Origin of the sequence: [Actinomadura] parvosata subsp. kistnae, assembly GCF_900323885.1 — a bacterium.
Lineage (GTDB): Bacteria > Actinomycetota > Actinomycetes > Streptosporangiales > Streptosporangiaceae > Nonomuraea > Nonomuraea composti.
In genome coordinates this window covers 56,693-113,850 of the sequence record NZ_OOHJ01000003.1, presented here as the reverse complement: position 1 = coordinate 113,850, position 57,158 = coordinate 56,693, and the positions used below count along the sequence as shown (strand labels likewise).

The 57,158-nt window shown below is 72.3% G+C and carries 48 protein-coding genes (2 of these 48 running past the window's edge); 28 read left to right on the top strand and 20 right to left on the bottom strand.

The features are described from left to right. The 3 genes from KIS93_RS01005 to KIS93_RS00995 all read left to right on the top strand — a co-directional run. Nucleotides 1-1,819: the 3' portion of an ABC transporter ATP-binding protein gene (locus KIS93_RS01005; RefSeq protein WP_222107159.1), read on the top strand. The gene continues 92 nt to the left of window position 1, outside the view; 1,819 of the gene's 1,911 nt are visible here — the last part of the coding sequence; its start codon lies beyond the left edge, outside the window; its stop codon occupies nt 1,817-1,819. Beyond that, nucleotides 1,819-2,673, top strand: coding sequence for an NAD-dependent protein deacetylase (locus KIS93_RS01000; protein WP_080037155.1), 855 nt, complete (start codon nt 1,819-1,821; stop codon nt 2,671-2,673). The genes KIS93_RS01005 and KIS93_RS01000 overlap by 1 nt, the downstream gene beginning before the upstream one ends. Nucleotides 2,674-2,740: 67 nt before the next feature. After that, complete coding sequence (locus KIS93_RS00995) at nt 2,741-3,124, top strand: YchJ family protein (protein WP_080037156.1); 384 nt, start codon at nt 2,741-2,743, stop codon at nt 3,122-3,124. Between the two features lie 10 nt (nt 3,125-3,134). On the opposite strand, the gene KIS93_RS00990 is transcribed toward KIS93_RS00995, so the two are convergent. The 5 genes from KIS93_RS00990 to KIS93_RS00970 form a co-directional block, all read right to left on the bottom strand. Beyond that, nucleotides 3,135-4,715, bottom strand: coding sequence for a DUF4082 domain-containing protein (locus KIS93_RS00990; protein WP_080037157.1), 1,581 nt, complete (start codon nt 4,713-4,715; stop codon nt 3,135-3,137). Nucleotides 4,716-4,866: 151 nt separating this feature from the next. Further along, nucleotides 4,867-5,862 (bottom strand): LacI family DNA-binding transcriptional regulator, encoded by a 996-nt coding sequence (locus tag KIS93_RS00985; protein ID WP_080037158.1) that lies wholly within the window; start codon nt 5,860-5,862, stop codon nt 4,867-4,869. Then, on the bottom strand, nt 5,859-6,740 hold the full coding sequence (locus tag KIS93_RS00980) for a carbohydrate ABC transporter permease (RefSeq protein ID WP_080037159.1): 882 nt from the start codon (nt 6,738-6,740) through the stop codon (nt 5,859-5,861). Before KIS93_RS00980 ends, KIS93_RS00985 begins: the two co-directional genes overlap by 4 nt. Then, nucleotides 6,740-7,624: a carbohydrate ABC transporter permease gene (locus KIS93_RS00975; protein WP_080037160.1), complete on the bottom strand. Its 885-nt coding sequence runs from the start codon at nt 7,622-7,624 to the stop codon at nt 6,740-6,742. Before KIS93_RS00975 ends, KIS93_RS00980 begins: the two co-directional genes overlap by 1 nt. Further along, entirely contained in the window at nt 7,621-8,943 is a 1,323-nt protein-coding gene (locus KIS93_RS00970; protein WP_080037161.1) for an ABC transporter substrate-binding protein, read from the bottom strand. The genes KIS93_RS00975 and KIS93_RS00970 overlap by 4 nt, the downstream gene beginning before the upstream one ends. Before the next feature lie 181 nt (nt 8,944-9,124). Here KIS93_RS00970 and KIS93_RS00965 point away from each other — a divergent pair, with 181 nt between their 5' ends. From KIS93_RS00965 to KIS93_RS00940, 6 genes are all read left to right on the top strand, one after another. Continuing rightward, nucleotides 9,125-11,110, top strand: a complete 1,986-nt coding sequence (locus tag KIS93_RS00965; RefSeq protein WP_080037162.1) for a beta-galactosidase — start codon at nt 9,125-9,127, stop codon at nt 11,108-11,110. A 9-nt stretch (nt 11,111-11,119) separates the two neighbouring features. Then, entirely contained in the window at nt 11,120-12,226 is a 1,107-nt protein-coding gene (locus tag KIS93_RS00960; RefSeq protein WP_080037163.1) for a glycoside hydrolase family 53 protein, read from the top strand. An 88-nt stretch (nt 12,227-12,314) separates the two neighbouring features. Then, a complete protein-coding gene (locus KIS93_RS00955; RefSeq protein WP_080037164.1) occupies nt 12,315-12,779 on the top strand; it encodes an RrF2 family transcriptional regulator in 465 nt (154 codons plus the stop codon). A 70-nt stretch (nt 12,780-12,849) separates the two neighbouring features. Continuing rightward, a complete protein-coding gene (locus KIS93_RS00950; RefSeq protein ID WP_080037165.1) occupies nt 12,850-14,022 on the top strand; it encodes a globin domain-containing protein in 1,173 nt (390 codons plus the stop codon). Between the two features lie 16 nt (nt 14,023-14,038). Next, complete coding sequence (locus KIS93_RS00945; protein WP_080037166.1) at nt 14,039-14,674, top strand: nitroreductase family protein; 636 nt, start codon at nt 14,039-14,041, stop codon at nt 14,672-14,674. A gap of 101 nt (nt 14,675-14,775) precedes the next feature. Next, nucleotides 14,776-15,609: an SAM-dependent methyltransferase gene (locus tag KIS93_RS00940; RefSeq protein WP_080037167.1), complete on the top strand. Its 834-nt coding sequence runs from the start codon at nt 14,776-14,778 to the stop codon at nt 15,607-15,609. 7 nt (nt 15,610-15,616) lie between these two features. Here KIS93_RS00940 and KIS93_RS00935 read toward each other — a convergent pair whose 3' ends face one another. From KIS93_RS00935 to KIS93_RS00920, 4 genes are read right to left on the bottom strand one after another with little or no spacing between them, the layout of a single operon-like run. Then, nucleotides 15,617-17,011: a GH1 family beta-glucosidase gene (locus KIS93_RS00935; RefSeq protein ID WP_080037168.1), complete on the bottom strand. Its 1,395-nt coding sequence runs from the start codon at nt 17,009-17,011 to the stop codon at nt 15,617-15,619. A 1-nt stretch (nt 17,012) separates the two neighbouring features. Continuing rightward, the gene (gene yicI / locus KIS93_RS00930; RefSeq protein ID WP_080037169.1) at nt 17,013-19,292 is read right to left on the bottom strand and encodes an alpha-xylosidase; all 2,280 of its coding nucleotides are present in this window, start codon (nt 19,290-19,292) and stop codon (nt 17,013-17,015) included. Then, complete coding sequence (locus KIS93_RS00925; protein WP_230466018.1) at nt 19,289-21,280, bottom strand: beta-galactosidase; 1,992 nt, start codon at nt 21,278-21,280, stop codon at nt 19,289-19,291. The genes yicI and KIS93_RS00925 overlap by 4 nt, the downstream gene beginning before the upstream one ends. A gap of 8 nt (nt 21,281-21,288) precedes the next feature. After that, nucleotides 21,289-22,356 carry a LacI family DNA-binding transcriptional regulator gene (locus tag KIS93_RS00920; RefSeq protein ID WP_080037171.1) on the bottom strand — a complete coding sequence of 356 codons (1,068 nt, stop codon included), beginning with the start codon at nt 22,354-22,356 and terminating at the stop codon, nt 21,289-21,291. 458 nt (nt 22,357-22,814) lie between these two features. Here KIS93_RS00920 and KIS93_RS00915 point away from each other — a divergent pair, with 458 nt between their 5' ends. From KIS93_RS00915 to KIS93_RS00895, 5 genes are all read left to right on the top strand, one after another. Continuing rightward, entirely contained in the window at nt 22,815-23,852 is a 1,038-nt protein-coding gene (locus KIS93_RS00915) for a glucokinase (RefSeq protein WP_186403512.1), read from the top strand. A 183-nt stretch (nt 23,853-24,035) separates the two neighbouring features. Continuing rightward, nucleotides 24,036-25,223: an ROK family transcriptional regulator gene (locus tag KIS93_RS00910; RefSeq protein WP_186403511.1), complete on the top strand. Its 1,188-nt coding sequence runs from the start codon at nt 24,036-24,038 to the stop codon at nt 25,221-25,223. Between the two features lie 508 nt (nt 25,224-25,731). Then, complete coding sequence (locus KIS93_RS00905; RefSeq protein WP_080037174.1) at nt 25,732-27,453, top strand: asparagine synthase-related protein; 1,722 nt, start codon at nt 25,732-25,734, stop codon at nt 27,451-27,453. Nucleotides 27,454-27,456: 3 nt separating this feature from the next. Beyond that, nucleotides 27,457-28,167 (top strand): lasso peptide biosynthesis B2 protein, encoded by a 711-nt coding sequence (locus KIS93_RS00900; RefSeq protein WP_080037175.1) that lies wholly within the window; start codon nt 27,457-27,459, stop codon nt 28,165-28,167. A 262-nt stretch (nt 28,168-28,429) separates the two neighbouring features. Beyond that, nucleotides 28,430-28,579: a hypothetical protein gene (locus KIS93_RS00895; protein WP_155126597.1), complete on the top strand. Its 150-nt coding sequence runs from the start codon at nt 28,430-28,432 to the stop codon at nt 28,577-28,579. A 251-nt stretch (nt 28,580-28,830) separates the two neighbouring features. Here KIS93_RS00895 and KIS93_RS00890 read toward each other — a convergent pair whose 3' ends face one another. The 3 genes from KIS93_RS00890 to KIS93_RS00880 form a co-directional block, all read right to left on the bottom strand. Next, a complete protein-coding gene (locus KIS93_RS00890; RefSeq protein ID WP_080037176.1) occupies nt 28,831-29,790 on the bottom strand; it encodes an arabinan endo-1,5-alpha-L-arabinosidase in 960 nt (319 codons plus the stop codon). A 284-nt stretch (nt 29,791-30,074) separates the two neighbouring features. Continuing rightward, nucleotides 30,075-30,614 (bottom strand): dihydrofolate reductase family protein, encoded by a 540-nt coding sequence (locus KIS93_RS00885; RefSeq protein WP_080037177.1) that lies wholly within the window; start codon nt 30,612-30,614, stop codon nt 30,075-30,077. Between the two features lie 132 nt (nt 30,615-30,746). After that, entirely contained in the window at nt 30,747-32,651 is a 1,905-nt protein-coding gene (locus KIS93_RS00880) for an aldehyde ferredoxin oxidoreductase C-terminal domain-containing protein (protein ID WP_186403510.1), read from the bottom strand. 152 nt (nt 32,652-32,803) lie between these two features. Here KIS93_RS00880 and KIS93_RS00875 point away from each other — a divergent pair, with 152 nt between their 5' ends. The 6 genes from KIS93_RS00875 to KIS93_RS67195 all read left to right on the top strand — a co-directional run bounded on the left by KIS93_RS00875 (nt 32,804) and on the right by KIS93_RS67195 (nt 40,083). Beyond that, entirely contained in the window at nt 32,804-34,432 is a 1,629-nt protein-coding gene (locus KIS93_RS00875; protein ID WP_080037179.1) for a carboxylesterase/lipase family protein, read from the top strand. A gap of 115 nt (nt 34,433-34,547) precedes the next feature. Then, a complete protein-coding gene (locus KIS93_RS00870) occupies nt 34,548-35,804 on the top strand; it encodes an ROK family protein (RefSeq protein WP_080037180.1) in 1,257 nt (418 codons plus the stop codon). A 67-nt stretch (nt 35,805-35,871) separates the two neighbouring features. Next, nucleotides 35,872-37,125 carry a cation:proton antiporter domain-containing protein gene (locus KIS93_RS00865; RefSeq protein ID WP_080037181.1) on the top strand — a complete coding sequence of 418 codons (1,254 nt, stop codon included), beginning with the start codon at nt 35,872-35,874 and terminating at the stop codon, nt 37,123-37,125. A gap of 102 nt (nt 37,126-37,227) precedes the next feature. Further along, nucleotides 37,228-38,409 (top strand): metallophosphoesterase, encoded by a 1,182-nt coding sequence (locus KIS93_RS62905; RefSeq protein ID WP_222107158.1) that lies wholly within the window; start codon nt 37,228-37,230, stop codon nt 38,407-38,409. Continuing rightward, nucleotides 38,379-39,083 carry a LamG domain-containing protein gene (locus KIS93_RS62900; protein WP_222107157.1) on the top strand — a complete coding sequence of 235 codons (705 nt, stop codon included), beginning with the start codon at nt 38,379-38,381 and terminating at the stop codon, nt 39,081-39,083. Before KIS93_RS62905 ends, KIS93_RS62900 begins: the two co-directional genes overlap by 31 nt. A 37-nt stretch (nt 39,084-39,120) precedes the next feature. Further along, complete coding sequence (locus KIS93_RS67195) at nt 39,121-40,083, top strand: lytic transglycosylase domain-containing protein (RefSeq protein ID WP_080037183.1); 963 nt, start codon at nt 39,121-39,123, stop codon at nt 40,081-40,083. A gap of 15 nt (nt 40,084-40,098) precedes the next feature. Here the strand turns inward: KIS93_RS67195 and KIS93_RS62895 are convergent, their stop codons facing one another. From KIS93_RS62895 to yczE, 4 genes are all read right to left on the bottom strand, one after another. Beyond that, on the bottom strand, nt 40,099-40,419 hold the full coding sequence (locus tag KIS93_RS62895; RefSeq protein ID WP_222107156.1) for a hypothetical protein: 321 nt from the start codon (nt 40,417-40,419) through the stop codon (nt 40,099-40,101). A 235-nt stretch (nt 40,420-40,654) separates the two neighbouring features. Then, on the bottom strand, nt 40,655-42,367 hold the full coding sequence (locus KIS93_RS00845; RefSeq protein ID WP_080037185.1) for a histidinol-phosphatase: 1,713 nt from the start codon (nt 42,365-42,367) through the stop codon (nt 40,655-40,657). A 117-nt stretch (nt 42,368-42,484) separates the two neighbouring features. Further along, nucleotides 42,485-44,239, bottom strand: coding sequence for a glycoside hydrolase family 15 protein (locus KIS93_RS00840; protein WP_080037186.1), 1,755 nt, complete (start codon nt 44,237-44,239; stop codon nt 42,485-42,487). A gap of 79 nt (nt 44,240-44,318) precedes the next feature. Further along, entirely contained in the window at nt 44,319-44,921 is a 603-nt protein-coding gene (gene yczE, locus KIS93_RS00835; protein ID WP_080037187.1) for a membrane protein YczE, read from the bottom strand. A 71-nt stretch (nt 44,922-44,992) separates the two neighbouring features. Here yczE and yczR point away from each other — a divergent pair, with 71 nt between their 5' ends. Beyond that, entirely contained in the window at nt 44,993-46,414 is a 1,422-nt protein-coding gene (gene yczR / locus KIS93_RS00830) for a MocR-like transcription factor YczR (RefSeq protein ID WP_230466019.1), read from the top strand. A 111-nt stretch (nt 46,415-46,525) separates the two neighbouring features. Here yczR and KIS93_RS00825 read toward each other — a convergent pair whose 3' ends face one another. Together KIS93_RS00825 and KIS93_RS00820 are read right to left on the bottom strand one after the other, a co-directional pair. Beyond that, on the bottom strand, nt 46,526-47,134 hold the full coding sequence (locus KIS93_RS00825) for a trimeric intracellular cation channel family protein (RefSeq protein ID WP_080037189.1): 609 nt from the start codon (nt 47,132-47,134) through the stop codon (nt 46,526-46,528). Nucleotides 47,135-47,145: 11 nt separating this feature from the next. Next, nucleotides 47,146-48,618, bottom strand: a complete 1,473-nt coding sequence (locus KIS93_RS00820) for a peptide MFS transporter (RefSeq protein WP_080037190.1) — start codon at nt 48,616-48,618, stop codon at nt 47,146-47,148. A 142-nt stretch (nt 48,619-48,760) separates the two neighbouring features. Here KIS93_RS00820 and KIS93_RS00815 point away from each other — a divergent pair, with 142 nt between their 5' ends. From KIS93_RS00815 to KIS93_RS00805, 3 genes are all read left to right on the top strand, one after another. Further along, entirely contained in the window at nt 48,761-50,599 is a 1,839-nt protein-coding gene (locus tag KIS93_RS00815; protein ID WP_080037191.1) for an AMP-dependent synthetase/ligase, read from the top strand. Nucleotides 50,600-50,669: 70 nt separating this feature from the next. After that, nucleotides 50,670-52,178 carry a hypothetical protein gene (locus KIS93_RS00810; protein WP_155126600.1) on the top strand — a complete coding sequence of 503 codons (1,509 nt, stop codon included), beginning with the start codon at nt 50,670-50,672 and terminating at the stop codon, nt 52,176-52,178. Between the two features lie 139 nt (nt 52,179-52,317). After that, nucleotides 52,318-52,806 carry a hypothetical protein gene (locus tag KIS93_RS00805; protein WP_155126603.1) on the top strand — a complete coding sequence of 163 codons (489 nt, stop codon included), beginning with the start codon at nt 52,318-52,320 and terminating at the stop codon, nt 52,804-52,806. A 62-nt stretch (nt 52,807-52,868) separates the two neighbouring features. Here KIS93_RS00805 and KIS93_RS00800 read toward each other — a convergent pair whose 3' ends face one another. After that, the gene (locus tag KIS93_RS00800) at nt 52,869-53,516 is read right to left on the bottom strand and encodes an NAD(P)-dependent oxidoreductase (protein WP_186403509.1); all 648 of its coding nucleotides are present in this window, start codon (nt 53,514-53,516) and stop codon (nt 52,869-52,871) included. Nucleotides 53,517-53,700: 184 nt separating this feature from the next. Between KIS93_RS00800 and KIS93_RS00795 the strand changes: the two genes are divergently transcribed. From KIS93_RS00795 to KIS93_RS00785, 3 genes are all read left to right on the top strand, one after another. Then, the gene (locus tag KIS93_RS00795; RefSeq protein WP_186403508.1) at nt 53,701-54,066 is read left to right on the top strand and encodes a winged helix-turn-helix transcriptional regulator; all 366 of its coding nucleotides are present in this window, start codon (nt 53,701-53,703) and stop codon (nt 54,064-54,066) included. A 132-nt stretch (nt 54,067-54,198) separates the two neighbouring features. Next, nucleotides 54,199-55,188 carry a GTP 3',8-cyclase MoaA gene (moaA, locus tag KIS93_RS00790; RefSeq protein ID WP_080037195.1) on the top strand — a complete coding sequence of 330 codons (990 nt, stop codon included), beginning with the start codon at nt 54,199-54,201 and terminating at the stop codon, nt 55,186-55,188. An 833-nt stretch (nt 55,189-56,021) separates the two neighbouring features. After that, entirely contained in the window at nt 56,022-56,279 is a 258-nt protein-coding gene (locus tag KIS93_RS00785) for a DUF6457 domain-containing protein (RefSeq protein ID WP_080046528.1), read from the top strand. A gap of 304 nt (nt 56,280-56,583) precedes the next feature. Here KIS93_RS00785 and KIS93_RS00780 read toward each other — a convergent pair whose 3' ends face one another. Next, nucleotides 56,584-56,898 carry a DUF3099 domain-containing protein gene (locus KIS93_RS00780; RefSeq protein ID WP_080037196.1) on the bottom strand — a complete coding sequence of 105 codons (315 nt, stop codon included), beginning with the start codon at nt 56,896-56,898 and terminating at the stop codon, nt 56,584-56,586. A 99-nt stretch (nt 56,899-56,997) separates the two neighbouring features. On the opposite strand from KIS93_RS00780, the gene KIS93_RS00775 reads away from it, so the two are divergent. Beyond that, nucleotides 56,998-57,158, top strand: partial view of a dodecin gene (locus KIS93_RS00775; protein ID WP_080046529.1) — the 5' portion only. Its footprint extends 52 nt past the window's final position; only the first 161 of its 213 coding nucleotides appear in the window; it begins with the start codon at nt 56,998-57,000; its stop codon lies beyond the right edge, outside the window.

Sequence of the window (57,158 nt, the reverse complement as noted above, 5' to 3'; positions counted from 1 at the left end):
CGTCCGGCTGGCCGCGTTCGACCTGCGCCGGTACGTCGTCGGCGCGCTGCTGTGGCTGCCCGTGCACGTCATCCCGCTGGCCGGCGGGCTCGTCCTGCAGCGGGTGCTCGACCAGATCAGCGGGCACCAGGACGCCACCCTGCGCGCCACGCTGTGGTGGTGCGCGGCGTTCGTGGCGGTCGAGCTGGTCCGCGGGGTGGTGATCGTCGTCGCGTGGACGTACGGCGTGTACTGGTGGACCGCGGCGGCCACGCTGCTGCGCGCCAACGTGCTGCGCTCCGTGCTGACCGCGCGCGGGCCCGCCGCCGCCCGGCTGCCGCACTCCTCGGGCGAGGCCGTCGCCCGGCTGCGGGACGACGTCGCCGACACGGTGGACTTCACCGACGAGAGCGTCAGCCTGATGGGCACCACGTTGTTCGCCGCCGCGGCCCTGCCCATCATGGCGGCCGTCGATCCCGTGATCACCCTGGTGCTGGTCCTGCCGATGGTCGCGGTCGGGGTGCTGAGCCGGACGATGCGGCGGGCCGTGGCGCGGCTGCACCGGCGGGCCAGGCGGCTCGGCGCGGGCGTGACGGCGTACGTGGGCGAGCTGTTCGGGGGTGTGCTCGCGCTCAAGACGGCGGGCGCCGAGGCCGCGGCCCTGGAGCGGCTGCGCGCGCAGAACCGGCGGCGGCGCGACGCGGCCGTCCGCGACCGCATGGCCACCGACCTGCTGGACGCGGCCACCACCGCGACCGTCGAGCTCAGCGTCGGGCTCGTGCTGCTCCTGGCCGCGCCCGCCATGCGCGGCGGCGGTTTCACCGTGGGGGACCTGGCGCTGTTCACCTCCTACATCGGCTGGCTCACCGCGTTGCCCCGCTCGATCGGCACGGCCCTCTACCGGCTGCCGCAGGCGGCGGTCGCCACGGAGCGCCTGACCGCGCTCATGGCGCCGCACGAGGACACCGGCGCCCTGGTGCGCGGCACGGACGTCTGGCTGCGCGACGACCCCCCACCCGCCCCGCCCCAGCCTCGACACGCGCCGCCCGCTCCGTCCCAGCCCCGGCACGCACCGCCCGCCCCGCTCCAGCCCCGGCACGGCGACCCGCTGCGGGTGCTCGAAGCGCGCGGGCTGACCGTGGGCGGCCGGCTGCACGGCGTCGACCTGCGGATCGAGCGCGGCTCGTTCACGGTGGTCACGGGGGCCGTGGGGGCGGGCAAGAGCACGCTGGTGCGGGCCCTGCTCGGCCTCCTGCCACTGGACGCGGGCACGATCTCGTGGAACGGCGTGCCCGTCGCGGACCCGGGCACGTTCCTCGTCCCGGGCCGGACGGCGTACGCGGGCCAGGTGCCCCGCCTGTTCTCGGCGACGTTGCGGGAGAACCTGCTGCTCGGCCTGCCCGCCAGCGACGACGACGCCCGCCGGGCGCTGGAGCTGGCGGTGTTCGAGCGGGACCTGGCCGCGATGCCCGACGGGCTCGGGACGGTGGTCGGGCCGCGCGGGGTGCGGCTGTCGGGCGGGCAGGTGCAGCGCGTCACCGCCGCCCGCGCCCTCGTCCGCGACCCGGACCTGCTGGTGGTGGACGACCTGTCGTCCGCGCTGGACGTCGAGACCGAGCGGCTCCTGTGGGAGCGGATCGCCGGGCGCGGCCCCGGGACCGTCCTGGTCGTCTCGCACCGGCAGGCCGCGCTCGAACGCGCCGACCAGGTGATCGTCCTGGATCGGGGGCGCGTCGCCGGTCGCGGGCGGCTGCCGGAGCTGCTGGAGAGCTGCCCCGAGATGCGGCGGCTCTGGCACGCCGAGCTGATCGCGGAGGCGGAGGAGCAGGCCGGCGACTGATGCACCATGGAGGGGTGACACCAAGCACCACGAAGGTGACGGAGCTGGCCGAGCTGGTCGCCGGGGGACGGGTGGCCGTGCTCAGCGGGGCCGGGCTGTCGACCGAGTCGGGCATTCCCGACTACCGGGGGCCGACGGGGCGGGCCAGGCGGGCCGAGCCGATGACGTACCAGCGCTTCGTCGGCAGCGCCGAGGCCCGGCAGCGTTACTGGGCGCGCAGCCACGTCGGCTGGCGGCAGATCGGCGGCGCCCGCCCCAACGCCGGGCACCGGGCGGTGGCCGAGCTGGAGCGGCGCGGCCTGCTGGCCGGCATCGTCACCCAGAACGTCGACGGCCTGCACCAGGCGGCCGGCGCCCGGCGGGTGATCGAGCTGCACGGCGGGCTCGACCGCGTCGTGTGCCTGTCCTGCCGCGAGCGCACCCCGCGCGCAGAGCTGGAGCGCCGCCTGCGCGAGGCCAACCCCGGCTGGGAGGCCACCAGCGCGCAGATCAACCCCGACGGCGACGCCGTGCTGACCGACGAGCAGGTGGCCGGGTTCCGCGTGGTCGACTGCACGGGCTGCGGCGGCGTGCTCAAGCCCGACGTGGTGTTCTTCGGCGAGAACGTGCCCAAGCCGCGCGTGGACGAGTGCTTCGCCGTGGTGGGCGGGGCGCGGGCGCTGCTCGTGCTCGGGTCGTCGCTGGCGATCAGGTCGGGGCTGCGGTTCGTGACGAAGGCCGCCGCGCTCGGCCTGCCCATCGCGATCGTCAACCAGGGCCCGACGGGCGGCGACGCCGACGCCACGCTCACCCTGGACGCCCCGCTCGGCCGCACCCTGACCGACCTGGCCGACCGCCTCGGAGCCGCCTGCTGACGGGTCCCCGACCGACCCGGGTGAGTGGCGGGCGCCGCACGGGTGCGCGGGCGGCAGAATAGGGCGCATGCCTCCTCGTACGTGCCCGTGCGGCCGGCCCGCCCCCTACCAGGACTGCTGCGGCCGCCTCCACCGGGGCGAAGCCGCCGCCACCACCGCCGAGCAGCTCATGCGCTCCCGGTTCAGCGCCTTCGCGATGGGGGACACCGCGTACCTGCTGCGCACCTGGCACCCCGCCGACCGCCCGGCCCGGCTCGACCTCGACCGGCGGGTCACGTGGGTGCGGCTGGAGGTGCTGGAGAGCACCGGCGGCAGCGTCGTGCACACCGAGGGCACCGTCCGCTTCCGCGCCCACTACGTGGAGCGCGGGAAGCCGGGCGAGATGGAGGAGCACAGCAGGTTCGTCCGCCTGGACGGCCGCTGGGTCTACGCGGGCGCGCTGAACGGCTGACGCCGGCCGGTCACTCGACGCAGTGGGGCAGCGTCTTCACCGTCTTGGTGATGCGGTAGTCCTGGTCGATGGTGACGACGGCGTTGCCGGCGCCCCAGTCGATGTTCTCGCAGGTGTCCTCGGAGCTGACGGCGCCGAAGTCCCACGCCTCATGGACGATCTTGTTCCCCGCCACCTGCCACTTCGGCCCGGAGTGCCACTTCAGCAGCAGGCTGTAGTTGCCGCCGGCCACCAGGTTGTCGGAGACAGTGACCGCGCTGAGGTTCTTGTCCACCAGGTTGATCGGGTCGGAGTGCTCCGGGGCCTGCCGCTGGTCGATCGTGTTGTGGTCGAACACCAGGCCGCTGCACACGATCTTGCCGGGGCAGTACGCCTGGATACCGTCGGAGTGGCTGGTGGGCGGGCCGCACAGCTTCACGTAGGAGTCGCGGACGACGACGTTCTTGCCCGACATGCGGAAGCCGTCGTCGAAGCCGCGCACGCTGATGCGCTCGGCCCTGAAGTTCTTCTCGCCGACGGCCGGGTTGATGCTGCAGCCACTGGGTGGGCCGACCGTGGAGTCGGTGATGGTGAACGAGCCGCCCGTCTCCCAGTTGGTGATCAGGCCGTCGATCTGGCTGTTCCTGATGACCACATCGCTGGCGGTGATGATGAGGTCGCCGGTGATGTGCTGCCCGTCGATGACCTGGCCGTTCTTGGCGGCGGTGACGTTCCCCTTGACGGTGGTGAGCCGGGCGCCGGGCGGCACGCCGACGCAGGACGGGCGCGGGTGCCTGGGCAGGTCACAGTCGGTCTTGCTCGTCGGCGTCACGGTGGGTGTCACTGTGGGCGTCACTGTGGGTGTCACCGTGTGCGTCACGGTCGGCGTGGCGGTGGGGGTCGCGGTCGGAGTCGGGGTGACCGTCGGCGTCGGCGTCGGCGTCGGTGTCCGAGTAGGTGTCGGTGACGGCGAAGGGGATGGCGAGGGTGAGGTCGTGGCCGGTTGGAAGACCACGTCCACCAGATAGTTGTGACCCGCGCTCGTTCTCCGCGGAAATGCGCTGGAATCGTAGCTGTACACGCCATTGCGCGCCTGCGCGCGCAACGAATCGGTGCGCGGTGAATTGCGGGTGAAGTAACGCGGCACGACGGCGTAGCGCCCGTCGGCGCTGAAATACGACACCGTGTACGTCCGGCCGGGCACCAGCGCGACCCCCTTGGCGAGGCGCACCTCCTGCCACCCCTGCCGCGTCTCGGCCGTGACCGTCGCCCGGGCCAGCCGGTCGCCCCGGTCGTCCCAGAGGGCGGCGGTGTGCTCGGCGGTGCTGCCGGGGTTCTTGTAGAAGCGCAGCGCCGTCACGGTGCCCGCCCGGGAGGCGGTGAAGCGCATGCCCAGCTCGACGGGCCGCCGCCCGTTCGACAGGCGGGGCGAGGGCGTGGCGGTGGGGGACCAGAAGCTCTCCTCGGTCGCCCCGGGCAGCGCCGCGGCCGGCTCTGCCGTCACGAGGCCCGCCGCGAGGACGCCCGCCACCAGCGCGGCCAGGCAGGGCCGCCACCGGCGGAGCCGTGCGCGCCGCGCCGTTTCCTTGTCGACGTGGTGTGACCCGTTCACGAGCGGCCTCCATGGCAGGATTACCCCGATCAAGAATCGCGCCCATAGTGCCATGGCCGTGAAGACGCCCGCCGGGGTTATCGCCATTCACCGCTAAAAATGGGCCGTAATCGGATGGCGCTTAAACCCCGGTTATTTATCGACCGTGAAATCAGGCGGACTCGCGGATCACCAGCTCGGTGGGCAGGATCACCGGCTCCACGTGCTCGGCCCCGTCGATGAGCGCCAGCAGCAGGCGCAGCGTCTCCTGCGCCATCTGGGCCAGCGGCTGGCGGATGGTGGTCAGCGGCGGGTGCGTGGAGACGGCCACGGACGAGTCGTCGAACCCGCCCACCGCCACGTCGTCCGGGACGCGCCGGCCCGCCGCGCGCAGGGCCGCGAGGGCGCCGGCGGCCATGAGGTCGGAGGCGACGAAGACGGCGTCGATGTCGGGGGCGCGCTCCAGCAGCTCCTTCATGGCCCGCTCGCCGCTGGCCTGGGTCCAGTCGCCGTGGGCGATCAGGCGTTTGGTGGCCTTGCGGCCGAGGACGTCGGCGAAGCCCTCCAGGCGCTGGATGCCGCCGGGCGTGTCCATCGGGCCGGTGATCATGGCGATGCGTCGGCGGCCGAGGCCGACGAAGTACTCGGTCATCTGGCGGGCGCCGAGCCGGTCGTCGGCGGCGGCGTACGGGATGACGCTCTCGCGCCCGATGACCGGCCCGCAGGAGACGGCGGGCGGGCCGCTGGGCAGGGCGTCGAGCAGCGGGTCGCCCGCGTGCGTGGAGACCAGCAGCACCCCGTCGGCGTGGCCGCCGCGCACGTAGCGCACGACGCGCTCGCGGTCGCCCTCGTCGCCCGCCATCATCATCACCAGCGACAGGTCGCGCTCGGCGAGCATCCTGATGGCGACGCGGATGAGCGTGCTGTAGTTGGGGTCCTCGAACAGCTTCTCGTGCGGCTCCGACAGGACCATGACGACCGACCCGGTGCGCTGGGTGACCAGGCTGCGGGCGGCGCGGTTGACGACGTAACCGGTCTCGGAGATGGCCCGCTCGATGGCCACGCGCGCCGCCGGGCTCACGTACTTGTCCCCGTTGAGCAGGCGGGAGACCGTGCCGCGCGAGACCCCCGCGGCGGCGGCGACGTCGTGGATCGTTGGGCGTTTCATTTCACTGCTCCCGAGGACAGATCGGTCCTCCAGTATCGCTGCATCGTGAGGAAGAGCGCGATCAAGGGCACGATCGACAGGAAGGCGCCGGTCAGGATCAGGTTGTAGAGGGCGGGCTGGTTCGCGCCGGCGGCCAGCAGCGTGTAGAGGCCGACCGTCAGGGGGAACTTGCCGTCGTCGCCGAGCATGATGAACGGCAGCAGGAAGTTGTTCCAGATCGCCACGAACTGGAACAGGAAGATCGTCACCATGCCGGGCACCATGAGCGGCATCGCCACCCGCGACATGAGCCGCCACTCGCCGGCGCCGTCGATGCGGCCCGCCTCCAGCAGCGAGTCGGGGATGGCCGCGGCGGCGTAGATGCGGGCCAGGTAGATGCTGTACGGGTGCAGGATCTGCGGCAGCAGCACGGCCCAGTAGCTGTCGGCCAGGCCGATCTTGGAGAACAGCAGGTACTGCGGGATCGCCAGCACCACGGCCGGCACGAGGATGCCGCCGATGAGCAGGTTGAAGATGGCGTCGCGGCCGCGGAAGCGGTACTTCGCCAGGGCGTAGCCGGAGACCGCGGAGACGGCGGTGGACAGCAGCGCGCCGCCGCCGGCGTAGAGGAGCGTGTTGCCGGCCCACAGCCAGAACACGCCGTCGCGGTAGGCGAACAGCTCGGCGACGTTGTCGAGGAAGCCCGTGCCGAAGGAGAGGGTGGCGGTGCTGAACAGCTCGCCCGGCGACTTGGTGGCCGCGATCAGCACCCAGACGACGGGGAACAGGCAGTAGATCGCGCCGATGAGGAGCAGCGCGGTGGGCACGGCGCCGACCGGGCGGCCGATCAGACGGCCCGAGCCGGCCCGGGAACGGCGGTGTGAGACGGTCGCGGCCATCAGCCCTCCCTGAAGGCGTGGTGGCGCACCACGCGCAGGAATCCGAACGACAGGACGAGCGAGATCGCGGCGATGACGATCGAGGTGGCGGCGGCCGAGTACAGGTCGCCGGTGACGAACGCGTCGCGGTAGACCTTCATGAGCGGGCTCCACGTGGAGCTGATCGTGTTGGTCAGCGGGCGCAGCGTGGTCGGCTCGGTGAACACCTGGATCGTCGCGATGATCGAGAACACGGTGGTCAGGACGATCGCCGGGGCCAGGATCGGGATCTTGACGCGCAGGGCGATCTGCAGCTCGGAGGCGCCGTCGAGGCGCGCCGCCTCGTACAGGTCGCGGGGGATGGCGCGCAGCGTCGTGTAGAGCACCAGCATGTTGAAGCCGACGCCGCCCCACACGGCCACGTTCGCCATGGAGTAGGTGACGGTGGTGGCGCCGAGGAAGTCGACGTCCAGGACGTCCCTGATGGGGCTGAGCGAGGGCAGGTAGAGGAAGCCCCACAGCAGGGTGGCGGCCACGCCCGGCACCGCGTACGGCAGGAAGATCGCGATCCGCGAGAAGCGGGCCAGCCGCACCCGCGCCGAGTCCAGCAGCAGCGCGAACAGCAGCGCCAGCCCCAGCATCACGACCAGCACCAGCGCGCCGTAGCCGAGCACGCGCAGCCAGCCGCGCCACAGCTCGGTGTCGGCCAGGGCGGCGGCGAAGTTGTCGAACCCGACGAACACCTCCCGCCGCGCGCCCTTGCCCAGGCCGAGCCCCGACACCTTGGTACGGCGTGTCGCCAGGTAGACGGTGTAGCCGATGGGGACCGCGAGGAACAGCGTGAACAGCACCATCGCGGGGGTCAGGAACAGGTACGGCCACGGCCCCCTTCCGGAGCGCTTCATGAGGCGATCGTGAAGCCGGACTTGCGCATGTCGGCGACGGTGGCGTCCTGCATGCCCTGGACGGCGTCGGCGAACGGGGTGCCGTTCTGCAGCGCCTTGTCGAAGCCGTCCTTGAAGGCGTTGTAGGTGACGCCGACGTTCGGGCCGAAGGTGAAGCCGCGCGCGCCGGCGGAGACGGCGGCGGCCTGCTGCCAGAAGTCGGGCTGGTTGGAGAAGTAGTCGGGCGCCTGGCCGAGCGCCGACTGCGCCTTGGTGGCGGCCGGGTAGATGGCGGCCTCCTTGACCAGCAGGTCGATGGCGGCCGGGTCGGTGTTGAGCCAGGTGGCGAACCGGGCGGCGGCGGCCTTGTTCGGCGTCTTGGCCGACACGGCGGTGGACGAGCCGCCCCAGAAGCCGCTGTAGCTCTCGCCGGCGTTCCACTGCGGCAGCGGCGCGACGGCCCACTTGCCCTTGGCCTTGGGCGCGTTGCTGGACAGGACGCCGGGCGCCCACACGGCGGACGGCCAGGTGAGCAGCTTGCCGTCGTTGAGCGCCTTGTTCCACTCGGGCGTGAAGTACGGCATGTCGTCGATGGCGCCCTCCTTGACCAGCGCGCCCCAGTAGTCGGCGACCTTCCTGGTGGGCTCGTCGGCGATGGCCACCTTCCACGAATCGCCGCTGATCGACCACCACTGGGCGCCCGCCTGCTGGGCCAGCCCTGTGAACGCTCCCGGGTCCTTGCTGGAGAACGTCCCGAGGTAGACCTTCGGGTCCTTCTTCCTGACCGCGCGGGCCGCGTCGCCGTACTCCTGCCAGGTCTTGGGGACGGCGATGCCGTACTTGTCGAACAGGTCCTTGCGGTAGAAGAGCATCATCGGGCCGCTGTCCTGGGGGACGCCGTAGACGGCGTCGGTGCCGAGCGTGACCAGGCGCCACAGGCCCTCGGAGAACTCGCCCTTGATGGCGGCGGTCTCGGCCTTGAGGTCGGCGACGGCGTCGGCGGCGATGAACGAGGGCAGGTGCTGGTACTCGGCCTGCACCAGGTCGGGCGGGTTGCCGGCCTTGGCCGCGGTGAGGAACTTGGCGGCCGCGTCGTCGCCACCGGCTTGCTTGCTGACCGTGACCTGGATATCGGGGTGGGCCTCGTTCCAGACCTTGACGATCTTGTCCATGTTGGGGGCCCAGGTCCAGTACGTGAGCTTGACCGGGCCCTGGGCGGCGGAGGAGGCGGGCCGGCCGGTCGCCGCCTCGGGGCTCTGGGCGGGCTCGCCGGAGCCGCAGCTCGCGAGGGTGGCCGTGAGGGCGACGGCCAGGGCTGCTCCAAGGCGGTTGGCGCGCATTGCGTACCTCCAGGGGGGTTCTGTGAACGTGCACAGAGTGGAGCAGCGCCGAAACGGTCGTCAAGGGGTGTTACGTTCTCGTTAATGTCCTGCAAGAGCATGAAATTTGTGGATTGCTGTTCCCTTTCGGGCGGGTGGAGTCTTACTGTGCACGTTCACAGAAGCTTTTCGAGGGGGATGGATGTATCCGGAGCGTCCTGCCGGGATCGCCTATGGCGGCGACTACAACCCGGAGCAGTGGCCGCGCGAGGTCCTGGAGGAGGACGTCGCCCTCATGCGGGAGGCCGGGGTCAACCTGGTCACGCTGGGCCTGTTCTCGTGGGCGCTGATGGAGCCCGAGGAGGGGCGGTTCGCGTTCGGCTGGCTCGATGAGATCATCGACCGGCTGCACGCGAACGGCGTCGCCGTCGACCTCGGCACGCCCACCGCCGCCCCGCCCGCCTGGTTCGTCGCCCGGCACCCCGACGTGCTGCCGGTGACCAGGGAGGGCGTGCGCATCGGGTTCGGCGGCCGGCAGAGCGCCTGCTCCAGCGCCCCGGCCTTCCGCGAGGCGACCGCGCGGCTGGTGCGGGCGCTGGGCGAGCACTACCGCGGCCACCCGGCCGTGGTCATGTGGCACGTGCACAACGAGTACGGGGCGCCGCTCGGCGAGTGCTACTGCGAGCACAGCGTGGCGGCCTGGCGCGCGTGGCTCCGCCAGAAATATCGCGATATTTCCGCATTGAACGACGCCTGGGGCACCACGTTCTGGGGCCAGACCTACACCGACTGGGCCGAGATCGACGCCCCGCGCGCCAACCACACGACCGTCAACCCCGCCCAGCGCCTCGACTACGCCCGCTTCAGCGACGGCCAGCACCGCGAGCACTACGCGCTGCAGCGCGACATCCTGCGCGAGCTGACCCCCGGCCTCCCCGTGACCACGAACTTCGCCGGCACCGTGAACTGCAAGTCCACCGACCTGTGGCAGTGGGCCCGCGAGCTGGACGTGATCGCCAACGACCACTACCTCCAGGCCGAGCGGCCCGACAACCACATCGACCTGGCCATGTCCGCCGACCTCGCGCGGTCGGTGGCGGGCGGCCGGCCGTGGATGCTCATGGAGCACTCGGCGGGCGCGGTCAACTGGCAGCCGCGCAACCTCGCCAAGCGGCCCGGCGAGATGCGCCGCAACAGCCTCGCGCACGTCGCCCGCGGCTCCGACAGCGTGCTGTTCTTCCAGTTCAGGGCCTCGCGGTTCGGGGCCGAGAAGTTCCACTCCGGGATGGTGCCGCACGCGGGCACCGGCTCCGAGCAGTGGCGCGAGATCGTGCGGCTCGGCGCCGACCTGCGCAAGCTCGCCGGGCTGCGGGGAAGCCGGGTGCGGGCCGAGGTGGCGCTCGTGTGGGACTGGGAGTCGTACTGGGCGCTGGAGCTGGACTGGCGGCCGTCGGTGGACCTGACGTTCAGGGAGCGGATGGACGCCTTCTACGAGGCGTTGTGGCGCGAGCACGTCACGGTGGACTTCGTCCACCCTTCCGCTGATATTTCGGGGTATCGGGTGGTGGTGGCGCCCAGCTCGTACCTGCTGACCGAGGCGTCCGCCAAGAACCTGCACCGATACGTGGAAGCGGGCGGCCACCTGCTCGTGTCGTACTTCTCCGGCATCGTGGACGAGCACGACACCATCCACCCGGGCGCCCACCCGGGCGCGCTGCGCGAGCTGCTCGGCCTGTCGATCGAGGAGTTCCACCCGCTGCGCGAGCACGAGACGGTCACCCTCACCACCGGCGATCCGGCCCGCGTCTGGTCCGAACGCGTCCGCCCGGCGGGCGCGGTCACCGTCGAGGGCTTCGCCGACGGCCCCGACGCCGGCCACCCCGCCCTCACCCGCCACGACCTCGGCGCGGGCAGCGCCTGGTACCTGGCCACCGCCCCCGTCACCGGCCTGCGCGACCTGCTCGCGCGGGTGCTCGACCACGCCGGCGTGTCCCGCCCGCGCGGCCTGCCCGACACCCTCGAACTGGTGCGCAGGGGCGGCCACGTCTTCCTGATCAACCATGGCGACCGGCCCGTGACGGCCGAGGGGGTGAGCGGCGTGAGCGTGTTCGACGGCGTGCGGCACGACGGGCCGGTCACCGTCCCGGCCGGAGCGGTGACCGTCCTGCTGGAAACCCCCCGACCCTAGGGAGACCCGATGAAACGCGTCATCCTCGCCGCGCTGCTGCTGTTACTCACGGCCCTCGCCGCCCCCGCCCAGGCCCAGGCCGGGCCGGGCCGCCTGCCGATCAGAGGTGCGGACGTCTCCAGCCTGGCCAAGTCGGAGGCGCTCGGCGGCGTCTACCGCGACGCCGCCGGGCGCAGGGGCGACGCGCTGCGCATCCTGTCCCGGTCCGGGCTGAACTTCATCAGGCTCAAGGTCTGGGTGAACCCGGCCGACGGCTACAACACCAAGGCTCGCGTGCTCGCCATGGCCAAGCGGGTCAAGGCGCTCGGCATGGGCCTGCTCATCGACTTCCACTACTCCGACACCTGGGCCGACCCCGGCAAGCAGACCAAGCCCGCCGCGTGGGCGTCGCTGCCGTTCGCGCAGCTCACGCAGGCTCTGTACGACCACACCTACGACGTGCTGCGCGCCCTGCGCGACCAGGGCACGACGGCCGACATGGTGCAGGTGGGCAACGAGATCAACGGCGGCCTGCTCTGGCCGGACGGCTCCAACGCCGACTGGGCGAACACGGCGGCCCTGCTGAACGCCGGTTACGACGCGGTCAAGGCCGTCTCCGGCTCGACCAGGGTCGTGCTGCACCTGGCCAACGGCGGCGACAACGGCCTGTACCGGTGGTGGTTCGACAACGCGCAGGCCCATGGCATCCGCTACGACGTGATCGGCCTGTCGTACTACTCCTACTGGCACGGCATGCTCGACGCCTTCCAGGCCAACATCAACGACGTCGCCACCCGCTACGGCAAGCCCGTCGTCGTGGTGGAGACCGCCTACCCGTTCACCACCGCCGACGACGACGGCTGGGCCAACATCATCACCGCGGCCGAGCCGTACCCCGGCTACCGGGCCACGCCGCAGGGCCAGTCGGCGATGCTGGCGCGGGTGGCCGACATCGTCCGCGCCGTCCCGAACGGCCTGGGCCTCGGCCTGTTCACCTGGGAGGCCACGTGGACGGGCGTCAAGGGCAACGGCTGGGACCCGGCGGACCCGTCCTCGGGCAACGGCTGGGAGAACCAGGCCCTGTTCGGCTACGACGACCGGGCGCTGCCCGCGATGGCGGTGCTCGGCCGGCTCTGACGGAGGGTGGCCCGGCGGTCAGGCGCCCGGCCGGCGCCGACCTGCCGACGCGACCTGCCGACCCGGAGCCACCCCCTACCGTAGAGGTATGCGCCTGACCGCCTTCACCGACATCGCGCTGCGCATCGTCATGCGCCTGGCCGTGGCGCAGCCGGACGACCTGCTCACCACCCGCGCCGCGGCCGACCTGCTCGCCGTCCCGTACACCCATGCGGCCAAGGCGGTGGCCCGGCTGAGCGAGATGGGCGTGGTGGAGGCCAGGCGCGGCCGGGGCGGCGGGATGCAGCTCACCCCGGCCGGTCGCGGCACGACCGTCGGCGCCCTCGTCCGCGAGCTGGAGGGCGCCGGCGACGTCGTGGGCTGCGAGGATGACACGCCGTGCCCGCTGCGGGCGGCCTGCCGACTGCGCTCGGCGCTGCGGCAGGCGCAGGAGGCGTTCTTCGCCTCGCTCGACGAGGTCACCGTCGCGTCGCTGGTGGACGCGCCGACGGGGCCCGTGCTGCTGGCACTCATCCCCCGGAGTCAGGACCGGAGCCCCGCGAACTTAATATGAATCTCAGATGCTGATTTAAGCGCCGGGTGCCCCGACCGCGCGGCACCCGTTCACGTCTGGAGGTTCCCCCATGCTGTCCGCCAAAGCCGCCGAGCTCGTGCGCGCCACGCTCCCCGTCGTCGGCGCCGAGCTGGAGACGATCACGGCACGCTTCTACGACACCATGTTCGCCGAGCGTCCCGAGCTCCTCGACGGCCTGTTCAACCGCGGCAACCAGCGCAACGGCGAGCAGCGCAAGGCGCTGGCGGGCGCCTTCGCGGCCTTCGCCGGCGCCCTGGTGGCCGACCCGGGGCGGCGCCCCGACGAGCTGCTGGCGCGCATCGCCCACAAGCACACCGCCGTGGGCGTGACCGACGACCAGTACGTGATCGTGCACAAGTACCTGTTCGGCGCCATCGCCGAAGTGCTCGGCGACGCCCTGACGCCCGACGTCGCGGCCGCCTGGGACGAGGTCTACTGGCTGATGGCCGGCGCGCTGATCGCCATGGAGTCCCGCCTCTACGCCGAGGCCGGAGCCCGCGACGGCAAGACGTGGCGCACCTGGCGGGTGGTCGAGCGGCGCGAGGAGACCCCCGACACGGTGTCGCTCGTGCTGAGCCCCCTCGGCGACGGGCCCGTGCCGCCGGCCCGCCCCGGCCAGTACGTCAGCGTGCGCGTGACCATGCCCGACGGCGTCCGCCAGGTGCGCCAGTACACGCTGTCGGGGCACGGCCGCGACGGCCACCGCAGCATCACGGTCAAGCGGGTGCGCGACGGCGAGGTCTCCTCGCTGCTGCACGCCACCGTCAAGGAGGGCGACGAGCTGACGCTGTCGGCCCCGTTCGGCGACGTGGCGCTGGAGGACGGCGACGCGCCGCTCGTCCTGGTCTCGGCCGGCATCGGCTGCACCCCGATCGCCGCGATGCTGCGCCACCTCGCCGACACCGGCTCCCGGCGCAGGGTGCTGGTGCTGCACGCCGACCGCTCCAGGGCCGACCACGCGCTGCGCGCCGACATGGAGCGGCACACCGACGCGCTGCCCGCGGGCGAGCGCGTCTTCTGGTACGAGACCCCGAGCGACGGCGACCGGGCCGGCCTCATGGACCTGGAGGGCGTCGAGATCCCCGAGGGTGCCGTCGTCTACATGTGCGGGCCGGTGGCGTTCATGCGGGCCGCCCGCACCGGGCTCATCGCGGCCGGGGTCGCGCCCCGCGACATCCACTACGAGGTGTTCGGCCCTGATCTGTGGCTGGCCGCCGCCTGACGGGCATGATGGCCGCATGACGATCTCAGCGGACGAACTGCTCACCACGACCCGCAGCGTACGCAAGCGGCTCGACCTCACCCGACCCGTCCCGATGGAGCTGGTCCGGGAGTGCCTGGAGATCGCCCTCCAGGCGCCCACCGGGGGCAACGCGCAGCTCTGGCGCTGGATCGTGGTGACCGACCCCGCCAAGCGCGCGGCCATCGGCGGCTACTACAAGCGGTCGTGGGACACCTACTACGCCTCCGGCTCCTCGGCCAGGGCGCTGTTCAAGGACGACCCGGAGCGGGCGGCGGCGCAGGAGCGCGTGTCGGGCAGCGCCGCCTACCTGGCCGAGCACATGGGCGAGGTGCCGGTGCACGTGATCGGCTGCATGGCCGCGCCCCGGCTGCCCGAGGGCAACCAGGCCGGGCTGTGGGGCTCGCTGCTGCCGGCCGCGTGGAGCTACATGCTGGCCGCCCGCGCCCGCGGCCTGGGCACGGCGTGGACGACGTTGCACCTGGCGTACGAGAGCGAGGTGGCCGAGCTGCTCGGCATCCCCGGCGACGTCCGGCAGGGGGTGCTGCTGCCGACCGCGTACTACACGGGGGAGACGTTCAGGCCCGCCCGCCGGCAGCCGCTGGACGAGGTGCTGCACGTGGACGGCTGGTGAGCCCCGCAGATCACGAAAAATCCTGATGAATACCCCGCCCGCACCTGGTGCCCAGCCTTAGGATCATCGCGCTGACCCCCTGATCCTTTGAGGAGCCCGGAGTGCCAGGTAGCGAGCAGGAAAGCGCGCCCAGCGGGATCGACACCTCCAAGCCGAGCGTCGCCCGCGTCTACGACTACATGCTCGGCGGCAAGGACAACTACGAGATCGACCGGCACGTGGCGCAGGCCGCGCTGAAGATCGCGCCGGACGCGCCGCAGGCCGCGCAGGCCAACCGGGAGTTCCTGCGGCGCACGGTCCGCCACCTGGCCGCCGAGGCGGGCATCCGGCAGTTCCTGGACATTGGCTCGGGCCTGCCCACGCAGGGCAACGTGCACGAGGTCGCCCAGGCCGTCATCCCCGGCGCGCACGTCGTCTACGTCGACCACGATCCGATCGTGCTCGCCCACGGCCGGGCCCTGCTGGCCGTGGACGAGACCACCACGATCGTCGACGCCGACGCCCGCGAGCCCGAGAAGATCCTCGACGACCCGCGCACCCGCGCCCTCATCGACTTCGGCGAGCCGGTCGGGCTGCTGCTGTTCGGCATCCTGCACCACCTCAAGGACGAGGAGGACCCGGCGGGCATCGCCGCCCGGCTGATCCGCCCGCTGCCCTCGGGCAGCCACGTGGTGATCTCGCACTTCCACAACCCCATGGAGGCCCATCCCGAGGTGTCGGAGCAGGCATTCACGGCGGAGCAACTGTTCAACGAGCACCTCGGCACCGGCCGGTGGCGCACCCGCGAGGAGATCCTCGCCTACTTCGACGGGCTCGAACTGCTGGAGCCCGGCCTGGTGCCGCTCCCGGAATGGCGTCCGGAGACAGGGGACCACCAGGCCATGCCCGGCATCACGTACCACACCTTCGTCGGAGGTGTGGGCCGCAAACCCTAGCCGCCGGTCAGGCCACCGGCAGCTTGCCGGTGGCGACCACCTCGCGGTACCAGTGGGCGCTGTCCTTCCAGGTGCGCTCCATCGTCTCGCGGTCCACCCGGACGATGCCGAACCGCTTGGCGTAGCCGTGCGCCCACTCGAAGTTGTCCATCAGCGACCACACGAAGTACCCGCGCACGTCCGCGCCGCCCGCGATGGCCTCGCTGACGGCCGTCAGGTGGCGGTGCAGGTAGTCGATGCGGTCGGCGTCGTGCACGACGCCGTCCTCGCCGACCGGGTCGGGGAACGCGGCGCCGTTCTCCGTGATCATCAGCGGCAGGTCCGGGTAGTCGCGGTGCAGGCGCAGCAGCAGCTCCGTCAGGCCGGTCTCGTCGATGTTCCAGCCCATCTCCGTGTACGGGCCCGGCTGCTTGACGAACTCGATGTCCTCGCAGGCGATCCACGGCGAGGCGGCGCCGTCCTGGTGCCCGTCGGCCGTCTCCTTCGCCGAGGCGCCGTCCCACTGGCGGACCAGGGTCGGGTTGTAGTAGTTGACGCCGAGCACGTCCAGCGGCTGGCAGGCGGCGGCCTCGTCGCCGTCGCGCACGAACGACCAGTCGGTCACCGACGCGGTGTCGGCGATGAGGTCCTGCGGGTAGGCGGCCTCCAGCATCGGGCCGAGGAAGGCCCGGTTGGCCAGCGCGTCCGCGCGCCGCACCGCGTCCGCGTCGCGCTCGGACACGCCGCGCACGTGGTGCAGGTTGAGCGTGACCGACATCTGCGCGTCCTTGGCGGCGGTCGAGCGCAGCGCCTGCACCGCAAGGCCGTGGCCCAGGTTGAGGTGGTGCAGGGCGGCCAGCGCGGCGGCGGCGTCGGTACGGGCGGGCGCGTGCACGCCGGAGGCGTAGCCCAGGTAGGCCGAGCACCACGGCTCGTTCAGGGTGATCCAGGTGCGGACGCGGTCGCCCAGGGTCTCGCCCATGAGCCGGGCGTACTCGGCGAAACGCAGCGCCGTCTCCCGCGCCGGCCAGCCGCCCGCGTCCTCCAGCTCCTGCGGCAGGTCCCAGTGGTAGAGCGTGGCGACCGGGGCGATGTCCCTGGCCAGCAGCCCGTCCACGAGCCGGTTGTAGAAGTCGACCCCCGGCCGGTTGAGCTCGCCGCGCCCGCCCGGCTGCACGCGCGGCCAGGAGATGGAGAAGCGGTAGGCGCCGACGCCCAGGTCGCGCAGGAGGTCGAGGTCCTGCTCCAGGCGGTGGTAGTGGTCGCAGGCCACGTCTCCGGTGTCGCCGTTGGCGACCAGGCCGGGCGTGTGGGAGAAGGTGTCCCAGATCGACGGGCCGCGGCCGTCCTCGTTCCAGGCCCCTTCGACCTGGTAGGCGGCGGTGGCGGTGCCCCACAGGAAGTTCTCGGGGAAGGCAGGCATGTCACTCCTTGGCACTGAGCGTGATCTCGATGTGGTCGATCTCGGGAGCCGCGGCGGCGTGCGCCGCGGCGTGTCGGAGGTTCCAGGGGGCGGGCGCGCCGCTCAGGCGGCGGGCCCGCAGCCGGTCGCCGTGGCGGGACACCTCGAAGACGGCCGCGGGCGTGCCGTCGAGGGCGGGGACGGTGACGGTACGGCTGTCGCCGTCGGCGAACCGGTAGGCGTCGAGGGTGACGCCGTCGGCGTAGTCGTAGTCGGGCCGGTCGTCGCGGGCACCGGTCGCGATCACCGCGCCCGGCCGCACCAGCAGCGGCAGGCTGTCGAACCCGTGCCGCTCGCGGCGCCACCCGGGCCCGCTCACGGTCGTGCCGTCGAGCAGCCGGGTCCACACGCCCTCGGGCACGTAGTACGAAACCTCCCCGTCCGCGGACAGCACGGGAGCCACCAGCAGATCGGGGCCCAGCAGGTACTGGGCGTCCAGGTGGTCGCAGCCCCGGTCGTGCGGGAACTCCAGGTGCATGGCCCGCATCATCGGCAGCCCCTCGGCCGCGGCCTGCACGGCGGCGCCGTACAGATAGGGCATCAGCCGCGCCTTGAGCCGCGTGAACGCGCGCAGCACGTCCACCGACTCCTCGTCGAACAGCCACGGCACCCGGTACGACCCGCTGCCGTGCAGCCGGCTGTGCGACGACAGCAGCCCGAACGCCACCCACCGCTTGAACACGGCCGGATCGGGGCGCCCCTCGAAGCCGCCGATGTCGTGGCTCCAGAACCCGAACCCGCCCAGCCCCAGCGACAGCCCGCCGCGCAGCGACTCGGCCATGGCCTCGAACGTCGACTCGCAGTCGCCGCCCCAGTGCACCGGCAGCCGCTGCCCGCCCACCGTGGCCGAGCGCGCGAACAGCACCGCCTCGCCCGGCCCGCGCCGCTGCGCCAGCACGTCGTGGACGGTCTGGTTGTAGAGCAGGCTGTAGTAGTTGTGCATCCGCTCGGGGTCGGAGCCGTCGGCGTAGACGACGTCGGTGGGGATGCGCTCGCCGAAGTCGGTCTTGAACGCGTCCACCCCCATGTCGAGCAGCCCCCGCAGCTTGCCCGCGTACCACTCGCGGGCGGCGGGCGAGGTGAAGTCCACCAGCGCGCGCCCGGCCTGCCAGTGGTCATCCTGCCAGACCGTCCCGTCCGGACGGCGCAGCAGGTGCCCGGCCGCGGCCCCCTCCTCGAACAGCTCCGACGCCTGCCCGATGTACGGGTTGATCCACAGGCACACCCGCAGGCCGCGCTCCTTCAGCCGGCGCAGCATGCCCTCCGGGTCGGGGAACACCTCCGGGTCCCACACGAAGTCGCACCAGCGGAAGCGCCGCATCCAGAAGCAGTCGAAGTGGAAGACGCTCAGCGGCAGGTCCCGCTCGGCCATCCCGTCCACGAACGAGGTCACAGTGGCCTCGTCGTAGTCCGTGGTGAACGAGGTGGACAGCCACAGCCCGAACGACCACGCGGGCGGCAGCGCCGGGCGGCCGGTCAGCGCCGTGTAGCGGCGCAGGATGTCGGCCGGGGTCGGCCCGTGGATGATCAGGTACTCCAGGTCGTGGCCCTCGGCGCTGAACTGCACCCGCGACACCGTCTCCGAGCCGACCTCGAACGACACCCGGCCCGGATGGTTCACGAACACCCCGTAGCCCCGGTTGGTGAGGTAGAAGGGGACGTTCTTGTAGGCGATCTCGCTGCTGGTGCCGCCGTCCTCGTTCCAGATGTCGACCGACTGGCCGTTGCGGACGAGGGGGCCGAAGCGCTCGCCGAGCCCGTACACCAGCTCGCCGGCGCTCAGGCGGAGCTGCTCGACCATGAAGTGCCGCTCGTCCGGGTCGCGCATGAGGCCCAGGCTCTTGCCCGCGCTGCGGGTCAGCTCCCGCCCGCCCGCGCTGAACGTCATCTCCCAGGGCGCGTCCCTGCGCACCCGGACCGTGAGGTCGCCGCTGGTCAGCGCCGCCTCCTCGCCGTCCACGGCGATCTTCACGTCGGGCCGGTCGTCCCGTACGCCGAAGGCGGGGGAGGCGGGCACCGACCCGGCGAAGTGCACCGTGCGGACCCGGATCACGTCCGGCATCGGCGAGGACAGGTCCACCCGCAGGACCGGCCCGTCGATGGTGTCGCCGCGGCGGGCGATCTCCCGCGTCGGGGCCAGGACGCGCAGCGTGCCGTCCCGTACGGTGACGTCGAAGGCCGCGGTCGCGTAGCCGGCGCGCACGCCGGGGCGCAGGCGCCAGTAGCCGTCCTTGAACTTCATGCCGCGGGAACCTCCTGGCGCAGCGCGGCGACCGCGCGGGGCGTCAGCGTGACGTGACCCTCGGCGCGCGCGCCGGTCAGCAGGTCGACGCCCGGCTTGGGGATCGGCACGCGGACCGTCGTCGCGCCGTGGTTGAGCAGGAACAGCACCGTGCCGCGGCGCACCGCCTCCACGCCCGCCGGCAGGTCGGGCAGCGGGCCGCGCACGCCCGCGTCGGCCAGCGCCCGCCCGGCCAGGCTCGCCAGCGCGGCCGGCTCCGGCATCGTGCCGACGTACCAGGCGACGCCCGCGCCCGAGCGGTGCCGCAGGATCGCCGGCCGCCCCGCCAGGTCACCCTCGGCGAACTCGGCCACCACCTCGGCGCCGTCGGCCCGCAGCAGCTCGGTCCAGGTGTGCGCCTCGAAGTCCAGGCCGCCGCTCCACCGGCAGCGCACCGGCTGCCCGGCGGGCAGCCACTCCTCGCCGGAGGCGCCCAGCACCTCGCGCAGCGGCACCGGGAACCGCCCGGTCCGCACGTGGGAGTTCTCGTCCACCACGCCGGAGAACGGCCCGACCACCAGCACGCCGCCGCCCTGCACGTACGCGGTCAGCGCGGCCGCGTCCCGGTCGCCGAGCAGGAACAGGTTCGGCACCACGACCAGCGCGTACGCCGACAGGTCGGCGCCCGGCGGCACCACGTCCACGCTCACGCCGCGCTCGAAGAACGGCACGTAGTAGTCCAGGAGCTGGTCGACCGCGTTGAGCCGGTCGCTGGGCCGGCCGCGGTCCTCCAGCGCCCACCAGCTCTCCCAGCCGAACACCATCGCCACCCGCGCCGGCACCGGCTCGCCCGCCACCTCGGCCAGCCCGCGCAGCTCCTGCCCGTGCGCGCGCACCTCGGCGTGCAGCCGCGTGTCCGGGCCCGCGTGCGGCACCATCGCGGCGTGGAAGCGCTCGGCGCCGAACCGGGAGGCCCGCCACTGGAAGTAGCACAGCCCGTCCGCGCCGCGCGCCACCGCCTGCAGCGACTCCAGGCGGAGCTGGCCGGGCGGCTTGGGCAGGTTGTGCGCGCGCCAGTTGACCGCGCTCGTCGCCTGCTCCATCAGCAGCCACGGCCGCCCGCCGGCCAGGCCGCGCATGAGGTCGTGGGTGAGCGCCGTCCGCGCCGGGGTGAGCGGGTTCCCCGGCTCCGGGTAGCAGTCGTTGGAGATCACGTCCTGGTCGGCGGCCCACGACCAGTAGTCCACGCGCTTGAAGAAGCCCATGAAGTTCGTGGTCACCGGGATGTCCGGGGTGTGGGCGCGCAGGATGTCGCGCTGCTCGCGGAAGTGCGCGCGCAGCTCGTCGGAGCAGAAGCGCCACCAGTCGAGCCGCTGGGTGGGGTTGATGATGTACGGGGCGCGGCGCGGCGGCACCACCTCGGCCCAGTCGCCGTACCCCTGGCTCCAGAACGTGGTGCCCCACGCCTCGTTGAGCGTGGCCAGGTCGCCGTAGCGGGCGCGCAGCCAGCCGCGGAACGCCTCCGCTGACACGTCGCAGTGGCAGACCTCGCCGTACTCGTTGCCCACGTGCCACATGGCCAGCGCCGGATGGTCCGCGTACCGCTCGGCCAGCGCCGTCGTGATCGACTGGGAGCGCTCCCGATATGGGCCCGAAGAAGGGCAGAACTGGTTGCGGGAGCCGTACCAGAGCCGGTGCCCGCCCTCGTCCACCGGCAGCGTCTCCGGCCACCGGTGCCCCAGCCAGGGCGGCGGCGACGCCGTCGGGACCGCCAGGTCCACCGCGATGTCGTGCCCGGCCATCAGGTCGAGCACCCGGTCGAGCCAGCCGAAGTCGTGCTTGCCCGGCTCCGGCTCCAGCCGCGCCCAGCTGAACACGCCCACCGTGACCAGGTTGACCCCGGCGGCCCGCATCAGCTCGGCATCCTCCCGCCACACCTGCTCCGGCCACTGCTCCGGGTTGTAGTCCCCGCCGAACAGCAGCCCGCGGCGCTCGGTCAGCGCACGCATCCCCGGCCTCACCATCTTCCCCCTTCACGAGGTGGCGCGGAGCTGTCCCCCACCACCAGCCGGCAGGGCAGCAGCCGCCGCTGCGGCCCGCCCTGTGTCTCGCCTTTTGCTTCGCCCTGTGTTCGGCTCTGTGTCTCGCCCTGCAGCTTGTCGATCAACATGCGGGCGCCGATCCGGCCCAGCTCGGCGCTGGGCGGCTCCAGCGTCGTCAGCCGGGGATGGAACATCCCGGCCACCCGCGCCGACGACAGCACCAGCAGCAGCGTCAGATCCTCCGGGATGCGGCGCCCGAGCCGCGCCACGGCCGCGATCACCCCGGCCGCCGCGTGGTCGTCCATCACGGCCAGCGCCGTCACGTCCGGATGCGCGCCGAGCAGCTCCTCGAACGCCTTCCCGCCCTCCTCGGCCGACCCCGGCCGGTACCCACCGACGTACTGCAGGCCCGCCTCGCGCGCCGCCCGCTCGAACTCCCGCCCGGCGCGCACCGCGGGCCCGTACCCGGCGGCGTGCGCGTCCACGGCCCGGTTGAAGAAGGCCAGCTTGCGATGCCCCAGCCCCGCGACGTGCGCCACCGCCGCCTCGGCGGTGGCGGCGAAGTCGATGTCCACGTGATCGATCCCGCCCGGCTCGCGGGTCCGCCCGATCATCGCGAACGGCACCCCCGCCTCCGCCAGCACCGCCGGCCGCTCGTCGTCCAGCCCCACCTCCATCAGCAGCACCCCGTCCACCAGCCCCAGGCCGGTGATGTGCCGCAACTCCTCGATGGGGTCGGCGCTCTCGGGCGACAGCAGCAGGTGATAGCCCCGCTCCTTGGCCGCCTCGGCCGCCCCGGTCGCGAACTGCATCTCGGTCAGCCCGAAACCGCTGCGCGGAGCGGGGAACAGCAGCGCCAGGATCCGCGTCCGCTTGCTCTGCAACCCCCGGGCCAGCAGATTGGGCCGATACCCCAGCTCGGCTGCGGCCCGCTCGACCCGCCGCCGGGTGGCCGCCGCCACGGGGCGGGTGCCGTTGAGCGCGGCGGACGCGGTACTGACGGCCACCTGGGCACGCTCGGCCACGTCACGCAGAGAGGTCATGAGGCTCCGGGGGCCGTTATGGCGGGTCGAAACGTTTCGCACCACGCTAAAGTCCGGTTTGTGGGGATGTCAATGGGGTGATTACGGGCAGCCGGAACCAGCGTACGGGTGTGGGTCGTGCCCCCGTCCGGCGTCCTGCCCGGACGAGGGGCTTGCGCGCGCCTGGAGAACGTGGAGCGGCTCACGCGGAGGTGGCGATTGTCCGGCATGCACCACTCAAAGAGAGGCGCAATGCGGACAAATCTGCAATGACTTGACAGACCCCACTTTTAGGACGACCCATGTATATAACCCTGGAGGGCATGGATTCCGGAGCAATTATCTCCGAGGTTTCTTGTGTTGGTATGCCACACTCTCTCGAAACTGCCGCGAGATCTCCCGGAAACTGCCACGATGGGACGCGCTCGCATCCCGGCGAGAGTCGGTGACCTTGTCCGATACCCGAACGGAGACCAGCCTTGCCAGGTGATCAGGCCTCTTATCGACCGGCTCGATTAGGTTTCGTCGGGATCGATGCCGGAGGCACCAAAGTGCACGTTCGGTATCAGCTCACACCCGCCCACGCCGCCGAGACGTTCAAGATACGTTCGGCCGATTACGACTCGCTCGACGATCTCATCGAAGACTGCCTGAAAAAGATCGGATACCTTCCCCGCGCTCTGGTCGCGGGGGTCGCAGGGCGGCCACGGCCCAATGGAGACGTCCGGGTCACGAATCAACCGGGCTGGCCCGTATTCCAGCGTGATCGGTTCGCCGCCGTTCGCGGCGTGCGCCTGGAGATCGTCAACGACATGATCGCCACGGTGGCCGGAGTTCGCGAGCTCACGGTGGCGGAATGCCGCTCCCTCACCCCCGGCATCGCCCTCAGTGCCCCCTCGCGACTCGTGGTGGCGGTGGGGACCGGTGTGGGCGTGGGCTACGCGGACGGAGAGGGCCGCCCTCACGGTACGGAGGCCGGTCACATCCCCTGGCAGCCCGTCGGTGCCAGGGAGGGCGACTATCTGTGCTGGTTGCAGGGGCGCCACCCCGGCGTACCTATCTCGGTCGAGCAGTCCGTCGCCGGCCTGCACGGGATCGAGCACCTGTACGACTACCTGTCCACGGTGCGCCCGCCTGCTCGGCGGCTGAGCGAACGCGTCGGCCGGGCACGTGTGGAAGGGCAGGGCATCGGCGCGCTGGTCATGCCCGAGGCGGTGGCGGGCGACCCGTTCTGTACCGAGCTGGTCCGGTTGCTCGGCGTGATCCTTGGGCAGTTCCTGCGCTCCATGGCGCTCGTGACGTTGAGCCAGGGCGGCTCGATCTGGCTGGCCGGCAGCGTGCTGCAGTCGCCGGGGCTGGCCGAGCTCCTGGTCGCCGACGGGTGCCTGCTCGAAGCGTTCCGCGGCGGGGGTGCGCAGCACGCCGACCTCATGGAGCAGATACCGATGTTCCTCATTCTCGATCACGAGATCGCGGTCAAAGGCGCCTTGGCGCTGAGCAAGGCGCTGGCGGCATGAAGCGAGATCAGAAAATGCCCTTGAGTTCCTTTTCTTCCAACCAGTCACCGTGGTGAAGTGTGCCCCAGCCCGTCAGATAAAAATTCCAGGCCGTGCGATATGAAGCGATATTGCCGCTCTCGCGGCAGGACGGATACAATTCGAACCTTCCCCCTCTTGGTCGGGGAGGTCCTGTTGACCCACATGCTCGACCTGCTGTCGCCGCCACCCGCTGCCAGGGATCGCACCCGCCTGGAGATCATCAAGGCGATCATGGCGAAGCCCGACACGCAGCAGCAGCTCAGGCGGCGCACGGGTTATTCGGCGGCCACCATCTCGGGCGTGGTGCGCAAGCTGCACGAGGACGGACTCGTCGAACTCGTAGGCGCCAGCGAGCTCAACAAGGAGGTCAGGCTCCTGCCGCTCGACGGTGTCGCCGTGGGCGTCGAGGTCGGATTCTCGAACATCGCGGTGGTCGCCCGGCGCGCGCACCAGAGCCACAGCGACGCCCGCTGGGGGTCGAGCCAGGTCAGTGCGGCTCCCGGCGAGGCCGCGTGGCTGGACAGCGCGGTCGCGCTGATTCGCGAGGTGGTGGAGGAAGTGGGCCAGGGGCCCGAGGACATCGGGACGGTCGGCATGGGCATCCCCAGGATGATCGATCCCAAGACCCAGCGGTTCGCCCCGCCCGTCCTCGCGCCCTGGCAGGACGGAGAGGACCCGGCCGCGACGCTGGCCGGCCGTCTCACCCGGCGCGCAGGGAAAGAGCGCGCGGGCATGTGGAAGGTGCGTCTGGACAACGACGCCAACCTGGGCGCCTACGCGGCGAGCGTCTACCAGTATCCGCTCAAGGAAACGCTGATCTACATCAAGGCGTCGACCGGCATCGGCGCCGGCATCGTGATCGGCGGTAACGTCTTCCGCGGCGCCAGGGGCTGTGCCGGGGAGATCGGGCACACACCGGTTCAGCAGAACGGGCGATACTGCCTGTGCGGTGGGCGCGGCTGCCTGGAGACGGTGATCGGCGCCGACGCGATGCTCCAGAACGTCAAGACCCACCTCGGCGGCCGGCCGTTCGAGGCGCCCAGGAGCATCCGCGAGCTCATTCGCTCGGCCAAGGACGGGAACCCCATCTGCTCGCGAGTCCTGCGCGAGGCCGCCGAGCAACTCGGCCACAGTCTCGGCGGCCTGTGCAATCTGCTCAATCCTGAAGTGATCGTGCTGGGTGGCGCGTTCGGCCGGGCCGGAGCGATCGCCCGCGAGGCCTGTGAGTCGGGGATCAGGAGGACGGCCATGGCCGCCGTCGTGGACGGTCTGACCGTGGCCAGCAGCGAGATGGAGCACAGCAGCGCGCACGGCGCACTCCTGATGGGCATCGACGGGGAAGGTCTCTAGAGAACCACCCTTCAATTTGAAGTGGCCTTGTCGTGATTTGAAAGTCATATGGTGACGTCAATGTGAGGATCTTTGTCAATTAGCATGACGTCCGTGTGCGTGACATTCACAAAACCGCTTCCAATGACGGCTGCCGGAGGGTTATCATGCCTATACATCCGGGTGGTCGTGTGCAGACGAAGGGGATGAGTTCATTAACGTCTGGAGACCTTATGAATAAGCCGGAATCTGCGCCCACCCATTCTTCCGAGTCGGTCACGGAGCTGTGCGAGGCGGCAGGCCTCGAGGCTTCTGGGCCTTCTTGCTACACGACGCCTCGCGTCATTGATCTGGGGCCTGTGAAGAGGCAGACCAAAGGGAGTTCGTCGAACGGCACGGCCGACGCGAACTCCCAGTACTACTGGGGTTGAAAGTGGAGGGGCCAGGCGATGACGGCCGGCGTCAGGAGCCGGTCGCGGCGCCACCCGGGTTCATCGTCACTCTCACACAGGGGCGAGAACGGGCCAGCGTGCGGTTCTACGGCACCTGGCCGGACGGCGAGCGGGTGTGGGCCGAGCATCCCGAGGCGAGCCTGCTGCTCGTCGGGCACTGCCTGGCCCGCCCGGCCGACCTCCGGGACGGCCTGGCCGCCGCATTGGAACGTGACGAGCCGCGCCTGCTCATGGACTGGCCGGGAGCCTACGCCGGGCTGCTCCTGCGGCACCGCGGGGAGGTCATCGCCTTCACCGACCTGGCGGGCCAGTTCCCGCTCTATTACACCAGCGCCCCCGACGAGCTCGCGATCGCCGCACACCCCGAGGTGCTGACCGGGCCACGACAGCGGGCACTGGACCGCGTCATGGTTGCTGCCAGGATCGCCTGCCCCGCCGTGCTGCCGCTCTGGGAGAACCGCTCGCCGTTCGAGACCGTCGCCCGGATGCCCGGCGGCGCGGTGCTGCGCGGGCGGCCAGGGGAGGTGCGGCTCAGCCCGCCGCTCCTACGGGCCGCCGACCTCGATGAGGTAGACGCACTGCGTGTGGCGCTCACCGAAGCGGTGGCTCTCCGCTGCGCCGACGGCCCGGTCTCCGCCGACTTCAGCGGCGGCCTCGACTCCACCTCACTCGCTTTCCTGGCCGCGCGCCACACGTCTGTCGAGGCGGTCGTCTACCACCACCCGCAGGTGCCGGCCGCCGACCTCGCCGAGGCCGTCAGCTTCTCCCACCACGACGAGCGCATCCACCTGAGCACCGTGCAGGGCAGCCAAGACACCCTTCCCTACGCAGCACTGCCGCAGCAGGCGGGCCGGACGTCGCCTGGGCAGCGAGGTGCCGAGCCCACCAGGGGGAGCCTGGCGGTGAGGCGCGCGATGCTCCGCCTGCGGCACGCGAAGACGGCAGAGACCCGGCTGCACATCACCGGCGAAGGCGGGGACGCGATCTTCGGCGCGGCGCCGTCGTACCTGGGCGAGCTGGCCCGGCACGGGCACCTGCGCCGCCTCGCCCGCCACTGCGCCGGTCAGGCCGCACTGCGCCACACCTCCACGCTGGCCCTGGCCATGCGGGCCGGGCGGCTGGCGCTCACCAGCCCGGTCGCCGCGCTCGCCCGGCTGAGCAGACGGCTGCTGCGGCCCGACCAGAGCGAGCTCACCTGGCCCGACGCCATCGCCTGGTGGCCGGTCGACGGTGCCGTCCTGACCTGGCTGACCCCCCTGATGCGCGCCGAACTGGCCGAAGCCGTGCGTGATCCCGGCCTGGCCGAGTGCTTGGCGCCCGACGGTGGCCCCGCGCAGATGGCCATGCGTACCGAGTTGAGGCTGTCGGCCGAGTCGCAGCGCCATCTCCGCGATCTTGGCGCGCTCGACGGGATCCGCGTGCACGCGCCCTTCCTGGACAACGCCGTGGTCGCAGCCGGCCTCGCCGTGCCCTCCGGCCGCCGCGGGGACCCCTTCACCAGCAAGCCGCTGCTGGCCGCCGCGCTGCGCGGGCTGGTGCCGCAGGCAGTGTTCCGTCGTCGCACGAAAGGCGACTACAGCGCCGAGGAGTACCACGGCGCCCGGGTGGCCGCACGCCACCTGTACGCCCTGCTCGACGACTCCCGCCTGGTGGCCATGGGGATCATCGCCGCCGAACCCGTCCGCGCCTGTCTGGGCCGCCTGCTCGCCGGAGCGCCGGTGCCGCTCGGCGCGATGAGCCAGCTGTTCGCCACGGAGAACTGGCTCCGGTGCCTGGAAAACCCCTTCGATTGGTCGTGACGCATGCTGCAGCTTCGCATCCCGGACCATGTCCACCACCAGACGTACGGGCACGGCGGAGTCGTCCTGCTCAACGTGTCCACCGGGCAGTGGCACGCGCTGAACGACACGGCCGCGCACCTGTGGATCGGCTGGGCCGGCGGCGCCGGGTTCGAGGAGAGCATCGCGCAGGTCGCCGGTCGCTATCCCGCGACCGCGCCCGACATCATCAGGCGCGACGCCAACCTGCTCCTGCGCGACCTGGTCAATCGTGGCCTGATCGAAACCGATCTGTCCGACCTGCGGATGGCGGCCACCATGGCGGGGCCGGAGCCCGGCTGCGCGGCTCGCGTGCCCTGGCGTGAGCGGCTTTTCGCCCTCGGCAGCCTGCTGCTTGCCGTCGTCCTGCTCAAACTGCCCTTCCGCGCGACCGCCGGGCTCCTTACCCGGATGCGCGGCAGGTGGTGCAGGAGCGAGCTGCCCGCCGATCGCGCGGAGACCGCGGCGGCGGCCGTCCGCCATGTGGCCGACTGGTACCCGGGCCGGACCGCCTGCCTGGAGATCTCCCTGGCCACGGTGCTCTCCGCGGCGTTGCGGCGCCGGCGGCTGGACTGGTGCCTCGGCGCGATCACCGACCCCTACCGCTTCCACGCCTGGGTGGAGATCGACAGCCGGCCGGTCGCCGCCGTGCACGAGCCGGCAGATCCCGGCTATCTCCGTGTGCTCACATTGTGAGCCTGAGGCGTGCAAATCGAACGGGTCAGCGCCGTTATCCATGGGCGACGGCCGCCATTTGATAAGTTCCCCGGGAAATTCCGAAACGCTGATGCAGCGAATAGCCGGCGCCCGAAGAATGGTCCATCGTTACGCGAAAGAATCGTTGGATTCCGGGATGCGGAACGGCTAGGCTCGGAAAAGAGAGAGCCCGGCGAGGCCCATCGGCTCCACACCACGGGCCCCGCCGAGCCGCCACCCAACCCCGAAGGGAGGGCAGTCCATGCGGAGATCGGACAGCCGTGTGGAGTTTGAGATCAAGGGGAGGTTGCGAGCACCTGACTGGCGCTGGCTCCTGCTCCTCCTCCTCGCCGTGCTGATCGTCGTCCTCAGGACGGACGGCGACGGCGTGGTGATCCAACTGCTTCCGTGAACGACTATCCCGGGCCGCTCACCGATCCGGTGGGCGGCCTGACCCATGTCGTTCGCGTACACGAGCCTCCAGCCTTCCCCGACTTGTTGCTGCCATCATACCGCAGTCTTTAAAATATGAAAGCCCAGTCGTTCAGTTAATGCGTTCCCGCCGCGCCCGTAACGACAAGGACATGAAAACAAATCCTCGTCGACGTCAGCGCGTACGGGTATCTCAGCATTCCCGCGAACGGCTTTCACGCATGAGGGCACTCAGTACACGTACGGCCAGCCGGCCGAGTCCCAGCCGATGAGGTTGACGCCGAGCTTCGGCGTGCCGCCCGCGTTGCCGTCGTAGTAGTGGTAGACGAGCAGGTCGCCGTCCACGTCCGACATGACGCTCTGCCCGCCGGGGCCGATGATGGCGCCGTGGGTCTCCAGGACCGTCGTGCCGCCGCCGTTCAGCATCGGGGTGCCCGCGCGGTCCGTGTACGGGCCGGTCGGGCTGGTCGAGCGGCCGACCTTGATCTTGTACGTGCTGGACGTGCCGGCGCAGCACCGGTCGTAGGAGGCGAACAGGTAGTAGTAGGTGCCGTGGCGGATGATGTCGGGGGCCTCGACCGCGTAGGGGGCGTCGGGGCGGGTGGCCAGGTGGTAGAGGGTGCGGTCGGAGGAGTGGCGCTTGCCGGTCGCGGGGTCGAGGCGGATCATGCGGATGCCCGTCCAGTACGAGCCGAAGCTCAGCCACCACCGGCCCGAGGCGTCGACCAGGAGGTTGGGGTCGATCGCGTTGTGGTCGTTGCTGGTCGTGGTGGCGTAGACGACGCCCTGGTCGGACCAGGTGCCGGGCTGGCCGGTGGAGCTGGTGGCCAGGCCGATGGCGGAGTTGTTGGAGCCGAAGCTGGAGACGGCGTAGTACATGAGGTATCTGCCGCCCTGCTGGGAGATGTCGGGCGCCCAGGGGTCGTTGGCGGAGGAGTACGTCCGCCACCACGACGGCGGCGTGCGGAAGGCGGAGCCGGCCCGGGTGAAGGTGATGCGGTCGGTGGAGGTGCGGGCCTCCAGGTAGCCGTGGGTCGAGTAGAGCACGTAGTTCGACGAGGTGCGGATCATCGTGGGGTCGTGCACGACGACGTCGCCGGTGACCCGGCCGGGGTTGGGGTAGGCGAGCGCGGCGGCCGTGAGCGCGAGCACGCTCGCGGCGGCGGCGACGATGCGGGGCAGGCGGCGCAAGGGTCCTCCTTGAGGGGGTGGGACGCTGCGCCGGTGCGTCGCAGGCAATGTAGGTGCGGTTTTCGGAGATCGTCAACCCGGTCGTGAAACTTACACGGGGGTGGTGGGGTGAGCTGCGGGGATGTGGCGGGCCGGCGGTCCGGGTCTTGACAGGACTGGTCAGGGTTCGTACGGTCGGGCCGCTTTCGATCGGCGATGTTAACGCTAACAATCGGAGGCTGCGCCGCGTCACCCTTTCCGGCCGGGCCGTTCGGGGCCCGGCCGGTTCCCCGGCCCGAGGAGGTTCAGGACACGACGCGATACCAGATGTTCACGGCGTGCGGCACGTGGCCGGCGCGCAGGCGTTCGAGCCTGACGTTCGTGCCGCCCGGGTGCTCGAACAGGCGCACCCCGTCCCCGAGCAGCACCGGCGCCACGATCGTCAGCACCTCGTCCAGCACGCCGGCCTCCAGGCACTGGCGGGCGACGTCCGCGCCGAGCACGTTGACGTACTTGCCGCCCGCGGCCCGCTTGGCGGCGGCCACGGCGGACGGCAGGTCGCCGGCGAACGTGACGCCCGGGACCGGGTCGCCGGGGACGTGGTGGGTGAGGACGACCTGCGGCCCCTGCCAGGCGCCCTCGAACGCGCCCTCCTTGTCCGTGCCCTTGTTCGGGTCGTCGCCGGCGTAGGTGCGCCTGCCCACCAGCAGCGCGCCGATCTCGCCGACGAGGTCGTCGACCAGCGGGTTCGGGCCGAGGTGGGGGGTCAGCCAGGACATGTCGCCGCCCGGGCGCGCGATGAAGCCGTCCGCCGACATGGTCACCGAGTACAGCAGTTTGCTCATGACCGGTAGACCGCCAGGTGCCCCCGAAGTCATCGGCTCGGGGGAGCGGCGCGGAAGGACGCCTCGCCGTCGCCGGCGCGGTTCTCGTGCGTGGCGGGCACCAATTCGCCCCTGACGCGCGGGGATGCAGGGTCACGCCGTGACGCGCGGGTCCCAGCCGAGCTCGTCGTAGAAGGCGGCGCGCGCCCGCTCGAACGCGGCCCGCTCCAGGACGGCGCCCCGGTGCGGCCCCTCCGTGATCGCCTCCTCGTGCAGGCGCGCCGGCAGCGTCTCGTCGAGGTGCCCGCCGCTCTCGCGCAGCGCGTACGCCCGCATCGCGTCCAGACGCTCCTGACCCACCGCCAGCAGGTCCTCCAGCGTGAACTCCACGCCCAGCACGGCCCTGACCAGCGCCGTCAGGTGGTCGATCGTGAGAGGACGGGTCGGGCTGGAGGCGAACAGGCACACGTTCAGCGCGTCCAGGCCGCTCCACAACCGCAGCAGCCGGGCTGTGCGCCGGCCCCGCTCCTCGTCCAGCTCGCCCGCCGGGGCCGGCAGCGCCCCGACGCGCGCCGCCTCGGGAAAGCAGTAAGCCAGCCCCACGACCGGGTCGAAGTCGAGGTCGTGCTCCAGCGCGTCGTAACGCGGGCCGCCCGGAGCCAGCGCGTAGCCGAGGCCGATGCCCGGCTGCGGGCGCGGGTCGATGCACGGCACCTCCGCGTCCTTCACCGTCATCGCGTACGCCGCCGCGCCCCGCCCGATCCGCCGCGCCGCCCGCGCCGAACCCTCCGCCAGCAGGTCGCCCAGCGCGTCCGACCGCGCGGCCACGTCCTCGATCAGGCCCGGCAGCGCCGCCGCGTCCCCGAACGCCGGGCCACCCGGCAGCAGGCCACGCTCCGCGCACTCCATCGCGAACGCGAGCGTGCCGCCCAGCGACACCACGTCCAGGCCGAGATCGTTGCAGCGGGCGTTGGCGGCCAGGATGGTGTCGAGGTCGTCGATGCCGAGATTCCAGCCCAGCGACACGAACGCCTCCTGCCCGAGCCCGCCCGTCCGCCGCTCCACCCCGGGCGGGGCGTACACCTTGAGGCAGTCGTTCGGGCAGCCGGGGCACGAGCCGGTCGTCGCGACCGCGCGGCCGTCGTAGTCGCCCGCCGACGGCGCCCGCAGGCCGGGCGCCCCCGTCACGGAGAAGTTGCGGACCGAGGCGTAACCCGGGTCGATGGGGTCACCGGCCCACGCCGCGAAACCCGGCAGACCCGCCTGCCAGGCGGCCAGTTTGTTTGTGACCATCGCCTCCCGGTAGTAGGCGGTCAGCGCGGCGATCGCCTCCGGATCGGCCACCGGCGCCGGGTCGCCCAGTCCGGCGCGCGCCGCCGCCGTCTGGCCGGCCGGTTCGCCGAGTGCCGCCAGGTCGGCCACCGCCACCGGGTCGGCCCGTTCGGCGAGCGCCACCCCGGCCGGGGCGGGGCCGGCGCAGACGATCGCCTTGAGGTTCTTGGCGCCGAAGACCGCGCCGAGCCCGTACCGGCCGGCGGCGAACGCGTGATCGGTCACCACGCTCGCGTACCGCACCAGATGCTCCCCGGCCGGCCCGATCGCCGCGACGTGCGCCCCCGCGCCGTGCCGGGCGCGCAACGCGTCGGTCGTCGCGGCCGTGCCCAGCCCGCGCAGGTCCTCCGCGCCGTGCACGCTCACCTCCCCGCCCGCCACCAGCAGGTACGACAACCGCTCCGCCCGCCCCACCACGGCCAGCGCCTCAGCCCCCGCCCCGCGCATCCCCGCCGCGAACGGGCCCAGCGCGTGCGCCTCCCCGGCCACCCCCGTCAGCGGCGACTTCGCCAGGAACACCGCCTTGGCCAGCCCCGGGGCCGCCGTCCCGCCCAGCATCCCGGCCGCGACGTACAGCAGCGTCTCCGGATCGTACGGATCCAGCCCCGCCGCCGTCCGCTCGGCCATCAGCCGCAACCCCAGGATGGAGCCGCCGTAGTGCCCCTTCTCCGCGGACCGGTCTTCCTTCGTCACGTTTCCGCTGGTCAGATCCACGATGAACGGCATGAGACAGCCTCCTAGGGCCAGGAAGGGGACCAGGAGCGGCACACCATCACACATCTCCCCGCACCCGCAACCCTCGCCCCTGGACGGGCGGCTCCCTTCACAACATCATGAGACGGGGGGTTAACGGATCAGTCAGAAGGAGCTGTCCGACCATGGCCACCGTCATCGCACTCGCCACCGCCGCCCTGTTACTCACCACCACACCCGCGATCCCGCCCGCCACCTCGGCGTCCGGTGAGCGACCTGCCGCCTCGGCGTCCGGTGCGCGACCCGCCGCCTCCACGACCGGTGATCGGCTCGTCGCCCGCACCGAGTCCGGCCTGGTGCGCGGGGCGCGCGCCGACGGCGTGGAGCGCTTCCTCGCCCTCCCGTACGCCGCGCCGCCCGTCGGCGACCTGCGCTGGCGCGCCCCGCAGCCCCCGCCCTCGTGGAAGGGGGTGCGCGCGGCGGACGCCTGGGGCAACCGCTGCCCGGCCGCCGCGAGCAGCAACGGCCCCCGCTCCGAGACCGAGGACTGCCTGTACCTCAACGTGTTCCGCCCCGAGGGCACCCGGGCCGGGCAGCGGCTGCCGGTGCTGTTCTGGATCCACGGCGGCGGCCTGGTCAACGGCTCGGCCAACCAGCACGACGGCACCCTCATCGCCCAGCTCGAGAACGTGGTCGTGGTGAGCGTCAACTACCGCCTCGGCGTGCTCGGCTACCTCGTCCACCCGGCCCTGGCCGCCGAGTCCGGCCAGGCGGGCAACTACGGCCTGCTCGACCAGCAGGCCGCGCTGCGCTGGGTGCGGCGCAACATCGCCGCGTTCGGCGGCGACCCGCGGCGCGTCACCATCGACGGCGAGTCGGCGGGCGGCTTCTCCGTCTGCGCCCACCTCACCGCCCCCGGCTCGGCCGGGCTGTTCGCGCGCGGCATCATGCAGAGCGGCTCCTGCGTCAGCCGTCCCCTCGAGGACGGCGAGCGGACGGGCACCCAGATCGCCACCACGCTCGGCTGCCCCGACCCGGCCACCGCCGCCGCCTGCCTGCGGGCGCTCCCGCCCGGCCGCCTCATCGACGGCCCGCAGTACACCTCCTTCACGCACGGCACGCCCGCCCTCCCGGAGAGCCCCGACACGGCCGTGCGGGCGGGCCGCTTCCAGCGGGTGCCGCTGATGATCGGCTACAACCGGGACGAGGGCCGCACGTTCCTCCAGGGCAACCGGGGCTGGACGCGGGAGCGGTACGAGGAGTGGGTGCGCACCGTGTTCGGCGACCGCGCCGCCGCCGTCCTGGAGCGCTACCCGTGGCCGGCCCGCTCCGACACGTTCACCTCGGCGTACCTGACGGGCGCGATCGCCACCGACGCCGGCCTTCTCGCGGGCATCGGCGGCTGCCCCGCCCTGCGCCTGGCGCGCGACCTGTCGGCGTACACCACCGTCTACGGCTACCGCTTCGACCACCGCACCGGCCCCGGCCTCACCCCCGAGCCCGCCGGGTACGTCTGGGGCGCCGGGCACGCGGCGGAGCTGGCGTACCTGTGGCCGAGCTTCGACAACGGCACCCCGATCGCGCCCACGTTCGACGCGGGCGAGCGCCGGCTGGCCCGCGACATGGTGCACTACTGGGGCGGGTTCACCCGCACCGGGCAGCCGTACGCCAAGGGGTCGGCCCGCTGGCCGCGGCTCGGCGACGCGGTCATGTCGCTGCGCGCGGCCGGCCGCTCCACGCCGGTCCCGGAGGCGACGATGGCGGCCGAGCACCAGTGCGACCTGTGGCAGCCCGGCAGCGCGGGAAGTTCGTAGGAGGCCGCACGTCCTCGGGAAGCGGCGCATATGTCCCCCGACATTCGCGGACGACCACACCGACTTTTACTTCTCATCAACATAAGTCGGCCGATATTCGAAGTAAGGTAGATCCATGCCAACCAACGGCCGGCACGCGGTGGGGGCGGGGGCACTGTTGGCGATCCTGCGCGACGGGCAGCCCCGCACCAGGGGCGAGCTGGCCCGGCTCACCGGCCTGTCCAGGTCCACCGTCTCCCAGCGGCTGGACGCGCTGATCGGCTCCCGCTGGGTCGTCGAGGACGAAGGCGCGATCTCCTCCGGGGGCAGGCCCGCCTCGATGTTCACGTTCAACGGCGGCGCCCGGGTCGTGCTCGCCGCCGACCTGGGCGCCACCCGCGCCCGCCTGGCCGTCCTCGACCTCGGCCTGGACGTGCTGGCCGAGCAGGTCACCGGCCTCCCCGTCGACCTCGGCCCCGAGCCGGTGCTCGGCGCCGTCGCCACGTCCCTGCGCCACCTCCTGGCCACGGCCGGGCGCGACCCCGCGCAGGTGTGCGGGGTGGGGATCGGCCTGCCCGGCCCGGTCGAGCACCGCACCGGCCGCCCGGTGAACCCGCCGATCATGCCCGGCTGGGACGGCTTCCCGGTCCCTGAGCGCCTGCGCGAACTCCTGGGAGAGCGGCCGAAGGAACGCCCAGGCGATCAACCCCGTGATCGGCCGGGGGAGTGGCCGGGAGCGCCCGTCCTGGTGGACAACGACGTGAACGTGATGGCGCTGGGCGAGCACTGGGCCGCCCGCCCCGCCGTCGACCACCTCATCTACATCAAGATCGGCACCGGCATCGGCTGCGGCATCATCTCCGGCGGCCGGCTGCACCGGGGCGCGCGCGGCGCCGCCGGGGACGTCGGCCACATCCGGGTGCCCGCCTCCGGCGCCCCGTGCCGGTGCGGCAACACCGGCTGCCTGGAGGCGGTCGCCGGCGGCGCCTCGATGGCCGCCGCCCTGCGCGAGGCCGGCGCCGACGCGCGCGGCAGCAAGGACGTGGTCGCCCTCATGCGCGCCGGCGACCCCCTGGCCACCCGCCTGGTCCGGCAGGCGGGCCGCGAGGTGGGCACGGTGATGGCCGCCATCGTGAACTTCTTCAACCCGTCCGTCATCGTGCTCGGCGGCGACGTCGCCGAGGCCGGCGAGCAACTGCTGGCCGGCGTGCGGGAGACCATCTACAGCAGGTCGCTGCCGCTGGCCACGCAGCACCTCGGCATCAGGACCGGCGAGCTGGGCGACCGGGCCGGCGTCGTCGGCGCCGCCGTCATGGTCGTCGAGCACGTCCTCGATCCGGCCACCATCGACGAGGCCACCGGAGAACGTCCGGCCTGCATCGCCGCGAGGTAGGAGACACCGCCGCCGCCGATCAGCCACAAAGGGGATATTTTGCGATCTTCCGGGCAGGGGGCTCGCGATGTCCACCCTCGACCTCATCCTGGCCCTCGGCGGCGCCGCCGCGTTGCTGGCCGCGATCCTCCCCGAGTTCCTCGCCCGCCGGGCCCTCTCCCTCCCCCTCGTCTACCTGCTCGCCGGCATCCTCCTGTTCACCCTGCCCTTAGGGCTGCCCGACCCCGACCCCATCGCCCACCGCGTCGCGCTGGAGCACATCACCGAGCTGTGCGTCGTCATCTCCCTCATGGGCGCCGGCCTGGCGATCAACCGCCGCATCGGCCCGCGCGGCTGGTCCACCACGTGGCGGCTGCTCGCCCTGGCCATGCCGCTCACCGTGGCCGGGGTGGCCGCCGCGGCCGTCGCCCTGCCGGGCTGGCCGATCGCCGCCGCGCTGCTGCTCGGCGCCGTGCTCGCCCCCACCGACCCGGTGCTCGCCTCCGACGTGCACGTGGGCGAGCCCGTGGACGCCCAGAACGCCGACGACGAGGTCCGCTTCGCCCTGACCTCGGAGGCGGGCCTCAACGACGGGCTGGCCTTCCCCATCGTGTACGCCGCCATCGCCGTGGCGGCCGGAACCGCCGGTTGGGCGGGGGAGTGGGCGCTGACGGACGTCCTCTACCGCACCGCCGCCGGCGCCCTGCTCGGCCTGCTCATCGGCGGCCTGCTCGGCCGCCTGTTCTTCCGCGCCAGGTCCGACGGCCTGCGCCTGGCCGAGCGCCGCGACGGCTTCGTCGCCCTGGCCTGCACGTTCCTCGCGTACGGGGTGACGGAGCTGGCCCACGGGTACGGCTTCGTCGCCGTGTTCGTCACCGCGTGCGCCATCAGGAGCGCCGAGCACGGCCACGGCTACAACAACGTGCTGCACGGCTTCGTCGAGCAGATCGAGCGGCTGCTCACGGCCTGGCTGCTGCTCCTGCTCGGCGGCTTCGTCGCGACCGGCGGCCTGGCGGCGCTCACCTGGCGCGGCGCCGCCGTCGGCCTCCTGCTGCTGCTCGTCATCCGCCCGCTGGCCGGCTGGCTGGTGCAGTGGCGCGGCCGGGCGGGGCCGAGGGAACGGCTGGCGATCTCGTTCTTCGGCATCCGGGGGATCGGGTCGCTGTTCTACCTGGCGTACGCGCTGGGGCAGGCCGACTTCGGCGTGCCGGCGGAGGAGCTGTGGGCGGTCACCGGGTTCACCGTCCTCGCCTCGGTCGTCCTGCACGGCGTCACCGCCACCCCGGTCATGAACCACGTGGACGCTCTGCGCAAGGCGCACCTGGGCCGCGGCGGCCGGTGAGATGTTCTTCCGGCCGAAGGCGGGAGTTATCGCTGCGGGAACCGCCGGGCCACGTACGACGATCAAGGTGCTGCGCGGCACCCTGAAACGGAGTACGACCCCATGGCACACCCCACCCTCGGCCGCCGCGCGCTGCTCACGGCGGCCGTCGCCGCGCCCGCCGCCGGCGCCCTCGCCGGCCCCGCCGCCTCCCCGGCGCACGCGTCCGGGAACGGCGGCCGGTTCGACCGCGAGAGCCCCCGCTTCACGATCGGCGTCCTGCCCGACACGCAGTACCTCTTCGACGAGGACCGCTCCGACCCCGACCCCGTGCGCCAGACGTTCCGCTTCCTGACCGGCGGCGAGCGCGAGAGCAGGAACATCGCGTTCATGACGCACTTGGGGGACGTCACCGAGCACGGCACCCAAGAGGAGCTGGCGCTCGCCTCCGACACGTTCCGGCAGCTCGACGGCCGCCTGCCGTACAGCGTCCTGGCAGGCAACCACGACGTGAGCGGCGCCGACGACCAGCGCGGCGACAGCGCGTACCTGAAGGCGTTCGGCCCCTCCCGGTACGCCAGGATGTCCACCTTCCGCGGCGCGTCGCCCGACGGCTACAACAGCCACCACGTCATCGAGGCGGGCGGCCGGCGGTGGCTCGTGCTCGCGCTCGACTGGCGCGTCTCCGACCAGGGCCTGCGCTGGGCGCAGAGCGTCATCGACGCGAACCGGACGCTGCCCGCCATCCTCACCACCCACGACCTGGCCTGGGCGGACGACACCGGCGCCGCGGCGCTGTCGCAGCACGGGCAGCGCCTCTGGGACGCCTTCATCAAGCGCAACGACCAGATCTTCCTGACGCTCAACGGCCACTACTGGCCGAGCGGCCGTACCGTGCTCAAGAACGACGCCGGCCACGACGTGCACGTGCACATCACCAACTACCAGGACCGCTACTACGGCGGCGCGGGCATGGTCCGGCTCTACGCCTTCGACCTCGTCCGCAACGTGATCGACGTGGAGACGATCTCGCCCTGGCTGCTGGAGCGCGACCCGGACGAGCGCACCCCGCTGGAGGCCGAGCACCTGGAGCTGACCGGCCCCGTGGACCGCTTCAGCATCGAGATCGACTTCGACGAGCGTTTCGCCGGGTTCGCCCGCGCACCCCGCCGCCGGCCCGTCCCGCCCGGGCCGTCATGCCGCGCGGCACGGTCGCGTACTGGAGGTTCGACGCCGAAGGGCTCGCGGGCGCGGCGGGCACGGACGGCGCGATCGTGCCCGCCGGCACCGTCGCCCGCGACCTGACCGGCGGTGGCAACGACCTGACCATGGAGCTGCTGCACGCCAGCGCTCCCGAGACGCTGACGTGGTCGGCCGAGCACCACGAGGGCCAGCCCGCCCACGCCAGCCTGCGCTTCGACGGCGGCAAGTCCCCCGACCGGGGCGCCGTGCTCAGGTCCGGCCCGAACGCCCCCGTCAACAGCATGACCTTCACCTCCGGGTACACCATCGAGGCGTTCATCAAGCTGCCGGAGCCGTTCGAGGGCGACCACGCCTGGATGGGCATCCTGAGCTGGGAGGGCCGCAGCGGCGACGCGGGCAAGAGCAGCGGCTGGTCGCCCGACGAGCCGACGTGCAGCCTCAACCTGTCGCCCGAGCGCTTCCTGCAGTTCGTCGTCTACCCCACCGACCGCGACGCCGACCCCACCTCGTGGAGCCACGCCCTGCCGGTCGGCCGCTGGACGCACGTGGCCGTCGTCAACGACTCCCGCCGGACCATCATGTACGTCGACGGCTCCAAGATCGCCCGCAATCCGAGCCAGCGGTCCAAGGGCATCTCGACGCTGGGGCGGCCGTTCGCGATCGGCGGGACCCAGTTCGCGCTGACGTACGGGCAGGGCTTCTACGGGTGGATCGGCGACGTGCGGATCGTCTCCAGGGCCCTGCGGCCGAAGGAGTTCCTCCGCCCGTACGCGTGATGATCGCAGCCGCCCGTACCGGGTAGGTTGGCGCCCCATGGAGGCACGCCAGAAGCACCCGCACCCACCACGGCCCGCCCGCGCCGCCGCCGCGCCCGCCGGGAAGGCGGCGGCGCTCGTCCTGGGCGCGGTGGTGCTCCTCGGCGCGGCGGCGTGCGGCCCGGCTCCCGCCGCCGCCCCTCCGGCGCCCGCCCCGTCCACGCCCGCGCCCAGCACGCCGAAACCTTCCGAGAAGCCGCTCCCGGACCCCACCGAGAAGATCCCCGACAGCCCCGCGAAGCTGGCCGCCGCGCTGCGGGAGACCACCGACGCGCTCAACGCGTCCATCGACGCCTGGACGAAGCACGGCTCGCCCGCGACCGGCGAGCCGCCCGAGGACGTCGAGCTGCTGGCTCTGCACCAGCAGCGCATCTACCGCCACGCCGCCCGCCACCCCGACCTCGCCGCCAAGACCTTCGCCCGGCTGCCCGCCGCCCTCGCCGCCCAGGCCAGGGACGACACGGCCGCCATCCGCGAGCTGCTCGCCCTGGCCCGCCCCATCAAGCCGGACGCCGTCTTCAAGACCCAGCCGGCCCGGCCTGCGGGCGAGCTGCTCGGTTACTTCAAGAAGGCCGAGCGCCGGTTCGGGGTGGAGTGGGAGGTGCTGGCGGCGGTGATGTTCGCGGAGACGAAGTTCGGCCGGGTACGGGCCGACAGCCACGCCGGCGCCCAGGGCCCCATGCAGTTCATGCCCGCCACCTGGAAGGCGTACGGGATGGGCGGGGACGTGCGCGACCCGCACGACGCGATCATGGGCGCGGCCAACTACCTCAAGGCGAGCGGCGCCCCCCGCGACTACCGGCGGGCGCTGCACGCCTACAACCCGTCCCAGGCGTACGTGAACGCCATCCTCCTGCACGCCCGCCGGATCAAGCGCGACCCGCGCGCCTACTACGCGTACTACACCTGGCAGGTGTACGTGATCACCACCGAGGGGGAGCGCCGCCTGACCGGCCCGTAGCGGCGTCCCCTGGGGTCAGGCGTGGTCGGCGCAGCAGGGGGTCGGGTTCGGCACCTCGGCGGGGGTGATCCGGCCGCCGGCGGCCGGCATGGTGAGCAGGGTCATGAGGCCGTCCCGCCAGACGGGCCTGACGTGGTCGTTCGTGACGACGAGCACGTCGTCGGGCGGCGGGCCGGGGGAGGCGAGCAGCAGCACCCGGTCGATGGCCGAGGCGTCGCGCAGCTCGCCCACGCGGAGGACGCCGGTGAGGCGGTCGCGGCCGGGGAAGGTGACGACCCGGCCGCCGCGCCGCGCCTCGTGCTCGGCCACCGCCAGCGCCGCCCCTCCGCCGACCATCCAGCCGGCAGGGCCGCCGACAGGGCCGCCGACAGGGCTGCCGACAGGGCCGCGGGCGTCACCGAGTCCGGGACGGCCAGCGAGCAGGCGACGTGCGGCTCGTCGCCCGCCGCCCCCGCCGGCACGAAGTGGGTGCACCCGATCGTGTCCCCCGGCAGGCCGAGCTCCCGCACCACCGTGTGGAGCAGGTGCTCGGCCTCGGGCACCGTCCGGCTGCCCGCGTCGAATCCGGCGATCATCGGCGCGGCAGCACCCAGATCGGGTTGCTGTAGAACCACAGGTCGTTCCACGGGTCGGCGTCGCCGTACACGTCGATCCGCGGCCCGTTCGGGTCCACGGCCGCGCCCAGCAGCCCCGGCGCGCTGCGCTTGCCGTCGGTGCCGCGCAGCCGCACGTACACGGGGCGGTCGACGGCGCCGAGCTGGTAGGTGAAGGTGACGGTGCCGGTGCTCCTGTTCACCTCGTACGACTGCACGACCTTGGTGTTCGGCGTGGTGAAGGCGTCCTTGTCGGAGACGGGGCCGGTGACGTCGCCCTGGATGACGTCCACCCGGGCCAGCGTGGGCACGAACTGCGCCCAGTTCGGCCGCCCGGCCAGGGTGACCTCGATGGCCAGCTCGACGCGGGCGCCCTGGCGTACCTGGAGGGTGCCGCCGAGCGTCACGCCGCGCTGGCCGGTGCCGGCCGGGCGGGCCCGCACCACCAGGCCGCTGATCAGGCCGCCGTGGTCCACCCAGACGCGGCCGGCGCGCAGGGCGTCCATGACGGCGCGGTAGGAGAAGTCCTCGGCGCCGGCGTGGGTGCGGCTGTAGAAGCCGGGCCAGAAGTCGCCGGAGCCGAAGTTCGGCACCCCCTTGTAGACGGGGTCCTCGTAGCGGCCGTTGGCGTTGAAGTCGCCGCCGGGGCCGCGGTCGCTGGTGTCGCCGTGCACCCAGTGGGAGTCGGAGTTCGCGGTGATCCACCACGGCTTGCCCTCGGCGAGCAGGCTGTCCCACAGGCCGCCCACGGTCGCGGTCATCCAGTCGAACCCGCCGAAGGTCTTGTAGCTCTCGGCCGGGTAGCCGGGGAAAGAGTCGGCGCCGGGGTTGCTGTCGTAGTAGCCGCGCCCGCCGCCGGGGCCGTTCGGCTTGGCGATGCCGGCCGCCTGGTGGCCGGGCGCGCCCTCCATGCCGACCGCGATCGTCGGCTGGGCGTCGCGCCAGCCGCGGATCTCGTGCGGCGAGTCGATGCCCTTCCTGGAGGGGTGGTTGGCGAAGAACAGCGCGTCCGGGACGCGCCGCTTCCTGACGGCGTCGGCGAGGAAGTTCAGGCCGGCGATGGCCAGCGCCTCGTTCTGCGGCGTGTTGGAGCTCGCGCCCTTGACGGACCCGTCGAAGGAGCTCTCGAACTCCTTGAGTGTGGCCACCTCGTTCCTGCCGGGCGCGACGAACACGGTGCCGTGCTCGGCTGCCGGGATGTTCCACTCCAGGCCCTGGAAGACCAGCGTGTCCTTGACGGCCGCGCGGGCGGCCACGATGTCCGGGTTGACCTTCTCGACGCCGATCTTGGCGTGCGTGGCGCCGCCGTGGTCGGTGATCACCATCCAGCCCAGCCCGTACGCGTTGGCGTGCCGCACGTGGTCGATCACCCGGTAGACGCCGTCGGAGCTGTGCTGGGTGTGGATGTGGTGGTCGCCGGCCAGCCACTGGTAGCCGTCCCTGGGCTCGCGCCCGCGCCCCTCGTCCCTGCCGGTGGCCGCGACGGCGGCCTGTCCCTCGCCGCCCAGCACGCCGGCGGCGGTCAGCCCGGCGCCCAGCAGCCCCGCCCGGCGGAACATGCGCCGCCGGGAGAGCTGGCCGGGCGACAGCTCGCCGTCCGGTACGGACAGGTCCCGCGCCACGCTCGCGTCGGTGTCTCCGGCCGGCTCGTGGTCGTGCTCGTGATCATGGTGGTGGTGCCCGTGGCCCATGGGGTGTTTCTCCGTCCCAGCCGGAAAGGGTGCGCCGGCTACGGCGGGAGCGTGGCGGAACCGGATGAATCGGACATGAACGCCGAGGAAGCGCCACACGGCCCAGGTCTCAACGCCTCACGACAGTGCCCGGGCCGCGTGCACCAGGGGCACGTGGCTGAACGCCTGCGGGAAGTTGCCGACCAGCCGCCCGTAGCGCGGGTCGTACTCCTCCGCCAGCAGCCCCACGTCGTTGCGCAGCGCCAGCAGCCTCTCGAACAGGTCTTTGGCCTCCTCCTTGCGCCCCTGCATCGCCATGACCTCCACCAGCCAGAAGCTGCACGCCAGGAACGCGCCCTCGCCGCCCTGCAGCCCGTCCACGTCGTTGTCCTCGGCGATCGGGTAACGCAGCACGAACCCGTCGGACATCAGCTCCTTCTCGATCGCCGCGACCGTGCCGACCACGCGGGGATCGTCGGCCGGCAGGAAGCCGACCATGGGGATCATCAGCAGCGCCGCGTCCAGCTCGGAGGAGCCGTACGACTGGGTGAAGGTGTTGCGCCGCGGGTCGAAGCCCTTGTCGCAGATCTCGGCGTGGATGACGTCGCGCAGCGCGCGCCACCGGTCGACGGGGCCGGTGCGGCCGAAGTGCTCGACGTACTTGACGGCCCGGTCGAGGGCCGCCCAGCACATCACCTTGGAGTGCACGAAGTGCCGGCGCGGGCCGCGCACCTCCCACAGGCCCTCGTCGGGCTCGTGCCAGTGGTCCTCCACGTAGTCGAGCAGCTGCCGCTGGATGGTCCACGCCCGGTCGTCGGCGGACAGGCCGCGGGTGCGGGAGACGTACAGGGAGTTCATCACCTCGCCGTAGACGTCGAGCTGGAGCTGCTTGACGGCCTCGTTGCCGATGCGGACGGGGCGGGAGTCCTCGTAGCCGTCGAGCCAGTCGAGGCGCAGCTCGGGCAGGCGGCGCTCGCCGGCGACGCCGTACATGATCTGGAGGTCCTGAGGGCGCCCGGCGATGGCGCGCAGCAGCCAGGCCCGCCAGTCGCCGGCCTCCTCCAGGTAGCCGGAGCTGATCAGCGCGTCGAGCGTCAGCGTGGCGTCGCGCAGCCAGCAGAAGCGGTAGTCCCAGTTGCGCACCCCGCCGAGGTCCTCGGGCAGGGACGTGGTGGGCGCGGCCACGATGCCGCCCGTCGGCGCGTACGTCAGCGCCTTGAGTGTGATCAGCGACCGGACGACCGCCTCGCGGTACGGGCCCGAGTAGGTGCACCGGGCCACCCATTCGGCCCAGAACGCCTCCGTCTCGCCGAGCTGCGTGTCGCAGTGGATCTGCGGCGGCATCGGCTCGTGCGAGGGGTGCCAGGTGAACACGAACGGCAGCCGGTCGCCCTCGTTGACGGTGAACGTGGCCCGGTGGGCGTAGTCACCGCCCTTGAGCGGCACGGGGGAGTGCAGCCACACCGAGTCGGGCCCGCCGATGGCCTGCAGATGGCCGTTGGTGCGGCGTACCCACGGCACGATGCGGCCGTAGTCGAAGCGCACGCGCAGCTGCGTGGAGACCTGCACCGAGCCGGACACGCCCTCGACGATGCGCACCACGTCGGGGTTGCGGTCGCGCGGCGGCATGAAGTCGACGACGCGGACGGTGCCCGTGGGGGTGTCCCACTCGCTCTCCAGGATGAGGGTGTCGGGGCGGTAGCGCCGTCTGGTGGCGGGCTTCCTGCCCGTGGGGCCCAGCCACCAGTGGCCGTTGCGCTCGCTGCCGAGCAGGGCCGCGAAGCACGCCGGCGAGTCGAACCTGGGCAGGCAGAGCCAGTCGATCGAGCCGTCCCGGGCCACGAGAGCGGCGGACTGCATGTCTCCGATCAGCGCGTAATCCTCGATCCGCATGCCTAGACGCTACTCGGAGAACGGGTGATCCCGTGGCCGGGCCGATCATGTCGCGTCATGCCCGGCCCGGGCCACGGGATCACGTCAGAGGGAACCAGCGGGTGAACAGCTGCGTCAACGGCCCGATCGCCAGCGCGAACACCACCGTCCCCAGGCCCACCGTGCCGCCCAGCAGCCAGCCCGCGATCAGCACGGCGACCTCGATGGACAGGCGGGCCACCCGCACCGACAGGCCGAGCCGCACCAGCCCCGTCATGATGCCGTCGCGGGGGCCGGGGCCCATGCCGGCGCCGATGTAGAGCAGGGTCGACAGGGCGATGGTGACGACGCCCATGACGAGGTAGAAGGTCTGGAACGCCAGATGCTCCGGGGTGGGCAGCAGGAAGACGGCGGCGTCCGCGAACGGGCCGACGAGCAGCACGTTGCTGATCGTGCCGAGCCCCGGCTTCTGCCGCATGGGGATCCACAGCAGCATCACCAGCGCGCCGACCACGAGGATGACGGTGCCGATGGTCAGGCCGGTACGCAGGGCGGCGCCCTCGTGGAAGACGTTCCAGGGGCCGTTGCCGAGTCCCGACTTCACCTGGAGGGCGATGCCGAGGCCGTACAGGGCCAGACCGCCGTAGAGGCGGACGAGGCGGGCGGGCAGGGAGCTCGGCAGCGGGACGGTTGTTTCGCTCATGATGGCCCCAGATTGGCATCTTCCGATTTGCCAATACAGGGCCAATCACGAAAAGTGGCCTTATGCGGCACATGTCAGCCACGCAGGTGGCCCGGCTCATCGACGTCGACCCTGCGGCGCGCCCGTACTACCGCGCCCTCGCCGACGGCGTCCGCGCGCTGATCATGGACGGCCAGCTCCCCGTACGCGTCCGCATGCCCGCAGAGCGGCACCTCGCCGAGACGCTCAAGGTCAGCCGCACCACCGTCACCGCCGCCTACGACCTGCTGCGCGAAGGCGGCTACCTGGAGAGCCGGCAGGGCTCGGGAAGCTGGACCGCGCTGCCCGACCCCGCCGTCTGGCCCGACAACCCGTGGCTCGGCACCGACCGCGACGGCCTCATCCAGCTCCACACCGCCGCCCCCGCCGCCCCCGCGGCCCTGCTCGCCGCCATGACGGCCGCGGTCGAGGACCTGCCCCGGTACGGCATGGGCAACGGCTACGACCCCATGGGCCTGCCCTCGCTCAGGGACCGCATCGCCGCCCGCTACACCGCCAGGGGCGTGGCCACCAGGCCCGAGCAGATCGTCGTCACCACCGGCGCCCAGCACGCCCTCCACCTCGTCATGGGCCTGCTCGTGGGGCCGGGCGACGCGGTGATCGTCGAGTCGCCGACGTACCCGCACGCCATCGACGCCGCCCGGCAGCGCGGCGCCCGCATCGTCCCCGTCGGCGTCTCCCACGACGGCTGGCGGCCCGACCTCGTCGCCGGCGCCATGCTCCAGTCCGGCGCCCGCCTCGCCTACCTCATGCCCGACTTCCAGAACCCGACCGGCGCCCTCATGCCGGACCCCGTCCGCGCCGCCGTCGCCGGCGCCGCCCGCCGCGCCGGCACCCTCCTGCTGATCGACGAGACCTGGTCCGAGCTGGCCCTCGACGACGTGCCCCGCACCTCCCCGATGGCCGCCTTCGACACCGACAGCCGCGTCATCAGCATCGGCTCCGCCTCCAAACTGTGGTGGGGCGGGCTGCGCATCGGCTGGATCCGCGCCACCGCCGCCCTCGCCCGGCGCCTCACCACGCTCCGCTCGTCGGTCGACATCGCCAGCCCCGTGCTGGAGCAGCTCGTCGTGGCGCGGCTGTTCGACCGGCTGGAGGAGACCCGCGCCGAACGCCGCCGCACCCTGCGCGCCTCCCGCGACGCCCTCGCCGCACACCTGCGCGCCCACCTGCCCGAGTGGACGTTCGCGCTGCCCTCCGGCGGCGGCGCCCTGTGGGTGCGCCTCGACGGCGCCGGCTCCACCCCGCTCACGGAGGCCGCCCTCTCCCACGGGGTACGCCTGGCGCCCGGCCCCTGGTTCGGCCTCGAAGGCACCCTGGAGGGCCACCTCCGCCTCCCGTACACCCAGCCGCCCACCCTCCTGGCGGACGCCGTCCAACGCCTGCGCGCCGCCCGCGACCACGGCCCCACCGGCGCCCCTCGGCCGCCGGACCAGCTCATCGCGATGGTGTGAGGGGGGTGCACCTCGCCCGAGGCCGCCGCAGGGCGCGCTCGACGACTTCGGCGGCCGTCGGGCGGGTGATGAGCCGCACCTGGCGGCGCAGGTGGTCGAGCAGTGCGCCGGTCATTCGCCGATGCCCTTGGCGAGCGGGGCACGCCACTTGCGGCGCATCGCGGCGATGCGGAGCCCGAACGCCAGCAGGGCCGCCGCGAGGGTGGCGGGCCAGCCGTGCAGCCCGTACGACGACAGCCCCGCCATCACGCCCGACCCCAGCAGGGCGGGCACCGCGTAGAGCTGGCGGTCGTACAGCAGTGTGGGGATCTCCCCGGCCAGGACGTCGCGCAGCATGCCCCCGCCGACGGCCGTCGTGACGCCCAGGAGGGTCGCGTGCAGGGGGCTGAGCCCGTACTCCATGGCCTTCTCCGTGCCGACCGCGCAGAACAACCCGAGCCCCGCCGCGTCCAGCACGAGGATGGCGGGCATGACGCGGGCCACGTGCGGGTGCCAGAAGAAGACGATCACCGTCGCGGCGACGGGCACCAGCACGTAGCCGAGGCTCTGGAAGGCGATCGGCCGCACGTTGAGTATGAGGTCGCGGACGACGCCGCCGCCGAGCGCGGTGATCTCGGCCAGCACCCCCATCCCGACCACGTCGAGCCGCTTGCGGACCCCCATGAGCGCGCCGGACAGCGCGAAGACGAAAATGCCGGCGAGGTCGAGAAGTTCGGACACGTTCGGAATGTTTACCGCATGGCGGGTTCGTGGTGTTCGGCCATCATCACCCGCAGGCTCCGCGTGAACAGGAACAGCGCCAGCCCGGCCACGATCGCCATCGCCGCCAGCACCAGGTAGTACATCGGCTCCGACAGGACCCGGCCGAGCCGCCCGGTCTGCCCGCCGACCGCGTCGCCCACCGACACGGCGATGAACCAGATGCCCAGCATCTGCCCCTTGAACGCCTCGGGCGCCAGCTTGGTCGTCACCGACAGCCCGACGGGGCTCAGCGACAGCTCGCCGAACACCTGGACCAGGTAGACCAGCACCAGCCACCACACCGACACCCGCCCGGCGCCGGCCAGCCCCGCCGCCACGGCCATCACCACGAAGCTCAGCCCCACCATGACCAGCGCGAACCCGAACTTCTGCGGCGTGCTCACCCGCGTGCCGAGCCGCACCCACAGGGCGGCGAACACCGGCACGAAGATCATGATGAACAGCGGGTTGAACGACTGCGTGGTGGCCTGGTTGATCCTGATGCCGAACAACGACAGGTCGGTGTGGTCCTGGGCGAAGAACAGCAGCTTGCTCGGCGCCAGGTCGTAGATCATCCAGAAGATGGCCGCCGCCACGAACAGCCAGATGTACGCCTTCATCCGGATCCGCTCGTCCTCGGTCAGGTCGTGGCTGCCGAACATGATGTAGCCGAAGTACGCCACCGGCACGATCAGGATGACCAGCGTGAGCGCCACCGTGAACCGGTCGACCGTCAGCGTGCCCGTCGCCGCCCACGCGCCCAGCACGACCAGCGTCAGCACCACGCCGAGCGCCACCAGGCGGCCGAAGCGGCGGCGCTCGCGCGGGGTCAGCCGCAGGCCGGGCCACTCGCCGACGCCGCGCAGGCTCCGGCCGCCCAGGACGTACTGGACCAGGCCGAGCGCCATGCCGACCGCCGCCGCGCTGAACCCCAGGTGCCAGCGGTCGCCCTCGGCCAGCCAGCCCACCACGAGCGGCGCGAAGAACGCGCCGAGGTTGATGCCCAGGTAGAACAGGGAGAACCCGGCGTCCCTGCGCCCGTCGTCCTCCTCGGGGTAGAGGCGGCCCACCATGACCGAGATGTTCGGCTTGAGCAGGCCCGTGCCGGCGATGATGAGCAGCAGCCCCAGCCACACGAACAACGACGACGTCACCGGGATCGCCATGCTGATGTGCCCCAGCATGATGACGAACCCGCCCCAGAACACCGACCTGCGCGCCCCCAGGATGCGGTCGGCGATCCACCCGCCCGGCAGCGCCACCAGGTAGATGAGCGCGCCGTAGACCCCCACCACCGCCTGGGACGTCTCCTGCGACAGCCCGAGCCCCGCGTGCGCCGGCGAGGCCGCCATGAACGTGGCCAGGATCGCCCGCAGCCCGTACCAGGAGAACCGCTCCCACATCTCGGTGCCGAACAGCGTCGCCAGCCCCCGCGGATGCCCGAAGAACGTCCTGTCAGTCATCCGCACCCCACACCCTTCGCATCCACACGATCACTTTACGTGACGGACGTCGGTGTTTCTCCGCAGGCTCTTGCCGCTACCCCGGGGGTGTGGTGCGATGCATCGAAATCATGCAAGTGATTACTGACCGGAGGCCGTTGCGATGGGCGAAGTCCTCGAAGTCCGGGCCGAGATCGAGCGGCAGATCGCCGGCCGTACCGTGTGCGAGCAGCTCGCGCGGGCGGCCGAGGAACACCACGACGCACCCGCCTACTCCGACCCCGAAGGGGACGGCTGGCGCACCCTCACCTACGGGCAGGCCCGCGAGCGGGTCCTGGAGATCGCCGCCGCGTTCGTCGCGCTCGGGCTGGAGCCCGGCGAGGCCGTCGCCCTCATGATGGTCAACCGCAGCGAGCATGTGCTGGCCGACCTCGGCGCGGTGCACGCCGGCGGCGTCGGCTGCACGGTCTACTCGACGTTCGCCCCCGACCAGATCGCCTTCGTGGCCGGCGACGTCGGCGCCCGCTACGCGGTGCTCGGCGGGCCCGCCGACCTGGCCCGCTGGGAGCCCGTGCTCGACCGGCTGGACGGCCTGCGCCGGATCATCATGCTGGACGGAGCCCCCGCCGGCGACCGGTTCATGGCCTGGGACGACTTCCTCGCCCTCGGCCGCGAACGCCTCGCCGCCGACCCCGCCCAGGTCGAGACCCGCCTGCGCGCCGTCGCGCCCGGCGACGTCGCGACCGTCCTCTACACCTCCGGCACCACCGGCACCCCCAAGGGCGTGCCGCTCACCCACGCCAACATCTTCTACGAGGTCGCCGCCACCGACCGCCTCACCGCGCTGCCCATGCGCGGCACCCAGATCTCCTACCTCACCTACGCCCACATCGCCGAGCGCATCCTCAGCCTCTACCTGCCCCTCGTCAAGGTCTCCCACGTGCACTTCTGCACCGACCTGGCCAACCTCGGCGCCACGCTCGGCCAGGTCAGGCCGATGATGTTCTTCGGGGTGCCGCGCGTGTGGGAGAAGATGATGGCGCGCCTGCTCGCCGTGCTCGCCACCCAGCCCGAGGAGCAGCAGGCCGCCGTACGCGAGGCCATGGCCGCCGGCGTCGCCTACGTCGAGGCCGGCCAGTACGGCCACACGATCACCCCCGAGATCCAGGCCGCCTACGACCAGGCCGACGCCTCGCTCCTGTCCATCATCCGCGGCATGATCGGCTTCGACCGCGCCGAATGGACCGCCACCGGCGCCGCACCCCTGCCCGACGAGGTGCAGCGCTTCTACGCCGGGCTCGGGCTCAAGGTCATCGACGTGTACGGCATGACGGAGACGACCGGCGCCTTCACCGGCAACAGCCCCGCCTGCTACCGCCTGGGCACCGTCGGCAGGGCCGAGCCCGGCGTCGAGGTCCGCATCGCCGAGGACGGCGAGCTGCTCACCCGCAGCCCCCTCAACACCGCCGGCTACCTCAACCGCCCCCAGGCCACCGCCGAGCTCATCGACGCCGACGGCTGGCTGCACACCGGCGACATCGGCACCGTCGACGACGACGGCTTCTACCGCGTCGTCGACCGCAAGAAGGAGCTGATCATCACCGCCGGGGGCGAGAACATCTCCCCGGCCGAGATCGAGAACCACCTCAAGCAGCACAGCCTCATCGGCCAGGCCCTCGCCTACGGGGACAACCGCCCCCACCCCGTCGCCGTGCTCACCCTCGACCCCGAGGTGGCGCCGGGCTGGGCGCAGGCGCGCGGCATCACGTTCGGCTCGCTCGCCGAGCTGGCCGAGCACCCCGACGTGCTGGCCGAGGTCGAGGCGGCCGTGCAGGCCGCCAACGCCAAGCTGGCCAGGGTGCAGCAGGTGAAGAAGTGGGCGCTGCTCGGCGTGGAGTGGACGGCCGAGACCGAGGAGCTCACCCCCAGCCTCAAGCTCAAGCGGCGGATCATCCACACCAAGTACGCCGACATCATCGAAGGGCTCTACGGGCGACCTTAGTGAGGCTTTTGCCATTCGGGGCGTGTGTTGTGGTCCTGTCCATTACCGGATGGTTCCTACCGTCTCGATCATGACCAGAAGTCTGCTTCTCGTCTCGCTCGCGGCGGGGTCGCTCACGGTGCCCGCACCTGCTGCCTCCGCCGCGACCGAGCCCGCCATCCGCGCCATCACCGTCCGCCCGGCCAGCCCCGTGGTGGGGGCGCAGGGGTCCGTCCGCCTGGTGATCGATGTGATCGCCAAAGGGGTGGTACGCGGTAAGGACGGCGTGACCGTCAAGGTCGAACCCGGCGCCCCGCCAGCCCAGGCCGCCCCCGCGCCCCGCCCCATCCTGAACCCGCCGGGGCGGCCGCCCGCGCACGGGCCCGCCCGTCCACCGGGCCACGGGGCCGTCCAGCCGCCCGGCCCCGGCTCCGCCCAGCCGCCTGGGCACGGGGCGGTGGAGCCGCCCGCCCAGACCCCTGCCCGGCCGCCCGCACAGGCCTCTGTGCAGCAGCCGCCCGCTCAGGGGCCGGGCCAGTCGTCGCAGCAGGAGCCCGCGCAAGGGGCGGTGCAGCCGCCCGCCCAGGCGCCCGTTCAAGCACCGGCTCAGGGCCCCGCACAGGGCTCCGGGCCCGCGCAGGGCTCCGGGTCCGCGCAGAACGCCGGCCAAGGATCGGCGCAGCAGCCCGCCCAGGGCTCCGGACAGGGTTATGGTCAGGCGCCGGCCCAGCAGCCCGCCCAGGGCTCCGGTCACGGGCAGGCGCCCGCCCAGCAGCCGTACCAGCAGGCCCCGCAGCAGCCCAGCCAAGGAACCGTTCAGCAGCCCGGCCATTCATCGCCGGCCCTGGCGCCCGCCCAGTCGGCGGCCTCGCCCGCGCTGGCCGCCGCGCGGGCCCCGGTGCCCAGCCCCGCCGCCGGCACGGCCCCTCTGGGCGGCGCCGAGCAGGCACTGCCGCCCGGCATGGCGATTCCCGGGCACGGGCAGCCGGGATTGACCGGCCCGCACCCGGTCCCGGCGATGGAGCCGGCCGCGCCGAAGGACGGCGTCCCGGGCGCGAACCGCCCGCTGCTGCCGCCCCGCCTGGTGTGGCGCTTGGCCGCGCACAAGCCCGTCCTCGATCACGGCCGCGGCGCGGCCAGGCTGACGGACGACTGGCAGACGTGGCGCTTCCTGCCGGACAAGAAGCTGAACCGCTTCTACCCGGCCGGCACCTGGACGGTCACCGCCACCGCCAAGGGCGCGAACGGGACGACGGTCACGCAGTACGCCTCGTTCGAGCTGAAGCGCGAGAGCAGGCTCACCGCCGTACGGGCGGAGAAGTCGGCGCGCGCCGGCGGCGTGCGGCTGCGCGGCTCGCTGACCCGCGTGGACCCGCGCGGCCTGACGGACTACGGGCCGTTCGCGAAACAGCGCCTGGAGGTGCTGTGGCGTCCGGACGAGAGCTCGGCCTGGCAGGCGGTGGGGGAGGCGACGACGGACGCGGCCGGCGCGTTCGTCGGAACGGTCCAGGGGCGGACGGACGGCTTCTGGCGCGTCCGCTTCCCCGGAACAGGACACTACGCGGCAGACCTCTCCAAAGCCCGACAAATAGCCCAATAGTGCGAGGTTGCGCCTCATCCGCCGTTGCCGAACTGTGATCAACTTTGTCGCAACTTTTCCTTACCCTTACGCGTCATTGGCATTTGACGCATCCGGTTGGGTGCGGTCATTCGGACGGGGAAGGATTTCTGTTTTGAAGATGCGACGTCTAGCCGCCGGCCTGGCGGCTGCGGCCCTGGGCGCGACCGTGGTGGCCACCGCCGCCTCGCCCGCGCTCGCGGACGACCCGGGCCTCGACCCGGATGTCGCCGGCGGCCACACCAGCCTCAAGCTCGACGTGAACCCCGAGCCCGCGTGGCGGGGCAAGCCCCTCACGATCGAGGGCAAGCTCTCCGTGGAGTGCGACGAGGACTACATCAGCGGCTTCGTCTCGGTGCACCACGCCGACTACTGCAAGAAGCAGGAGACCTGGCACCGCCTGGCGTACAAGCGGGTCGTCATCCTCTTCCAGGCCAACGGCAGCGGCCGCTGGGAGCACGTGGAGACCGTCCGCACCAGCGGCAAGGGCTACTTCGGTCTGCGGGTCCCGGCTCGCGAGTCGGGCACGTGGCGCGCGGTCTTCGAGGGCAGCAGGCACCTCGAGCCCTCGGAGGGCACGGACTGGGTGAAGGTCATCGGCCGTCACTGACGCACCGGTAACCTCGGACGCCCGGCCGGTCCCGGCCGGGCGTCCGCCATGTCAGGGGGCACTCAGGAGGACACGGCCACCTGCACCCGGTGATGCGCCGGGCTCTCCACCTCGTCCACCACCGCCACCGCCAGATCGGCGAAGGAGAAGACCGGATCCCCCTCCCGGGCCTGCGGCACCCGCCCGTCCCCGAACCGGTACCGCCCCGTCCTGGCCGCCTTCTCGTCCAGCAGCACGGGCGGCGGCGCGATCACCACCCAGTCGAGCTCCGACGCCTCCAGCAGCTCCAGCTCGGCCGCGTGCCCCAGCGAGAACGCCCGCGCGTCGGCCGGGAAGCCCGGCGTGTCGATGAGCCGCACGCCGGGGGAGACCTCCAGCAGAGTCCCGATCCCCAGCGCCACCAGCCTGGACACCCCCGCCCGCCCCAGCCCGTCCACCAGCGCCCGCGTCGCCGCCGTGTAGAACTCCTCCGACGACATGTCGAGCCGCGCCGCCACCTGCACCGCCACGTCGTGCCCGGCCGCCGCCGCGCGCACGCTGCCGCCGTCGGTCACGTCCCCGGCGACCACCCGCACCCCGGGCCCGCCCAGCTCCGGATACCGCGCCGGGTCCCGCACCACGGCCGTCACCTCGTGCCCGCGCCCGGCCGCCTCCGCGACCACGTTCGCCCCGGCGCGCCCCCCGGCCCCGAACACCACGATCCTGCTCACTGCCTGCCTCCACCACGTTCGATGAACCGGCGGCCAGCGCTTCCGGCCGCCCCGCGCAGACGGTAGAGGGCGACCTGTCACTTCCCGCAACGATAGTCACCTGCGACCAGGACGAAGGAGTCCCTGGCGAGCAGGACGAAGGCGCGGCCCGCCCGGTCGGCGGGAGGCCAACTACGATGGCGGGATGCCCGAGCCACTCGATCCGGACATGTTCACCGGCTGCCCGCCGGTCACCGCCCCGATCCGCATCGGCGACAAATGGACCGCCAAGATCATCCGTTGCCTGGAGCGGGGGCCCCGCCGCTTCACCGAGCTCCAGACCCCGCTGCGCGGCATCACCCCCAAGGTGCTCACCGAGTCCCTGCGCGCCATGGAACGCGACGGCCTGCTCACCCGCACCGCGTACGACGAGATCCCGCCGCGCGTCGAGTACGAGCTCACCGACCTCGGCCGCAGCCTCCTGGAGCCGATGAACGCCGGCTGCGAGTGGTCCCGCCGGCACCTGCCCGAGCTGATCGCCGCCCGAGACGCCTGGCACGCCGCCCCCTGACCCCCCACCACACCCTCCCGGAATCGATCTAGGCGACAATGTGTTGTCCTGCCTGAAGTGGCGGATTTTGGGGGCGGACCGGCACCCGTCGTAGTCTGGGCCCTCTGGTGTACGAGCAGGAGGTGACGCCCCGTGTTGCGAGACTCGTTCGGGCGGGTGGCGACGGATCTACGGGTGTCCCTCACGGACAAGTGCAACCTGCGCTGCACGTACTGCATGCCACCCGAAGGTCTCGACTGGCTCCCCAGCGCGCAGCTCCTGACGGCCGACGAGATCGTCCGCCTGGTGACGATCGGCGTCGAACGGCTGGGCATCAAGGAGGTCCGCTACACCGGCGGCGAGCCGCTGCTGCGGCGCGAGCTGGTCGACATCGTCGGCCGCACCACCACCCTCACCCCCGAGCCGCAGATCTCCCTGACCACCAACGGCATCGGCCTGGCCCGCCTCGCCGAGCCGCTGGCCGCCGCCGGCCTGCACCGGGTGAACGTCTCCCTCGACACCCTCGACCCCGCCACGTTCAAGCGGCTCGCCCACCGCGACAGGCACGCCGACGTGATCGCCGGCCTCGCCGCCGCCGACGCCGCCGGCCTGCGCCCCGTCAAGGTGAACGCCGTACTCATGCGCGGCGTGAACGACCACGAGGCCGTCCCGCTGCTGCGCTGGTGCCTCGACCAGGGTTACGAGCTGCGCTTCATCGAGCAGATGCCGCTCGACGCCCAGCACGGCTGGAGCCGCGAGGGCATGGTCACCGCCGACGAGATCCTCCAGCTCCTGTCCGCCTCCTTCGACCTGACCCCCGACGACGTCGAGGAGCGCGGCAGCGCCCCCGCCGAACGCTTCCTCGTGGACGGCGGCCCCGCCCGGGTCGGCGTGATCGGCTCGGTCACCCGGCCGTTCTGCGGCGCGTGCGACCGCGTCCGCCTCACCGCCGACGGCCAGATCCGCAACTGCCTGTTCGCCACCGAGGAATCCGACCTGAAGACGCCGATGCGCGACGGGGCCTCGGACGAGGAGCTGGCGGAGCGCTGGATGGCCGCCGTCTCCCGCAAGCGCGCCGGCCACGGCATCGACGACCCGTCCTTCCTCCAGCCCTCCCGCCCCATGTCCGCCATCGGCGGCTGACCGCCGTTCCGACCCTCCCCGCCACGCCGGGCTCGCAGCCCGAACCCGGCCGGGCAGACCCCGCCCCACTCCCAGCCCCAACTTCTGACGCCCCAACACCCGCCGGCGCCCGCCCGCGCTGCGCCCGCCCGCGCAAAGGCCTATCGCCGGAACGTGCCTGTGCGCCCAGCGCCCGCTTGCACCTGCACGTCCGGCGCCCGATGCGCTACACGCTCGGTGCTCACGTCGGCCGCGCCGACCCGCGCCGCACAGCGCGGCGAGGCGAGGCGCGGTGGCAGGGCCCCAGCGGGCGCGGCGTGGCGTCGCCCAGCGTGGCGTGGCGCGGCCAGCCCGATGCGGTGTGGCGCGGCGGGCACGGCTCAGCGCGATGTGGCGCGGCGCAGCGTGATGCCACGTGGCGCGTTACGGCGGAACGGGGTGCAGCGCGGCCGGATGCAGTGGCGCGGTCAAGCGCGGAGCGGTGCGGCTGGCGCGGCGAGGTGCAGTGGCACGGCCACAGCGAGCGCGGCGTGGCGTCGCCCAGCGCGATGCGGCGTGGCGCGGCGGGCACCGCTCAGCGCGATGCGGCGTGGCGGGACACGACCACACCCAGTGCGGCGCGGCGTGACAGGGGCGGGGCTCGGCGAAGCTGGGGGCGCGGCGCGGTGGGGTGGGGTGCGGTGGCGCGGCGTAGCGTCACGTCGGGCAGGTCCACCTCCTACGCGCCGCGCCGAACATGCACGCGCGCAACCCGAAGGCGCCCGCGCGCGCGACCCTCGGACACGCCCGCCCCAGCGTCGCCTGAGCGCGCGTGACCGGGCTGCGTCACAATGAACACCCAGGAGGAGGCTCACATGCACGTGCTCAACGAATGGACCGCCCTGGCCTGCAAGGAGCTGGGCATCGACCCGGCCACGGTGGACCGTGACCAGATACTCGACCTGACCAAGGAGGTCGCCCACGGGGTGGCCAGGCCGGCGGCGCCGCTGACGGCGTACCTGCTGGGTCTGGCTCAGGGGGCGGGGACCGCGCCCGAGGACGCCGTGGCGCGATTGACCACATTGGCGAAGAACTGGAGTGAAGCGACTACTGAGACGCTGACAGACGGCTGACACTCGAACGAACTCTTGAAGTCAAGCCCGCCCCCGCCTGAAGATTTCCTGTGAATAACGAGGCGGGGGCGGATGTAAACGATTTCGGGAAAGCCGTCCTATCCAACTGCGGGGGACGGCGCACACTGATCGAAACGTGGCCGGGAAAAGGGCGACGCCGGGTGGTTACGGGGGCAAACCACCCGGCGTCGCTTCATCGGCGTTCCGACGGGGGCCCGGAACGCCGGCACCAGCACTCCGACGGGGGACCGGAGCGCTTGGCTAAAGCGTACACCTACAACCCGTGGGATGCGTCAAGACTTAGTCACGACCCGATCTCGCGTCGATGCAGCGGTATCTCGGTTTGGTTAGCTTCAGGGGACTGAAAGGTAGGTGGCGGGGCACCCTTGTCCCTCTCATTGGCCCCGATTACCGCTATGTATGGCAAAAAGACTGCGGCGGCGATGAACAGCAGCCGGTACGGCCACGGCACCGGCACCACGACCGCCAGGATCAGGCAGATCGTCCGGATCCCCATCTTGATGAGGTAGCTGACCTCACGCTTACGGATGTCCGCGGTCAGTGACGGCCGGGCGTCGGTGACCTGGTGAACATCTGGCTTCCTGCGCCACCCCTTCATGCCTTCCACGGTAGCTCCAGGGGGACACGGTGGCGACGGCAGCCCGGCACCGGCGCGGGGGTCATGCGATCATGGCCTTCGAGTAAGGAGGATGTGGAGATGACGGATCGCACGTACCGGGTCACGGAGATCGTCGGCACCTCGGGGGAGAGTGTCGACCAGGCCATCCGCAACGGCATCAGGAGGGCCTCCGAAACCCTCCGTCACCTCGACTGGTTCGAGGTGACGGAGATCCGCGGGCACATCGACGCGGGGGAGGT

Excerpts from the sequence above, each read along its gene's own strand:
- KIS93_RS01000 (WP_080037155.1), top strand. The coding sequence starts at position 1,819 with ATGCACCATGGAGGGGTGACACCAAGCACCACGAAGGTGACGGAGCTG.
- KIS93_RS00995 (WP_080037156.1), top strand. The coding sequence starts at position 2,741 with ATGCCTCCTCGTACGTGCCCGTGCGGCCGGCCCGCCCCCTACCAGGAC.
- KIS93_RS00985 (WP_080037158.1), bottom strand. The coding sequence starts at position 5,862 with ATGAAACGCCCAACGATCCACGACGTCGCCGCCGCCGCGGGGGTCTCG.
- KIS93_RS00980 (WP_080037159.1), bottom strand. The coding sequence starts at position 6,740 with ATGGCCGCGACCGTCTCACACCGCCGTTCCCGGGCCGGCTCGGGCCGT.
- KIS93_RS00975 (WP_080037160.1), bottom strand. The coding sequence starts at position 7,624 with ATGAAGCGCTCCGGAAGGGGGCCGTGGCCGTACCTGTTCCTGACCCCC.
- KIS93_RS00970 (WP_080037161.1), bottom strand. The coding sequence starts at position 8,943 with ATGCGCGCCAACCGCCTTGGAGCAGCCCTGGCCGTCGCCCTCACGGCC.
- KIS93_RS00965 (WP_080037162.1), top strand. The coding sequence starts at position 9,125 with ATGTATCCGGAGCGTCCTGCCGGGATCGCCTATGGCGGCGACTACAAC.
- KIS93_RS00960 (WP_080037163.1), top strand. The coding sequence starts at position 11,120 with ATGAAACGCGTCATCCTCGCCGCGCTGCTGCTGTTACTCACGGCCCTC.
- KIS93_RS00955 (WP_080037164.1), top strand. The coding sequence starts at position 12,315 with ATGCGCCTGACCGCCTTCACCGACATCGCGCTGCGCATCGTCATGCGC.
- KIS93_RS00950 (WP_080037165.1), top strand. The coding sequence starts at position 12,850 with ATGCTGTCCGCCAAAGCCGCCGAGCTCGTGCGCGCCACGCTCCCCGTC.
- KIS93_RS00945 (WP_080037166.1), top strand. The coding sequence starts at position 14,039 with ATGACGATCTCAGCGGACGAACTGCTCACCACGACCCGCAGCGTACGC.
- KIS93_RS00935 (WP_080037168.1), bottom strand. The coding sequence starts at position 17,011 with ATGCCTGCCTTCCCCGAGAACTTCCTGTGGGGCACCGCCACCGCCGCC.
- yicI (WP_080037169.1), bottom strand. The coding sequence starts at position 19,292 with ATGAAGTTCAAGGACGGCTACTGGCGCCTGCGCCCCGGCGTGCGCGCC.
- KIS93_RS00925 (WP_230466018.1), bottom strand. The coding sequence starts at position 21,280 with ATGCGTGCGCTGACCGAGCGCCGCGGGCTGCTGTTCGGCGGGGACTAC.
- KIS93_RS00920 (WP_080037171.1), bottom strand. The coding sequence starts at position 22,356 with ATGACCTCTCTGCGTGACGTGGCCGAGCGTGCCCAGGTGGCCGTCAGT.
- KIS93_RS00910 (WP_186403511.1), top strand. The coding sequence starts at position 24,036 with ATGCTCGACCTGCTGTCGCCGCCACCCGCTGCCAGGGATCGCACCCGC.
- KIS93_RS00900 (WP_080037175.1), top strand. The coding sequence starts at position 27,457 with ATGCTGCAGCTTCGCATCCCGGACCATGTCCACCACCAGACGTACGGG.
- KIS93_RS00895 (WP_155126597.1), top strand. The coding sequence starts at position 28,430 with ATGCGGAGATCGGACAGCCGTGTGGAGTTTGAGATCAAGGGGAGGTTG.
- KIS93_RS00885 (WP_080037177.1), bottom strand. The coding sequence starts at position 30,614 with ATGAGCAAACTGCTGTACTCGGTGACCATGTCGGCGGACGGCTTCATC.
- KIS93_RS00880 (WP_186403510.1), bottom strand. The coding sequence starts at position 32,651 with ATGCCGTTCATCGTGGATCTGACCAGCGGAAACGTGACGAAGGAAGAC.
- KIS93_RS00875 (WP_080037179.1), top strand. The coding sequence starts at position 32,804 with ATGGCCACCGTCATCGCACTCGCCACCGCCGCCCTGTTACTCACCACC.
- KIS93_RS00870 (WP_080037180.1), top strand. The coding sequence starts at position 34,548 with ATGCCAACCAACGGCCGGCACGCGGTGGGGGCGGGGGCACTGTTGGCG.
- KIS93_RS00865 (WP_080037181.1), top strand. The coding sequence starts at position 35,872 with ATGTCCACCCTCGACCTCATCCTGGCCCTCGGCGGCGCCGCCGCGTTG.
- KIS93_RS62905 (WP_222107158.1), top strand. The coding sequence starts at position 37,228 with ATGGCACACCCCACCCTCGGCCGCCGCGCGCTGCTCACGGCGGCCGTC.
- KIS93_RS67195 (WP_080037183.1), top strand. The coding sequence starts at position 39,121 with ATGGAGGCACGCCAGAAGCACCCGCACCCACCACGGCCCGCCCGCGCC.
- KIS93_RS62895 (WP_222107156.1), bottom strand. The coding sequence starts at position 40,419 with ATGGTCGGCGGAGGGGCGGCGCTGGCGGTGGCCGAGCACGAGGCGCGG.
- KIS93_RS00845 (WP_080037185.1), bottom strand. The coding sequence starts at position 42,367 with ATGGGCCACGGGCACCACCACCATGATCACGAGCACGACCACGAGCCG.
- KIS93_RS00840 (WP_080037186.1), bottom strand. The coding sequence starts at position 44,239 with ATGCGGATCGAGGATTACGCGCTGATCGGAGACATGCAGTCCGCCGCT.
- yczE (WP_080037187.1), bottom strand. The coding sequence starts at position 44,921 with ATGAGCGAAACAACCGTCCCGCTGCCGAGCTCCCTGCCCGCCCGCCTC.
- yczR (WP_230466019.1), top strand. The coding sequence starts at position 44,993 with ATGTCAGCCACGCAGGTGGCCCGGCTCATCGACGTCGACCCTGCGGCG.
- KIS93_RS00820 (WP_080037190.1), bottom strand. The coding sequence starts at position 48,618 with ATGACTGACAGGACGTTCTTCGGGCATCCGCGGGGGCTGGCGACGCTG.
- KIS93_RS00815 (WP_080037191.1), top strand. The coding sequence starts at position 48,761 with ATGGGCGAAGTCCTCGAAGTCCGGGCCGAGATCGAGCGGCAGATCGCC.
- KIS93_RS00810 (WP_155126600.1), top strand. The coding sequence starts at position 50,670 with ATGACCAGAAGTCTGCTTCTCGTCTCGCTCGCGGCGGGGTCGCTCACG.
- KIS93_RS00805 (WP_155126603.1), top strand. The coding sequence starts at position 52,318 with ATGCGACGTCTAGCCGCCGGCCTGGCGGCTGCGGCCCTGGGCGCGACC.
- KIS93_RS00795 (WP_186403508.1), top strand. The coding sequence starts at position 53,701 with ATGCCCGAGCCACTCGATCCGGACATGTTCACCGGCTGCCCGCCGGTC.
- KIS93_RS00785 (WP_080046528.1), top strand. The coding sequence starts at position 56,022 with ATGCACGTGCTCAACGAATGGACCGCCCTGGCCTGCAAGGAGCTGGGC.
- KIS93_RS00780 (WP_080037196.1), bottom strand. The coding sequence starts at position 56,898 with ATGAAGGGGTGGCGCAGGAAGCCAGATGTTCACCAGGTCACCGACGCC.